Origin of the sequence: Saccharopolyspora sp. NPDC050642 (genome assembly GCF_040654735.1) — a bacterium.
GTDB lineage: Bacteria > Actinomycetota > Actinomycetes > Mycobacteriales > Pseudonocardiaceae > Saccharopolyspora > Saccharopolyspora elongata.
In genome coordinates this window covers 226,512-282,613 of sequence record NZ_JBFAIN010000008.1, presented here as the reverse complement: position 1 = coordinate 282,613, position 56,102 = coordinate 226,512, and the positions used below count along the sequence as shown (strand labels likewise).

Annotated in this window: 56 protein-coding genes (2 of these 56 cut by a window edge); 28 read left to right on the top strand and 28 right to left on the bottom strand. The window is 70.4% G+C overall.

What is annotated here, in order from left to right:
* Both AB0H93_RS16305 and argC read right to left on the bottom strand, forming a co-directional pair.
* Positions 1–334: the 5' portion of an ACT domain-containing protein gene (locus AB0H93_RS16305; RefSeq protein ID WP_358572971.1), read on the bottom strand. Its footprint begins 71 nt before the window's first position; only the first 334 of its 405 coding nucleotides appear in the window; the start codon lies at positions 332–334; its stop codon lies off the left edge, out of view.
* Positions 331–1,359 carry an N-acetyl-gamma-glutamyl-phosphate reductase gene (argC, locus tag AB0H93_RS16300; protein WP_358572969.1) on the bottom strand — a complete coding sequence of 343 codons (1,029 nt, stop codon included), beginning with the start codon at positions 1,357–1,359 and terminating at the stop codon, positions 331–333. The genes AB0H93_RS16305 and argC overlap by 4 nt, the downstream gene beginning before the upstream one ends.
* A 4-nt stretch (positions 1,360–1,363) precedes the next feature.
* Here argC and AB0H93_RS16295 point away from each other — a divergent pair, with 4 nt between their 5' ends.
* The 4 genes from AB0H93_RS16295 to AB0H93_RS16280 all read left to right on the top strand — a co-directional run bounded on the left by AB0H93_RS16295 (position 1,364) and on the right by AB0H93_RS16280 (position 4,257).
* The gene (locus AB0H93_RS16295; RefSeq protein WP_358572967.1) at positions 1,364–1,618 is read left to right on the top strand and encodes a hypothetical protein; all 255 of its coding nucleotides are present in this window, start codon (positions 1,364–1,366) and stop codon (positions 1,616–1,618) included.
* Positions 1,619–1,765: 147 nt separating this feature from the next.
* Positions 1,766–2,968, top strand: a complete 1,203-nt coding sequence (locus AB0H93_RS16290; RefSeq protein WP_358572965.1) for a histidine kinase — start codon at positions 1,766–1,768, stop codon at positions 2,966–2,968.
* Positions 2,965–3,606: a response regulator transcription factor gene (locus AB0H93_RS16285; RefSeq protein WP_358572963.1), complete on the top strand. Its 642-nt coding sequence runs from the start codon at positions 2,965–2,967 to the stop codon at positions 3,604–3,606. The genes AB0H93_RS16290 and AB0H93_RS16285 overlap by 4 nt, the downstream gene beginning before the upstream one ends.
* A 57-nt stretch (positions 3,607–3,663) precedes the next feature.
* Entirely contained in the window at positions 3,664–4,257 is a 594-nt protein-coding gene (locus AB0H93_RS16280) for a GNAT family protein (protein ID WP_358572961.1), read from the top strand.
* Here AB0H93_RS16280 and AB0H93_RS16275 read toward each other — a convergent pair.
* The 10 genes from AB0H93_RS16275 to infC all read right to left on the bottom strand — a co-directional run bounded on the left by AB0H93_RS16275 (position 4,244) and on the right by infC (position 15,219).
* Positions 4,244–6,019, bottom strand: coding sequence for an ATP-binding protein (locus AB0H93_RS16275; protein ID WP_358572959.1), 1,776 nt, complete (start codon positions 6,017–6,019; stop codon positions 4,244–4,246). The genes AB0H93_RS16280 and AB0H93_RS16275 overlap by 14 nt on opposite strands.
* Before the next feature lie 69 nt (positions 6,020–6,088).
* Positions 6,089–6,235 (bottom strand): hypothetical protein, encoded by a 147-nt coding sequence (locus AB0H93_RS16270; protein WP_358307600.1) that lies wholly within the window; start codon positions 6,233–6,235, stop codon positions 6,089–6,091.
* A complete protein-coding gene (locus tag AB0H93_RS16265) occupies positions 6,232–7,485 on the bottom strand; it encodes an FAD-dependent oxidoreductase (RefSeq protein WP_358572957.1) in 1,254 nt (417 codons plus the stop codon). Before AB0H93_RS16265 ends, AB0H93_RS16270 begins: the two co-directional genes overlap by 4 nt.
* A gap of 102 nt (positions 7,486–7,587) precedes the next feature.
* Positions 7,588–9,105, bottom strand: coding sequence for a helix-turn-helix domain-containing protein (locus AB0H93_RS16260; RefSeq protein ID WP_358572955.1), 1,518 nt, complete (start codon positions 9,103–9,105; stop codon positions 7,588–7,590).
* A 78-nt stretch (positions 9,106–9,183) separates the two neighbouring features.
* Positions 9,184–11,676: a phenylalanine--tRNA ligase subunit beta gene (pheT, locus tag AB0H93_RS16255; RefSeq protein WP_358572953.1), complete on the bottom strand. Its 2,493-nt coding sequence runs from the start codon at positions 11,674–11,676 to the stop codon at positions 9,184–9,186.
* A 45-nt stretch (positions 11,677–11,721) separates the two neighbouring features.
* On the bottom strand, positions 11,722–12,783 hold the full coding sequence (gene pheS / locus AB0H93_RS16250) for a phenylalanine--tRNA ligase subunit alpha (protein WP_358572951.1): 1,062 nt from the start codon (positions 12,781–12,783) through the stop codon (positions 11,722–11,724).
* Positions 12,784–13,032: 249 nt separating this feature from the next.
* Entirely contained in the window at positions 13,033–13,833 is an 801-nt protein-coding gene (locus tag AB0H93_RS16245; RefSeq protein ID WP_358573012.1) for an RNA methyltransferase, read from the bottom strand.
* Between the two features lie 47 nt (positions 13,834–13,880).
* On the bottom strand, positions 13,881–14,249 hold the full coding sequence (rplT, locus tag AB0H93_RS16240; RefSeq protein WP_093266845.1) for a 50S ribosomal protein L20: 369 nt from the start codon (positions 14,247–14,249) through the stop codon (positions 13,881–13,883).
* Between the two features lie 98 nt (positions 14,250–14,347).
* Entirely contained in the window at positions 14,348–14,542 is a 195-nt protein-coding gene (gene rpmI, locus AB0H93_RS16235; RefSeq protein WP_010313612.1) for a 50S ribosomal protein L35, read from the bottom strand.
* 83 nt (positions 14,543–14,625) lie between these two features.
* On the bottom strand, positions 14,626–15,219 hold the full coding sequence (infC, locus tag AB0H93_RS16230) for a translation initiation factor IF-3 (RefSeq protein ID WP_093266843.1): 594 nt from the start codon (positions 15,217–15,219) through the stop codon (positions 14,626–14,628).
* Positions 15,220–15,514: 295 nt separating this feature from the next.
* On the opposite strand from infC, the gene AB0H93_RS16225 reads away from it, so the two are divergent.
* On the top strand, positions 15,515–15,844 hold the full coding sequence (locus AB0H93_RS16225) for a DUF1844 domain-containing protein (protein ID WP_132493943.1): 330 nt from the start codon (positions 15,515–15,517) through the stop codon (positions 15,842–15,844).
* A 2-nt stretch (positions 15,845–15,846) separates the two neighbouring features.
* On the opposite strand, the gene AB0H93_RS16220 is transcribed toward AB0H93_RS16225, so the two are convergent.
* Positions 15,847–16,611: a DUF2182 domain-containing protein gene (locus AB0H93_RS16220; RefSeq protein WP_358572949.1), complete on the bottom strand. Its 765-nt coding sequence runs from the start codon at positions 16,609–16,611 to the stop codon at positions 15,847–15,849.
* Positions 16,608–17,267, bottom strand: a complete 660-nt coding sequence (locus AB0H93_RS16215) for a DUF1326 domain-containing protein (RefSeq protein WP_358572947.1) — start codon at positions 17,265–17,267, stop codon at positions 16,608–16,610. Before AB0H93_RS16215 ends, AB0H93_RS16220 begins: the two co-directional genes overlap by 4 nt.
* 383 nt (positions 17,268–17,650) lie before the next feature.
* Between AB0H93_RS16215 and AB0H93_RS16210 the strand changes: the two genes are divergently transcribed.
* Both AB0H93_RS16210 and AB0H93_RS16205 read left to right on the top strand, forming a co-directional pair.
* Positions 17,651–18,655 carry a M20/M25/M40 family metallo-hydrolase gene (locus tag AB0H93_RS16210; protein ID WP_358572945.1) on the top strand — a complete coding sequence of 335 codons (1,005 nt, stop codon included), beginning with the start codon at positions 17,651–17,653 and terminating at the stop codon, positions 18,653–18,655.
* Entirely contained in the window at positions 18,652–19,926 is a 1,275-nt protein-coding gene (locus tag AB0H93_RS16205; RefSeq protein ID WP_358572943.1) for an MFS transporter, read from the top strand. Before AB0H93_RS16210 ends, AB0H93_RS16205 begins: the two co-directional genes overlap by 4 nt.
* A gap of 53 nt (positions 19,927–19,979) precedes the next feature.
* Here the strand turns inward: AB0H93_RS16205 and AB0H93_RS16200 are convergent, their stop codons facing one another.
* Positions 19,980–21,074: an ionic transporter y4hA gene (locus AB0H93_RS16200; protein WP_358572941.1), complete on the bottom strand. Its 1,095-nt coding sequence runs from the start codon at positions 21,072–21,074 to the stop codon at positions 19,980–19,982.
* Positions 21,075–21,167: 93 nt separating this feature from the next.
* Here AB0H93_RS16200 and AB0H93_RS16195 point away from each other — a divergent pair, with 93 nt between their 5' ends.
* Complete coding sequence (locus AB0H93_RS16195) at positions 21,168–21,806, top strand: LysE family translocator (protein WP_358572939.1); 639 nt, start codon at positions 21,168–21,170, stop codon at positions 21,804–21,806.
* Positions 21,807–21,851: 45 nt separating this feature from the next.
* Here AB0H93_RS16195 and AB0H93_RS16190 read toward each other — a convergent pair whose 3' ends face one another.
* On the bottom strand, positions 21,852–22,238 hold the full coding sequence (locus AB0H93_RS16190) for a Rid family detoxifying hydrolase (RefSeq protein ID WP_132493920.1): 387 nt from the start codon (positions 22,236–22,238) through the stop codon (positions 21,852–21,854).
* Entirely contained in the window at positions 22,238–23,005 is a 768-nt protein-coding gene (locus AB0H93_RS16185) for an IclR family transcriptional regulator (RefSeq protein ID WP_358572936.1), read from the bottom strand. Before AB0H93_RS16185 ends, AB0H93_RS16190 begins: the two co-directional genes overlap by 1 nt.
* A gap of 98 nt (positions 23,006–23,103) precedes the next feature.
* Between AB0H93_RS16185 and AB0H93_RS16180 the strand changes: the two genes are divergently transcribed.
* From AB0H93_RS16180 to AB0H93_RS16155, 6 genes are all read left to right on the top strand, one after another.
* A complete protein-coding gene (locus tag AB0H93_RS16180) occupies positions 23,104–24,414 on the top strand; it encodes an amino acid deaminase (protein ID WP_358572934.1) in 1,311 nt (436 codons plus the stop codon).
* 67 nt (positions 24,415–24,481) lie between these two features.
* Positions 24,482–26,068, top strand: coding sequence for a D-aminoacylase (locus AB0H93_RS16175; protein ID WP_358572932.1), 1,587 nt, complete (start codon positions 24,482–24,484; stop codon positions 26,066–26,068).
* Positions 26,069–26,315: 247 nt separating this feature from the next.
* Positions 26,316–27,731 (top strand): gluconate:H+ symporter, encoded by a 1,416-nt coding sequence (locus tag AB0H93_RS16170; protein WP_358572930.1) that lies wholly within the window; start codon positions 26,316–26,318, stop codon positions 27,729–27,731.
* A 126-nt stretch (positions 27,732–27,857) separates the two neighbouring features.
* Positions 27,858–29,579: an amidohydrolase gene (locus AB0H93_RS16165; protein ID WP_358572928.1), complete on the top strand. Its 1,722-nt coding sequence runs from the start codon at positions 27,858–27,860 to the stop codon at positions 29,577–29,579.
* A gap of 91 nt (positions 29,580–29,670) precedes the next feature.
* The gene (locus tag AB0H93_RS16160) at positions 29,671–29,970 is read left to right on the top strand and encodes a DUF6506 family protein (protein WP_093266828.1); all 300 of its coding nucleotides are present in this window, start codon (positions 29,671–29,673) and stop codon (positions 29,968–29,970) included.
* A 90-nt stretch (positions 29,971–30,060) separates the two neighbouring features.
* Entirely contained in the window at positions 30,061–31,221 is a 1,161-nt protein-coding gene (locus AB0H93_RS16155; protein WP_358572926.1) for a lactonase family protein, read from the top strand.
* A 203-nt stretch (positions 31,222–31,424) separates the two neighbouring features.
* Here AB0H93_RS16155 and AB0H93_RS16150 read toward each other — a convergent pair whose 3' ends face one another.
* Positions 31,425–32,033, bottom strand: coding sequence for a hypothetical protein (locus AB0H93_RS16150; protein WP_358572924.1), 609 nt, complete (start codon positions 32,031–32,033; stop codon positions 31,425–31,427).
* A gap of 396 nt (positions 32,034–32,429) precedes the next feature.
* A complete protein-coding gene (locus tag AB0H93_RS16145; protein ID WP_358572922.1) occupies positions 32,430–34,328 on the bottom strand; it encodes a cellulase family glycosylhydrolase in 1,899 nt (632 codons plus the stop codon).
* 270 nt (positions 34,329–34,598) lie between these two features.
* Here AB0H93_RS16145 and AB0H93_RS16140 point away from each other — a divergent pair, with 270 nt between their 5' ends.
* The 5 genes from AB0H93_RS16140 to AB0H93_RS16120 all read left to right on the top strand — a co-directional run bounded on the left by AB0H93_RS16140 (position 34,599) and on the right by AB0H93_RS16120 (position 41,835).
* Positions 34,599–35,885, top strand: a complete 1,287-nt coding sequence (locus AB0H93_RS16140) for an extracellular solute-binding protein (protein ID WP_358572920.1) — start codon at positions 34,599–34,601, stop codon at positions 35,883–35,885.
* 141 nt (positions 35,886–36,026) lie between these two features.
* Positions 36,027–36,908 carry a sugar ABC transporter permease gene (locus tag AB0H93_RS16135; RefSeq protein WP_358572918.1) on the top strand — a complete coding sequence of 294 codons (882 nt, stop codon included), beginning with the start codon at positions 36,027–36,029 and terminating at the stop codon, positions 36,906–36,908.
* Positions 36,905–37,756, top strand: a complete 852-nt coding sequence (locus AB0H93_RS16130) for a carbohydrate ABC transporter permease (RefSeq protein WP_358572916.1) — start codon at positions 36,905–36,907, stop codon at positions 37,754–37,756. The genes AB0H93_RS16135 and AB0H93_RS16130 overlap by 4 nt, the downstream gene beginning before the upstream one ends.
* Positions 37,753–39,231 carry a beta-N-acetylhexosaminidase gene (locus AB0H93_RS16125; protein ID WP_358572914.1) on the top strand — a complete coding sequence of 493 codons (1,479 nt, stop codon included), beginning with the start codon at positions 37,753–37,755 and terminating at the stop codon, positions 39,229–39,231. Before AB0H93_RS16130 ends, AB0H93_RS16125 begins: the two co-directional genes overlap by 4 nt.
* A gap of 90 nt (positions 39,232–39,321) precedes the next feature.
* A complete protein-coding gene (locus AB0H93_RS16120) occupies positions 39,322–41,835 on the top strand; it encodes a hypothetical protein (RefSeq protein ID WP_358572912.1) in 2,514 nt (837 codons plus the stop codon).
* A gap of 53 nt (positions 41,836–41,888) precedes the next feature.
* On the opposite strand, the gene AB0H93_RS16115 is transcribed toward AB0H93_RS16120, so the two are convergent.
* The gene (locus AB0H93_RS16115) at positions 41,889–42,029 is read right to left on the bottom strand and encodes a hypothetical protein (protein ID WP_358572910.1); all 141 of its coding nucleotides are present in this window, start codon (positions 42,027–42,029) and stop codon (positions 41,889–41,891) included.
* 560 nt (positions 42,030–42,589) lie between these two features.
* The gene (locus tag AB0H93_RS16110; protein WP_358572908.1) at positions 42,590–43,120 is read right to left on the bottom strand and encodes a hypothetical protein; all 531 of its coding nucleotides are present in this window, start codon (positions 43,118–43,120) and stop codon (positions 42,590–42,592) included.
* Positions 43,121–43,239: 119 nt separating this feature from the next.
* Between AB0H93_RS16110 and AB0H93_RS16105 the strand changes: the two genes are divergently transcribed.
* Positions 43,240–43,548: a hypothetical protein gene (locus AB0H93_RS16105; RefSeq protein WP_358572906.1), complete on the top strand. Its 309-nt coding sequence runs from the start codon at positions 43,240–43,242 to the stop codon at positions 43,546–43,548.
* On the opposite strand, the gene AB0H93_RS16100 is transcribed toward AB0H93_RS16105, so the two are convergent.
* The 4 genes from AB0H93_RS16100 to AB0H93_RS16085 form a co-directional block, all read right to left on the bottom strand.
* A complete protein-coding gene (locus AB0H93_RS16100; RefSeq protein ID WP_358572904.1) occupies positions 43,538–44,050 on the bottom strand; it encodes a YhfC family glutamic-type intramembrane protease in 513 nt (170 codons plus the stop codon). The genes AB0H93_RS16105 and AB0H93_RS16100 overlap by 11 nt on opposite strands.
* A gap of 1 nt (position 44,051) precedes the next feature.
* Positions 44,052–44,384: a transcriptional regulator gene (locus AB0H93_RS16095; protein WP_358572902.1), complete on the bottom strand. Its 333-nt coding sequence runs from the start codon at positions 44,382–44,384 to the stop codon at positions 44,052–44,054.
* A complete protein-coding gene (locus AB0H93_RS16090) occupies positions 44,381–44,803 on the bottom strand; it encodes a hypothetical protein (protein WP_358572900.1) in 423 nt (140 codons plus the stop codon). Before AB0H93_RS16090 ends, AB0H93_RS16095 begins: the two co-directional genes overlap by 4 nt.
* A 146-nt stretch (positions 44,804–44,949) precedes the next feature.
* Positions 44,950–45,399, bottom strand: a complete 450-nt coding sequence (locus AB0H93_RS16085) for an SRPBCC family protein (RefSeq protein ID WP_358572898.1) — start codon at positions 45,397–45,399, stop codon at positions 44,950–44,952.
* 167 nt (positions 45,400–45,566) lie between these two features.
* On the opposite strand from AB0H93_RS16085, the gene AB0H93_RS16080 reads away from it, so the two are divergent.
* Positions 45,567–46,157, top strand: coding sequence for a dihydrofolate reductase family protein (locus AB0H93_RS16080; RefSeq protein WP_358572896.1), 591 nt, complete (start codon positions 45,567–45,569; stop codon positions 46,155–46,157).
* A 60-nt stretch (positions 46,158–46,217) separates the two neighbouring features.
* Here AB0H93_RS16080 and uvrA read toward each other — a convergent pair whose 3' ends face one another.
* Complete coding sequence (uvrA, locus tag AB0H93_RS16075) at positions 46,218–49,079, bottom strand: excinuclease ABC subunit UvrA (protein WP_358572894.1); 2,862 nt, start codon at positions 49,077–49,079, stop codon at positions 46,218–46,220.
* Between the two features lie 308 nt (positions 49,080–49,387).
* Here uvrA and AB0H93_RS16070 point away from each other — a divergent pair, with 308 nt between their 5' ends.
* The 6 genes from AB0H93_RS16070 (at position 49,388) to AB0H93_RS16045 (ending at position 53,972) form a co-directional block, all read left to right on the top strand.
* On the top strand, positions 49,388–50,167 hold the full coding sequence (locus AB0H93_RS16070; protein WP_358572892.1) for a maleylpyruvate isomerase N-terminal domain-containing protein: 780 nt from the start codon (positions 49,388–49,390) through the stop codon (positions 50,165–50,167).
* Between the two features lie 216 nt (positions 50,168–50,383).
* Complete coding sequence (locus AB0H93_RS16065; protein WP_358572890.1) at positions 50,384–51,574, top strand: cation:proton antiporter; 1,191 nt, start codon at positions 50,384–50,386, stop codon at positions 51,572–51,574.
* An 84-nt stretch (positions 51,575–51,658) separates the two neighbouring features.
* On the top strand, positions 51,659–52,150 hold the full coding sequence (locus tag AB0H93_RS16060; RefSeq protein ID WP_358572888.1) for a tryptophan-rich sensory protein: 492 nt from the start codon (positions 51,659–51,661) through the stop codon (positions 52,148–52,150).
* A gap of 49 nt (positions 52,151–52,199) precedes the next feature.
* Positions 52,200–52,877, top strand: coding sequence for an MBL fold metallo-hydrolase (locus AB0H93_RS16055; protein ID WP_358572886.1), 678 nt, complete (start codon positions 52,200–52,202; stop codon positions 52,875–52,877).
* On the top strand, positions 52,856–53,260 hold the full coding sequence (locus AB0H93_RS16050) for a nuclear transport factor 2 family protein (protein ID WP_358572884.1): 405 nt from the start codon (positions 52,856–52,858) through the stop codon (positions 53,258–53,260). Before AB0H93_RS16055 ends, AB0H93_RS16050 begins: the two co-directional genes overlap by 22 nt.
* A 100-nt stretch (positions 53,261–53,360) precedes the next feature.
* Complete coding sequence (locus AB0H93_RS16045; protein WP_358572882.1) at positions 53,361–53,972, top strand: LysE family translocator; 612 nt, start codon at positions 53,361–53,363, stop codon at positions 53,970–53,972.
* A gap of 66 nt (positions 53,973–54,038) precedes the next feature.
* On the opposite strand, the gene AB0H93_RS16040 is transcribed toward AB0H93_RS16045, so the two are convergent.
* On the bottom strand, positions 54,039–55,112 hold the full coding sequence (locus AB0H93_RS16040) for an AI-2E family transporter (protein ID WP_358572881.1): 1,074 nt from the start codon (positions 55,110–55,112) through the stop codon (positions 54,039–54,041).
* Between the two features lie 245 nt (positions 55,113–55,357).
* On the opposite strand from AB0H93_RS16040, the gene AB0H93_RS16035 reads away from it, so the two are divergent.
* Positions 55,358–55,864, top strand: coding sequence for a DUF1269 domain-containing protein (locus tag AB0H93_RS16035; RefSeq protein ID WP_358572879.1), 507 nt, complete (start codon positions 55,358–55,360; stop codon positions 55,862–55,864).
* A 9-nt stretch (positions 55,865–55,873) separates the two neighbouring features.
* On the opposite strand, the gene AB0H93_RS16030 is transcribed toward AB0H93_RS16035, so the two are convergent.
* Positions 55,874–56,102 carry the final stretch of an alkyl sulfatase dimerization domain-containing protein gene (locus tag AB0H93_RS16030; RefSeq protein WP_358572877.1) on the bottom strand. The gene runs 1,568 nt beyond the window's last position, so 229 of the gene's 1,797 nt are visible here — the last part of the coding sequence; its start codon lies off the right edge, out of view — the gene reads right to left on this strand; its stop codon occupies positions 55,874–55,876.

The following is a 56,102-nucleotide window of genomic DNA, read 5'->3' as shown; positions in this document are numbered from 1 at the left end:
CGGCCGGGACCAGGATCCAGTCGGTGTCGAATGTGGACAGGGTGAAGACGCTGATCTCGGCGTCGGCCAGCGGCGCCAGCAGCGCCGCGAGCACGCCGGTCAGCGCGAAGTCCAGCGGGCCGTCGATCTCCAGCGCCCGGAACGGCCCCTCCACCCGGACGTCCGGGCCGGACTCGGCGGCCAGCGAGTACGGGAAGATGATGGTGCGGCCCGCGCCGGTGGTCAGGCTGCCGTGGATCGGCGCGGTGCCGCCGGTCAGCGCCAGGTTGACGTGCGCCGGGACCATGCCGACGGCCAGCTGCTCAGCGTGCAGCCGGAGCTTCAGCCGGCTCATGGCGCCACCCCGACCAGCGGCAGCCCGGTGGTCTCCGGCAGTCCCACCGCGAGGTTCATGCACTGCACGGCGCCGCCGGCGGTGCCCTTGGTGAGGTTGTCCTCGGCGCCGACGATGATCAGCCGCCCGGCGTCAGAATCCACCGCCAGCTGCAGGTGCACGGTGTTCGCGCCGAGCGTCGCGGAGGTCTGCGGCCAGTGGCCCTCGGGCAGCACGTGCACGAACGGCTCGTCGCCGTAGGCGTCGAGGTAGGCCTTGCGCGCCGCGTCCGCGTCGACGCCCTCGCGCAGCGGGGCGGAGCAGGTGGCGAGGATGCCGCGCGGCATCGGCGCGAGGACCGGCGTGAACGACACCTTCACCGGCTCCCCGGCCGCGGCACTGAGGTTCTGGATCAGCTCCGGCGTGTGCCGGTGCGCGCCGCCCACGCCGTAGACGCTGGCGGAGCCCATCACCTCGGCGGAGAGCAGGTGCGGCTTGAGCGCGCGGCCGGCACCGGAGGTGCCGGTGACCGCGACGACGACGGCGTCCGGCTCGACGAGCCCGGCGGCGAGCGCGGGGACGAGCGCCAGCGAGGACACCGTCGGGAAGCAGCCGGGAACGGCGACGCGGCGGGAGCCGCGGAGCAGGTCGCGGGCGCCGGGGAGCTCGGGGATGCCGTAGGGCCAGGTGCCGGGGTGTTCGCCGCCGTACCAGCGGGCCCAGTCGGTGGGGTCGTTGAGCCGGTGGTCGGCGCCGCAATCGATGACGATCGCGTCGTCGCCGAGTTCGGCCGCGATGGCCGCGGAGTGGCCGTGCGGGAGGGCGAGGAAGACGACGTCGTGGCCGGCGAGCTCGGCGGCCGTGGTGTCGGCGAGGATGCGGTCCGCCAGCGGCAGCAGGTTCGGGTGGTGCTGCCCGAGCCTGGTCCCGGCGTTGCCGCCCGCGGTCAATGCGCCGATCTCCACCTCGGGGTGCGACAGCAGCAGGCGGAGCAGTTCCCCGCCCGCGTAGCCGCTAGCCCCGGCAACTGCCACTCGAACCGTCATGCGGATGATTATGCACTCCCATGCAACATTAATCAAACGAGCGTTCGGCTGCGCGGCGAACGCCACATTCACCCAGCTAGACGAGGCGAACGGGCCGTTCACCCCAATCCTCCCACCGAGCGATCTGTGGGCGCTGGGCGTCACCCTGGCAGCGGCTGCGCTGTTCGTGCCCGGCTTCGCGATCTCGGTCTTCGCCATCGTCGCGACGCCGCGCGCCACCGGCATCCGCATCCTGGCCGCCTGGACGACCGCTCGCTGATCTAGCCGCCGTCGCGTTCCAGGCCGTTCCGGAAGGGTTCGGCCGGAACTCGCCTGCCGGGCGACGAAAGTCCGGTGCTGCCCGACGAAAGTCCGGACCTGCGCCGCGACCGGTGTCCTGGCCCCGCGCCCGCCATACGATTCCCCGATGACCGATGTCTGCACCGGCGGACGACTGCGGCGCTGGCTGCCGTTCATCACCGCGGCGTTCGCGATCCTCGGCGCCGCCTTCGCGCTCGCCGTGCTGCCGGGACCGCCGACCGCCATCGCACCGTCGATCGGCGTCGGGCTGCTGGCCCAGCTGGCGGCGACGGTGCTGGTCGCGCGCCTGCCCGCGCATCGGCACATCGGGATGGCGGCGGTCGCCGTCGTCGCAGGAGTGATGCAACTCGCCGACTCGCCGTGGCGGACGCTGATGGTCGAGCAGGGCGTGATCTGGGTTCCCCTCGCGCTGGCGTGGGCGACCGCGCTGGTGGTGGAGGACGCGCGCACACCGCGGCAACTGCGCATCTCGGGCGCCATCCTGCTCGGCTACCTGCTCGTGGTCGGGGTGCGGGCGACGCTCGACGGGGACTCGGCCCTCGCCGCCGTGCTGAGCGCGGCGGGGCCCGTCCTCGGCGGTGTGAGCGTCAGCCTGTCCCGACGGCTGCGCCAGGCCCGCCGTGACCGCGTCGCGGCGCTGGCCCGCGAGCGGGCCGCCGCGATCCGCGAGGCGCGCGAGCAGGAACGGCAGAAGGTGGCGGCGGAAATGCACGACACGCTCGGGCATGTGCTCACCCTGCTGGTGTTGCACGCCAACGCCCTCGCTGTCACGACGACAGAGGGCAATGCACGGCAGGCCGCCGAGCAGATGAGCCGCCTCGGCACCGAAGGACTGGCCGAACTGCGGCAACTCCTGGACCTGCTGGGCACTTCCGGCCACGCCCCACCGCCGGAGGTGGCGGAACTGGTCGACGAGGCACGCGCCGCCGGCCAGTCCGTGCAGCTGGTGGTGGCGGAGGAATTCGCCGCCGTGCCGCAGTCTCTCGCGCGAACCGTGCGGCAGGTGGTGCGGGAAGGGCTGACGAACGCGCGGAAGCACGCGCCAGGAGCCGAAGTCCTGGTCGAGATCGAGGTGGCCGACACCATCGACGTCCTGGTGCGCAACGGCCGCGGCGGACCGGATTCCGGCCCCGGCAACGGAATCGGGCTCACCGGCCTGCGACGACGGGTCGCGCTGCTCGGCGGGCACTGCGAGCACGCACCGACCTGCGACGGCGGCTACGCTCTGCGGGCGAGCCTGCCTGCAGGCGATTCCCCAAGCGCCGACGAGCGGGATGGCACGTGGACCGAGCTGACGCACCTGCCGTGACCGGTGACGCCGTGCACGTCGTCGTGGTGGACGACGAGTCGATGGTCTGCGAATTCCTCTGCATCATCCTGTCCGCCACCGGTCAGATCGTCGTCGACGCGGTGGCCCACGACGGCGCCGCCGGCGTCGAAGCCGCGGCGCGCCACCGGCCCGACGTGGTCCTGATGGACCTGCGGATGCCGGGGATGGACGGCGTCACGGCCACCGAGGAGATCCGCAAGCTGCCCGATCCGCCGGTCGTGGTCGCGATGACCACGCTCGACACCGACGAGCACGTGCTGGGCGCCCTGGACGCGGGCGCGACCGGGTTCCTGCTCAAGACCACTCCCCCCGCTCAGCTCGTGCCGCTGGTGATCGCCGCCGCGACGGGCGCGTCGGTGCTCTCCGAAGAAGCGGCGCGGCGGCTGCGGAAACGCCGCGAGGCCGAGCCCGGCCCCCGGCCCGATCCCGAGCTGGCGGCGCTCGGCGAACGGGAGCGGGAAGTGCTGGCGCTGGTCGCGGAGGGCTTGCCGAACGCGGACATCGCCGCCCGGCTCTACCTCAGCGAAGGCACGGTCAAGGGCCACGTCTCGCGGCTCATGGCGGTGCTCGGCTGCGAGAACCGGACGCAGCTCGCCCTGCGCGCCGTGCGCGGCTAGCAGCCGGGGGCACCCCGCTTCGACTTCGGCGCGGCTCTCCGGGCATCATCGTTGCCGATGACGATGACCCCACCCCGCCCCGGCACGGGTGCCCGCCGTTCGATGTCGATCACGACGTCGGGCCCGGTCGGGCAGCGGGTGCGGTTGCGGCGCGTCGAGCCGGCCGACCGGCGCGCGCTGATGCGGTTCGACCGGGAATCGTCCGACACCCACTACCCGAAGTTCGACGGCTACCGGCACTGGGGAGCGCACCGGGCGCACCACGCCGACTCCGGCGACGACATCCAGCTGGCCATCGAGACGCTGCTGGACCGGACGCTGGTCGGCTCCTTGTCCGCCAGCCAGGCCGAGCCCGGTTCCGGCCGGTTCGGCTACGGCATCGGGATCGGCCCGCAGCACCGCCGCCGCGGCTACGCCGACGACGCGATCAACGCCCTGCTCGCGTTCATGTTCGGGCGGCTGCGCTACCGCAAGTGCGAGGTCGGGATCTACGACGGCAACGCCGCTTCCCTCGCGCTGCACGGCAAACTCGGCTTCCGCGAGGAAGGCCGCCTGCGCGACCCGGAATTCCTGTGCGGCGGAGCCCAGTGCCTCGTGCTGATGGGCATCACCGCCACCGAGTTCGCCGCCCGCAACTTCACTCCCCGATGACCGGTGGCACCGACTCCGACAGGTCCGTGCCGAAATGGTCCTGCTTTCCCTGGTAGTTGGAGCCCCGGCGTTCCTGCTCGCCGAACGACCAGGCGCCACCACCCGAAGTGGCTGCCCCGGCATCGGTAGCAACCCAGGTTCGCGCCCTGGTACTCGCCGCCCGCCCGGTGCTGTCCTGTTCCAGCCTGCCGATGAGGTACTTCCGCAGGCCGTTGAGATCCAGTTCCCCGCTGGGGCGCACGAAGCGCTGCACGTCGCGCACGAACGTGACGACTATCGACACCGCCGAATCCCGCGCGGCCTCGGCGAACATGTCGAACCAGGACTGCGCGGTCCCGGCGTCGACGTCGCACGCCGCCGCGCAGTGCTCCATGGCGTCCGGCAACCAGCGGTGCGCGGCCCAGCACAGCCGGTGGTAGAACTCTTCAACCAGCAGCGCCCGCCATTCCCAGTCGTACCAGGCTGATTCACCCGGCAACGCGAGTTCCTGACGGCTCCGGTGGAAGTGCTCGGCCAGCGTTTGATGGCGTAGCCGGAAACGCCGCGGCGCGCGACCGCGTTCGTAGCGCACCATCGTCTCCCGAACCACTTGGTGGTACCGGAGACGGCCCTGGTTTTCGTGGACGAACGGGCGGTCACGAAGCCAACGGAACAGATCGGCTGTGCCTTCCTCCGCTCCCAACGCGATCAGGATGTCCTCGTCGAGGCCCCGGGGCAGCGCGGCCAACACGGCATCCTCGCGGCGCTGCTGGTCGGGTACCCAGTTAAGGAACCGCGCGACCGCCATTGCCGTCGGGTCGTGCGCATCGTGCCCCGGCTCGGCCAAGGTCGCGACCAGCAGCGGAAGCCCACCTGACAGTTCGAGCACGACGTCCACCAGGCCCGGATCGCGGACTCCCCTGCGGTTCAGCAGGGTTCGGGCCTCCTCTGACGTGAACGGATCGAGCCGCCAGGTCACCGTGATCGAGGAGTACTCGCCCCAGCTGTTGGGATCCAGCGGGTGCTGCCCGGCGACGCCAAGGATCAGGGCGACGGGAAGTTCGCCGTAGTGCCCCTGCAGCATGCGCAGCAGCCACGGCTCGATGACCTCGGAGGTGCGCTCGTAGTTGTCGAACAGCATCACCAGCTGGCGGTGCTGGGCGAGCTTCCGCAAGTCCTCGACCAGGAACGGGGTGAGTTCCTCGACTGGCGACAGCAGCAACCGGACATCGGCCTGGCTACCGAACTTCCGCGCGAAGTAGCCCCGGCACTGCTCCATCCACGCCTGGAGCCTCTCCGGCGGGACGGCGTCGGCGACCGGTCCGAGCCCCGGTGCGGCCATGCGCACCACACCGAGGCCGAACCGGATCGCCGTCGACATCACCAGTTCCCGGGCCTCCGACGGCGCCTGCGGATCGGACAGCACGTCGTCGTGCCTGCGTTCGTATTCGGCGAGGCGCTGGGCGAAGCCGCGGGTCTCGCCGCCCTGGCCGGCCAGCTGGCGGGCGATCGCGCCCATCGCCGCCACCAGGTTGGACTCGTTGTCGTCGGTGACCGCCACCAGCGCCTCGTGCTGCAGCGAGATCTCCCGGAGCTGGCGCAGCAGGAACGTCTTACCGATACCCGCCTGCCCGTGCAGGCCGAACACGAACTTGCGGTCCACCGGCGGCAATTGCAGATTCGTGCGGAAGACGCTGCACTGCAGGCTGCGGCCAACGAACTCGCTGCCCTGCCGTTGCCGCAGGATCTCCTGCAGGCTCCGCGCACCCCCTGCTCCGACCACCCGGACATACTGCCAGGAAGTCGATCTACCGAGTGGCGGTTCGGAGAAGATCCACTCGTGCCGCTTGCGTCAACTGGGTTCGGCTCGGCTGCGCCGCTCCAGGGCGTATTCCGTGGCGATGCGCAGGAGCATCTCCTTCTCCACTCGCAGCAGCTGGTTCTCGCGGCGGAGGCGGTCGAGTTCCGCTCGTTCCGCCGTCGTCAGGTCCGTGCTCATCGCAGCGGGTCGAACGGTTGCAGGAGCGCCGGGCGCTTTCCGGTGGTGATCTGCTCCGCCAGCAGGCGCCCGGTGAGCGGGCCCAGGGTCAGGCCCCACATGCCGTGGCCGCCCGCGACGTAGGCGCCGGGCATCTTCGTCGAGCCGATCAGCGGCAGGCCGTCCGGCGTCACCGGGCGGCCGCCGACCCACTCGTCGCGGCGTTCGTTCCAGCCGACGCCCTTCAGCAGCGGGCGCGCGGAGCGCACGATCGCTTCGATGCGGCCGCGGTCCAGCGGATCGTCCGCCGGGCGGAACTCCATCGTCCCCGCCACCCGGAGGCCGCCCTGGTACGGCGTGCACGCCACGCGCGCCGCGGGCAGGTAGATCGGCCCCGGCACGGGCTGCTCGGTCGGCACCGTGAACGAGTAGCCGCGGCCGGCCCGCACCGCGGTGCGGACGCCCAGCGGCTTCGCCAGCCGGCTCAGCCACGCGCCGGTGGCCAGCACGACCGCCTCGGCCGACACCCGCTCGTCCTGCTCCGACTTGACGGTGACCTGACCGGAGCCGCGCAGCACCTCGCGCACCCGGAACCCGGTGCGCAGCTTGCCGCCGCGCTCCACCACCGACTTCGCCAGGCTCCGGGTGAATTCGCCGGGGTCCACGAAGCGCTGCCCCTCCACCCGCAGCACCGCCGCGATGCTCGACGACAGCTGCGGCACGTCGACGTCCGAAGTGGACAGTTCGCGGACCTCGACGTCCTGGCCGCAGCGGCGGATCTGCTCGAACTCGTGCCGCAGCTCGGCGACCTGCTCGGGCTTCTCGAACGCCGCCGTGATCGGCGCGGGCACCGTCGGCGCGGACACGCCGCCCGCGGTCAGCGCATCGAAGGCGTCCAGGCACTCGGCGTTCATCGGGACGAACGCGCGCATCGACCGCTGCCAGGCCCAGGGCGTGCACCGCCGGGCGAAACCGGTGAGGAAGGACCACAGCCCGGGATCCACCGAGGCCGGCACGTACAGCGGCGCGTCCCGGTCGAACAGCGACCGCAACCCGTAACGCAGCACGCTCGGCTCCGGCAGCGGGATCGAGAACCCCGGCGAGAGGTAACCGGCGTTGCCCCAGGACGCACCGGCCGCGACGTCCTCGCGGTCGAGCACCGTGACCTCGACGCCGTGCTCCTGCAAGAACCAAGCGGTCGACAAGCCGACCACACCCGCGCCGATCACCACGGCCCGGCGCGGAACCCCGTCGATCCCGTCCTCGCGCATGCTTCCTCCTCGAAACGTCTTGAGGTGGAGCCTGCCCCGGCGGCGGCGCCGCGCCAGTGTCGGAATCGCACAAATCGCGGCGCCCCGATTGGCCGGAACCGACTACACGGCGAGCGCGATGATCATCGCCAGCCTGGCATCGGGGTCGTCCAGGTCCAGCGGCGTCAGCTCCGCCATCTTCCGCATCCGGTACCGGACGGTGTTCGGGTGGACCTCCAGCCGCGCCGCCGCGGCACCCAGGTCGCCCTGGCATTCCAGCCACGCCCGCAACGTTTCGACGTAGCTCGTGCCGTGCTCCCGGTCGTGGCGGCGGAGCTCGACGACGGGGCCTCGATCCGGCACCCGCCCCGTCGACGCGACGTGCCGCAGCCGCCGCAGCAGGATCTCGTGCCACGCTTCGTCGTAGACCACGGCCGCGACCCGGTCCGCCCGCGTCGCGTGGATCGCCAGGCTCTCGTCCGCTTCTTGCCTGCTGTCCACCAGCTGCGCGGGCTCGGCCGGGCCGCCCACCCCGACGAGGACCGTCGCATCGCCAGCGAGTTCCCGGACCAGCGCCCGCGCCCACTCGCAAGCCGGCTCAGCGTCCTCGTGCGGCAGGATCGTGTAGACGGTGTTCGCGAACAGCGCGCTGCGCCCGGGCCGCGACCAGCCGAAACCGGTCGTCGCCCGCTCGAAGGCGAGCAGCGGCGCGGCCTCCGGCGCGCCACCGGTGTGCACCTGCACCGCCACCACGCGGTACCTCGTGCTGCGCAGGCCGAGGCGACTCAACGCCGCGGCGGGGTCCTCGTGCCCCTCCAGCAGCCCGGTGACCAGGTCGGATTCGACCTGCCGCTCCAGATCCGCGCTGGCCCGGGCGCGGAGCAGGTGCAGCGCCGCGGTGCGCGCGCCGCTGACCAAAGCGGCCTGGTGCGCGGCCGTGAGCGCGTGCTCCGTCACCACCCAGATCGAGCCCAGCAGCTCCTTGCCCGCGCGGACCGCAACGACCGCCCTGCCGTGCAGGGATTCCGGCCCCAGCGGAGCCACGAAGATCGGTTCGTCGGAAGTCTCCAGGTGCCGGAACACGCCGCGCTCGGTCAGCTCCCGCCGGATCTCCGCGGGCACCCGCCGCCCCAGGATCGTGGCCAGCCGGGCCCGGTCGGCGCTGTGCTGGCGGCTGGAGTACGCGAGCACGCCGGAGCGGTGGTCCTCGATCGTCACCGGGCCGCCGACCGAGTCCGCGAGCGCGTCGGCCAGCGCGAACAGGTCCGTCGGGCCCCGGCCCGCCTCGGTTTCGCGACCCTCCAGCACCAGCCCGTAGATCACGGCCGCCAGCTGCCCCCACGACACGGCCGGATCGACGAGCACCACCGTCACGTGCCGGTCGCGGGCCGCCGCGAGCGCCCGCTCGCCGAGTTCGGTGCAGCGCAGCACGACCACTTCGGCGCGGGTGCTCGAGAGCAGATCCGCCGCGCCGTCGGTGTCGACGCCGACGGCGAGCAGGACGTCCTCACCGCCTGGGGCGGGGTCGGCCGGGTCGTGCAGCGCCACCGACCGCAGCTCCGTGGACCTGGATCGCGGGGCGTTGCCCAGCCGGGCCCCGAGACCGCCGAGGACGTTGATCAACCGATCCAGCTTGACCACGGCCGCTCCTCGGGTGACAAGGCCGCAATTTCCATTGAAATCGAATCTTCGATTTCAATGGAAATTGCGGCTGAACAGTCAGGCGCGGAGGCTGGCGCCGAGGCGCTCGGTGGCGGCTCGCACCGCCGCGTCGCGGGCCTCGGTGGCCTCCTCCTGCTTGAGCGTCCGGTCCGAGGCGCGGAAGCGCAGCGCCAGGGCCAGCGACTTCTTGCCTTCGTCGAGCTGCTCACCGGCGTAGACGTCGAACAGCCGCACGTCCTCCAGCAGCTCGCCGCCACCGGCGCGGACCGCGTCGATCACGTCGGCCCCGGCCACGCCCTCGTCCACCACCAGGGCGATGTCCATCAGCACCGGCGGGTACGCCGAGATCTGCGGTGCCGGGCGGCGGTCGGTCAGCGGCAGGGCGTCCAGGTTGAGCTCCATCGCGCAGGTCCGCTTCGGCAGGCCCAGCGCCTCCACGACCTTCGGGTGCAGCTCGCCCGCGTGGCCGACGACGACGTCACCGACCTTCAGCTGCGCGCACCGGCCCGGGTGCCACGGCGCGAGCTCGCCCGCGCGCACCGTCAGCTCCACACCGGCGGCCTCGGCTACGACGCGAGCGGCCTGCACCGCGTCCGCCCAGTTCGCCTCGCGGCCCTTGCCCCACCAGCCGGCGTGCTCGCGGTTGCCGCCCAGCATCACGGCGACGTGCTTCGGCTGCGCCGGCAGCGACGCGTGCAGCGCGGCGATCTCCTCGTCGCTGGGCCGCGACGCCACGCCGACCGAGGGCACCGCGGGCTGGTTCTCCGCGGGCTGCACGACCTGTCCGATGTGGAACAGCGCGAGATCGCGCTGGCCGCGGGAAACGTTGCGCTGCAAGGTTTCCGCCAGCCCGGTCAGCAGCGTCGTGGTCAGCAGCGAACGGTCGCTCTCCAACGCGTTGAGCACCGTCATGGTGCGCCGCCGCGGGTCGTCCTCAGCGAGGCCGAAGTCGTCGAGCGTCGCCTTGCCGACGAACGGGAACGGCAGGACCTCGACGTAGCCCTCACTGGCCAGCGCGCGGGAGACCGCGCGCTCGCGGCGCTGCTCCGCGGTGAGCCCGCGCCCGGCCGGCGCGGCGGGCAGCACCGAGGGGATCGTGTGGTACCCCTCCAGGCGCAGCACTTCCTCGACCAGGTCGTACGGCTGCTTCAGGTCCGGCCGCCACGTCGGCGGGGTCGCGGTGACCACGCCGACGCCCTCGTCGGAGGTGCCGACCTCGATGCGGCAGCCGATCTGGCTCAGCCGCCGGGCGGTCACGCCGCGGTCGTAGTACACCCCGGCGATCTTGTCCGGCAGCGCCAGCGGCATGGTCACCGGCTCGGGCTGCTTCGGCTCGCCGACGTCGGTGCGGCCCGGCGCGATGGTGCCGTCGCCGTAGCGGACCAGCAGCTGCGCGGCCAGCTCGGTGGCCACCGCGGCGATCGCCGGGTCCACCGTCCGCTCGAAGCGCTTGCCCGCCTCGCTGGGCAGCTTGTGCCTGCGGATGGTGCGGGCGATGCTGGCCGGATCCCAGTTCGCCGCCTCCAGCAGCACGTCGTGCGTGTTGTGGCCGATCTCGGTGGACTCGCCACCCATCACGCCGGCCAGCGACACCGGGCCGCTGTCGTCGCAGATCACGATGTCGTCCGGGTCCAACTCGCGGCTCAGTCCGTCCAGGGTGGTCAGCTTCTCGCCCTGCTCGGCGCGGCGCACCACCAGCGCGCCGGTCACCTTCGTGGTGTCGAAGGCATGCAGCGGCTGGCCCAGCTCCAGCATCACGTAGTTGGTGACGTCCACGGCCAGCGAGATGGACCGCATCCCGGCCAGCGCCAGGCGGCGGCGGAGCCACCACGGGCTCGGCGCGGTCGGGTCGACGCCGGTGACCCGGCGCAGCACGAACCGCGAGCAGGCGCTCGGGTCGCGCAGCTCCACCTCGCGCGAGGGCCGGTCGTCGGCCGGGACCGGGCGGGTGCCCGGGTCGCCGAACGGCACGTCGAGCGCGTTGGACAGCTCGCGGGCCAGGCCGCGCACCGAGAAGCAGTAGCCGCGGTCCGGGGTGATGGCCAGCTCGATGATCGAGTCGTCCAGCCCCACCAGCTCGACCGCGTCGTCCCCGGGGTCGGCCGAACCGGGCGGCAGCACCAGGATGCCGTCGTGGTCCTCGCCGATGCCCAGCTCCTTGGCCGAGCAGATCATGCCCTCGCTGACCTTGCCGTAGGTCTTGCGGGAGGTGATCTCGAAGTCGCCGGGCAGCACCGCACCGGGCAGCGCGACCACGACCAGGTCGCCCTCCTGGAAGTTGCGGGCACCGCAGATGACGCCCTGCACCTGCTGCTCGCCGGAGTCGTCCGCGCCGACCTCGACCTGGCAGAACCGGATCGGCTTCTTGAACTCGGTGAGTTCCTCGATCGCGGCGACGCGACCGGCCACGAGCGGGCCGCGCACCTGGGTCAGGTGGACGACCTCTTCGACCTCCAACCCGATCCGGATGAACGCTTCGGCCAGCGTCTCCGCGGTCGTCTCCTCGGGCAGCTCAAGGTGCTCGGCCAGCCAGGAAACCGGAATCCGCACTTGGTCAGGCCTTTCTCTCGTTCAGGTGGGTGGTGTCGGTGGGCATCAGATGCCGAACGGCTGGGTGAACCGGACGTCGCCCTCGACGATGTCGCGCATGTCCGGGATGCCGTTGCGGAACTGCAGCGTGCGCTCCAGCCCCATGCCGAACGCGAAGCCCGTGTAGACGTCGGGGTCGACGCCGCAGGCGCGCAGCACGTTCGGGTTGACCATGCCGCAGCCGCCCCACTCGACCCAGCCGGCGCCGCCCTTCTTCTCCGGGAACCACACGTCCATCTCCGCCGACGGCTCGGTGAACGGGAAGAACGACGGCCGCAACCGGGTCTTGGAGTCCGGGCCGAACATCGCCCGGGCGAACGCGTCCAAGGTGCCCTTGAGGTGCGCCATCGTCAGGCCCTTGTCCACCGCCAGGCCCTCGACCTGCGAGAACACCGGGGTGTGGGTGGTGTCCAGCTCGTCGGTGCGGAAGGTGCGGCCGGGGCACACCACGTACACCGGCAGGTCCCGCTCCAGCAGCGAGCGGATCTGCGACGGCGAGGTGTGGGTGCGCAGCACCAGCCCGGAGTTCTCCGGACCGACGTAGAAGGTGTCCTGCATGGTGCGGGCCGGGTGGTCCTTGCCGAAGTTCAACGCGTCGAAGTTGAACCACTCGGTCTCCAGCTCGGGACCCTCGGCGACCTCCCAGCCCATCGCCACGAAGGTGTCCTCGACCTGCTCGGCGAGCTGCGTGATCGGGTGCCGCGCGCCAGCCGGAACGCGGTCCCAGGGCAGCGTGACGTCGACCGTCTCCTCGCGCAGCACCCGCTCGTCGCGCTCGGCCTGCAGGGCGGCGCGGCGCTCGTCGAATGCGCCCTGGATCGCCTCGCGGGCCTGGTTGACGCGCTTGCCGGCCTCCGATCGCGCCTTCGGCGGCAGCGCGCCGATCTCCCGGCGCGCGGTCAGCAGCGGCGAACGGTCCCCGAGATGCGCGGGCTTGACGGCCGCCAGCGCATCGAGGTCGGTGGTCGCGGCGAAGGCTTTGCTGGCCTCGACCACCGCGCGGTCCAGCGTCTCCGGCGACAGCGCGGCGACCTCTTTCGGGTCGTACGGGTCGTTGGCTCCAGACATCGTTAGTGCGTGACTCCCGTTGATCCGACAGGCATCAGTGCCCGATTCCCGGACCGGTGGCCCGGGGGCGGCGAACCTGCTCGTTGGCATACGACTCAAGCCGCAACCTGACCCCTGGATTCTATGCGACGGCCCCAACCGCTTTTCGCGGAGATCCGGTGCCGACACGCGGTCCCGGACCCGGCCGGTTCGCGATTTCACGCGAAATCGTCAACTTCCCCGAAGCGCGGACGGGGAAATCGCCGGGCTTCACCGGTGCTGGGCGCGGGCCGAGGCGTAGAGGCAGACCGCCGCGGCGGTGGCCAGGTTCAGGCTTTCGGCGCGCCCGTACAGCGGCACCCGCAGCGTGGTGTCCAGCTCGGACTTCACCTCGTCCGGCAGGCCGTGGGCCTCGCTGCCGAACACCCACGCCGTGGGCTCGGCGAGCTCGCCGTCGCGGTCGGCCGTGTCGAGGTCGCCCGAGGCGTAGCCGTCGGCGCCGACCAGCCGGAGCCCGGCCGCACGGCAGGCGGCGAGCACGGCGGAGACGTCGCGGTCCCGCGCGACCGGCAGGTGGAAGAGGCTGCCGGTGGACGCCCGCACCGCCTTGCCGTTGTAGGCGTCGACGGTGTCGCCGGCGAACAGCACTGCACCGGCACCGGCCGCGTCCGCGACCCGGACCACCGTGCCGGCGTTGCCCGGGTCTGCCACGCCGACCAGCACCGCGACCAGGTTCGGGCGTTCGGCGAGCGCGTCGGACAGCGCGGTGTCCGGCAGGTCGCAGACCGCGATCAGGCCCTGCGGGGTCACGGTCTCCGACAGCGACGCAGCGGCGCGCTCGGTGACCAGGTGCACCGGCACCGACTCGGCGCGCGCCCGGTCGAGGAACTCGGCGTGCCGGGACTGCTCGGTGGCGAACACGTCGCGCACCCGCAGCACCCCGGCGGCGTGCGCGGTCAGCGCCTCGCCGACCGCCTGGGCGCCTTCCGCGAGGAACGCGCCGGCCTTCTCCCGGCCGGCGCGGCGGGTGAGCTTGCGAGCGACCGCGACCCGGGTCGATCGCTCCGTCAGCGGAGTCGTCGTCCCGGGTCGCGGTGCAGCGGAGGGGCCTTCGGTGATCAGGCCGCACTCTCCGGCAGGTTCTTGCGCGCAACCTCGACCAGCGCGGCGAACGCCTGCGGGTCGTTGACCGCGAGCTCGGCCAGGATCTTCCGGTCGACCTCGACCTCGGCGGCCTTCAGGCCCTGCACGAACCGGTTGTAGCTCAGGCCGTGCTGCCGGGTCGCGGCGTTGATGCGGGTGATCCACAGCTTCCGGAAGTCACCCTTGCGGGCCCGCCGGTCGCGGTAGGCGTAGGTCATCGAGTGGAGCATCTGCTCCTTGGCCTTGCGGTACAGCCGGGAGCGCTGACCGCGGTAACCACGGGCCGACTCGAGAATGGTGCGGCGCTTCTTCTGGGCGTTGACTGCCCGCTTGACGCGTGCCACGGGGTCCGTCCTGTCATCTCATCGGGGGCGGGGAACCGCCCGTGCGGGTTGCTGGAACTGCGTTGCTGACCTGCTGCCGGGGAGCAGCGGGTCGGGGTTCAGCGACCCAGCAGTCGGTTGATGCGCTTGACGTCGGCCTTGGCCACCGCTTCGGTGCCCTCGAGCCGGCGGGTGACACGGCTGGACTTCTTCTCCAGGATGTGCCGACGACCGGCCTGCTCGCGCCGCAGCTTGCCCGTGCCGGTCACCTTGAAGCGCTTCGAGGTGCCCTTGTGGGTCTTGTTCTTCGGCATCTTCTCGTCCTCGTTTCGTACTGATGCCGGGCGGGGGCGCGGACTGCGTCCCGGCCCGGCGTCACATCACGAGCCCTGCGGACTTACGCGTTCGCCTTGGGCTTGGTCTTGTTCGTCTTGTGCGGCGCGAGAACCATGATCATGTTTCGGCCGTCCTGCTTCGGGTTGGCCTCGATGAATCCGAGTTCGGAAACGTCGTCGGCCAGTCGCTGCAGCAGGCGGAAGCCCAACTCGGGACGCGACTGCTCACGACCACGGAACATGATCGTCACCTTGACCTTGTGACCCTGGTTGAGGAAGCGGGTCACGTGGCCCTTCTTCGTCTCGTAGTCGTGCGGGTCGATCTTCGGCCGGAGCTTCTGCTCCTTGATGACGGTCTGCTGCTGGTTGCGACGCGATTCGCGAGCCTTCTGCGCGCTCTCGTACTTGAACTTGCCGTAGTCCATGAGCTTGCAGACCGGCGGGCGCGCCTGCGGGGCGACCTCGACAAGGTCCAGATCCGCTTCCTGGGCAAGCCGGAGCGCGTCCTCGATTCGGACGATCCCGACCTGTTCACCGTTGGGTCCGACCAAGCGGACCTCCGGAACCCGGATGCGGTCGTTGATGCGCGTCTCGGAGCTGATGGGCCCTCCTCGGTTCGATGGCTTAGTAACTGCACCGCGGCGCGTAGAGCTCACCCCGGAATGCAGAGGTCCCGCCGGCTGCCGCTTCCGCGGGCCGCGGGACCCTGACTCCAAACCGATCGAACCGGTACCGCAATACCGTTCGTGCCACCGATGGCTCTCGCCATCGACAGGACCGGAACCCGGAAGCCTGTGGCGGCTACTCGGGTGGGAGCGGGACTCCACTTTGCCGCCCCCGCCTTCGCGGGGGCTGGTCGTGCGTGTCAGGGTAGCAGGCGTGACCGAACCGCAGCCAACCCCGTCCCCGAACGCGTCCGACCTGCCAGGTGAGCCGGTACCCGACGCGGACATGGAATTCAACGTCCGCGAGCTCGCGGATGTTCCCAGCGTCGAGGTGATCAGCCGGGCGGCGGTCATGCTGATGTCCGCGGCCGCGGAGAAGCTCGGGCTGGCCGCCGAGGACCCGGACACCGCGGCGGAGCGCGACCTGGACGAGGCGCGTCGGCTGATCACGGCGCTGGCCGGGCTGGTCACCGCCTCCGTCGAATACCTGGGGCCGCACGCGGGCCCGGTCCGCGACGGGCTGCAGACGCTGCAGCGCGCGTTCCGCGAGGCGTCCACCCACCCGGACGCCCCCGGTCAGGGCCCGGGCGAGAAGTACACCGGCCCGGTGTACTGAGCTCACCGGACGAGCAGGAAGACGCCGAGGCCGATCGCGGCCACGCCCAGCGCGAAGCCGATGGCCTCGCCGCGCGGGGCCGCTTTCTCCAGCGCGATCAGCGCGGCCAGGACCGCCATCCACACGAGGTTCATGGCGCCCGCGGCGAGCAGCACGACGGTCAGCGCCCAGCAGCAGCCCAGGCAGTACCCGCCGTGGCGCATGCCCACCCACAGCGCGCCCGCGCGGCTGCGCAGGGCGGTGTCGCCGTGGCGCACCAGCAGGGCCAGCGGCGAGCGGCAGCGGGCCAGGCACCAGCGCTTCAGCGGCGTGACCTGGTACGCGCCCGCGCAGATGAGCACGGCCGCGCCGACCCGCACCGACGCCTCCTCGCCCCGCATCGCGATCGCGTCGAACCCCCGCAGGACGGCGTAGGCGGGCACCCCGGTGGCGCTCCAGACGACCAGGTAGCCCGCCGTCAGGGCGGCGACGGTGCCGCGGCGGGCGTGGCGCGCCGCGGCCAGCCGGCGCACGCCGATGGTGAACGGCGTGCTGGCGGGCAGCATCATCGCCGCCATCATCACCGGCCAGATCAGCAGGAACAGCGGCATGGCGGACATCGCCGGCGCGCCGGTGAGGATTCCCGCGCTCATGTCGGGCATCGCCGCGAGGCCGGTGATCAGCCAGGCCGTCCCGGCGAGCGCGAGCAGTGCGGCCGCCAGCGCGAGCTCCGCGCGCGACCAGGTGCGCGGGGCCGGGATGCCGCGCCGGGCGGCGGCGCGGGTCATGCCGCGTCCGGTCCCGTCCAGTCGAACGGGATGAGCTTGCTGGAATTGCCCACGCGCTCCCAGCTGAAGCCGTACGCGTCGGCCCGGTCGGACGTCGCCCTCCCCCAGGTCGCCGGCGGCTGACCGGGGCCGACCTCCGCGCCGGGCAGGTTGTGCACCTGGACGCGAGCGCCTTCGGCGCTGGTGGGGCCGGTGAGCGCGGTGACGACGGCCTCCGCGCAGCCGGGGATCCGCACCCGCCAGGAGGACAGGTCGTCGGCGATGGCGACCTCGATCGGGCTCGTCTCCGCGGCCACGATCTCCGGCCCGAACAGCTCGCCGAACTGCTGCGGCCAGCCGCCGGCCCGACCGGTGAAGATCGTCCGGAGCGCGGCGTACTGCGCCTCGCCGGCGCGTTCGTCGAAGAACACCGCGGCGCGGGCGTCGTGGTGCTCCCGGGTCCAGATGTTGCCGGTGAAGGACGCGAGCATCGCGACGTTGAGGCCGCCGAGATCCAGGTCGCCGTAGTTGCCGGCGCGGATGTGCCAGAGGAGGACGCCGTCGCAATCGCCGTAGGTCGGCGGCTGGGCGAACGAGCAGGGGCACGGGATCGCGCACTTGCAGGCGTCGAACCAGACGCCCGCCAGGTGCCATTGCGCAACTCCGGGCGCGTTCATGTCGATCCCCCGAGGCGCGTCGGTGGTGGTCCGCCGCCAGCATCCGTGATCCGCATCCCCATCGGCACGGCCGAAAGACCCGCGCGGTGGCGCGTATTGCACCCGGCGCAATGCACAGTGGACCGCATTGCATTTCGCGCAATGCACAGTGGACGGTAAATACCCGAAATCCTTGCACTGCCGCAAGATCTTGACCACCGCCCGTCACTGACTTAGCGTTTGTTCGCTCCACACAACAAAAGATTCCAGGGGTGAACGTGGCCGATCCGGTCGAGTTACTCGCGAACCTCGTTCGCATTCCAAGCATCAATCCGCGAGAGCGCGCTGAACCGGCCGAAACCGAGCTCGCCGAGAACATCGCTCAGTGGGCGTCCGAACACGGAATGCAGTCGCACACCGAAGAAGTCCTCGACGGGCGACGGAACGTGATCGTCACGCTACCCGGCGACGACGACCGCCCGCTGCTGCTCGAATCCCATTTGGACACCGTCGAAACCGACGGCATGACGATCGACCCGTTCGACCCGGTGGTGCGCGACGGGCGGCTGTACGGGCGCGGGGCGTGCGACGCGAAGGCGCCGCTGGCGGTCTTCCTGACCGCGATGGCGCGGCTGGCCGAACGCGGGCCGAGGCCCCGGACGGTGGTGCTGGCGGGCGTCGTCGACGAGGAGCACCTGTACCGCGGCGTGACCGCGCTGCGCGCCAGCGGCCTGCCCACCCCGGTCGGCGCGATCATCGGCGAGCCCACCGAGCTGCGAATGGTGGTGGCGCACAAGGGATGCATGCGCTGCCGCATCGAGGCGCACGGCGAAGGCGGGCACAGCTCGCAGCCGTGGGACAAGACCAACGCCATCGAGGTCGCCGCCGACGTGGTGCGCTACCTGCAGCGCGAACACGCCCCGCGGCTGGCGGCGCTGGCCCGCCCGCTGGTCGGCCCGCCGTCGCTCGCGGTCACGCTGATCGAGGGCGGGCAGGGGCCGAACGTCCTGCCGGACAGCTGCGTGCTGACCATCGACCGGCGGACCGTCGGCGGCGAGGACCCGCACGAGGTGTGGGCCGCGCTGCGCGCCGAGCTCGCCGACCGCTGGCCGGTGACGGTGCACGAGCCGCACATCGTCGACTACTCGCTGGACAGCGACCCGGCCGATCCGTTCGTCCGCACCGTGGCCGGGAGCCTGCGCGAATCCGGGCTGGACGCGGCGCCGCTGGGCGTCGGTTACGGCACCGACGCGAGCAAGATCGCCCTGGACGGGGTGCCCGCCGTGGTGTTCGGGCCGGGCTCGATCGCCTGCGCGCACACCGCCGACGAGTCCGTTCCGCTCGACGAGGTCCGCACCGCGGTCGACGTCGTCGAACGCGTCCTGCGCACCGGAGGTGCCCCGGCATGACGACCACCGCAACGACCACGACCCCGACCCGCCGGCGCTTCGGCGTGCTGGCCGCGGACTTCATGATCCTCGGCCTGAACTACGCCGACCGGGCCGCGTTCGGCATCGCCGGGCCGCTGATCATCGCCGAGTTCGGCTTCTCCAACGCCGCGTTCGGCTGGCTGGCCAGCATCTTCGCGCTCGCCTACTCGCCGTTCGGGTTCATCGGCGGCTGGCTGGCCGACCGGTTCGGGCCGCGCAACGTGATGGGCTGGGCGGTGATCGCCTGGTCGGCGTTCACCGCGCTGACCGCCGCCGGCGTCGGCTTCGTCAGCCTGCTGATCATCCGGTTCCTCTTCGGCGCCGGCGAGGGTCCACAAGCGACGGTCACCGCGAAGCTGATGCACAGCTGGTTCCCGAAGCGGGAACTGGGCACCGCGCTCGGCATCGCCAACGCGGCGACGCCGCTGGGCGGCGCGATCGCCACGCCGGTCGTGGTCGGCATCATGCACGCCACCCAGGGCAACTGGCGGATCCCGTTCCTGGTCTTCGGCGCGCTGGGCGTGCTGGCCGCGGTCGGCTGGTTCGCCGTCGTCCGCGACTCCCCCGAGGAGCACCCGAAGGTCAACGCCGCCGAGCTGCAGGCGATCCGCGGCGGCCAGGCGGCCGTGAGCGTCGAGGAGCAGGCCGACGCACCCGGCTTCTGGCGCTGCGTGGGCAAGCCCGCGGTGTGGGCGACCGCGATCGCGTACTTCGGCTACGCGTGGATCCTGTGGACGTTCGTGTCCTGGTTCCCGAACTACCTCGTGCAGGAGCGGGGCATCGACCTGGACGAGCTGGCGATCTCCGGGGCGATCCCGTGGGTCGGCGGCTGCATCGGGCTGATCGTCGGCGGGGTGGCCACGGACTGGCTCGTCCGGCGGGTCGGCGACTCGGCCGCCCCGCGCCGCTGGATGGTGATCGTCTGCCTGACCGCGACCGCGCTGCTGTTCGCCCTGGTGTCGACGCTGACGAGCACGTTCGCCGCGGTGCTGGTGATGACCGTCGTGGTGTTCCTGCTGTACCTCACCGGCGCCCAGTACTGGATCATCGTGGGCGAAGCGGTGCCGGCGTCGCGCTACGGCGCCGTCTCGGGCGCGGTGCAGATGTTCGCGACGTCCGCGTCGATCTTCGCGCCGCTGGTGACCGGCTACCTCGCCGACTCGGCGTGGGGTTGGGGCGGGGTGTTCGTGGTGGCGGGCGCGATCACCATCATCGGGCCGGTCCTCCTGCTGTTCGCCGGCCGCCGCTGACCGGGCAACGAACGAAGGGCACCTCCCGCGCGGGAGGTGCCCTTCGTTCGTTGCTACGGGTTGATGGCCAGGAAGAGGAACGCCGCCAGCAGCGCCAGGTGGACGCAGCCCTGGAGTCGGGTGGCGCGACCCGGGACGACCGTGAGGACGCTGACGATGACGGTCAGGGTGAACAGCACCAGCTGGGTTCCGCCCAGGCCGAGGTGCAGCGGGCCGTCCAGCCAGATCGTGGCGAGCGCGATCACCGGGATGGTCAGGCCGATGCTGGCGATCGCCGAGCCGTAGCCGAGGTTGAGGCTGATCTGCATCCGCCGGCGGCGGGCGGCGCGCACCGCCGCGATCGTCTCCGGCAGCAGCACCAGCATCGCGATCACCACGCCGACGAAGGACTGCGGGAAACCGATCGCGTCGACCGCGGCTTCGATCGCCGGGGATTCCAGCTTCGACAGCCCGACGACGGCGACCAGCGCGATCAGCAGCAGCACGATGCTCACCACGGTCTGGCGGCCGGTCGGCGGCGGCGCGTGGTCGTCCTCCGGAGCGACGGTGCCCTCGTCGGTGACCGGCAGGAAGAAGTCGCGGTGCCGGACGGTCTGGGTGAACACGAAGGTCGCGTACAGCACGATCGACGCGACCGCGGCGAAGACCAGCTGCGACGACGAGTACTCCGGCCCCGGCACCGTGGTGGTGAAGGTCGGGAACACCAGGCTCAGCGCGCCCAACGTCGCCACCGTCGCCAGCTCCGCGCCGGTGCCTTCGGCGTTGAAGCTCGTCACGCCGTAGCGCAGGGCGCCCACCAGCAGGGACAGCCCGACGATGCCGTTGGTGGTGATCATGATCGCGGCGAAGATCGTGTCCCGGGCCAGCGTCACGGTCTCCGGCCCGCCGGAGACCATCAGCGTGACGATCAGCCCGACCTCGATGACCGTGACGGCGACCGCCAGGACCAGCGAGCCGAACGGTTCGCCCACCTTGTGCGCGATGACCTCGGCGTGGTGCACGGCGGTGAGCACGGCCCCCGCGAGCAGGACCGCGAGGACGATCACCATGCCTATGCCGAGTCCTTTGCCGGGCCAGGCGATGGCCAGCGCGACGATCGCGAGCACCGGTACCAGCACGTTCCAGGACAACATCGAACGCAGCGACATGTGTCCACAGTAGATCGCGCCCCGCTCGGAACGGTGGAACTCACTGGCGTCCGGCGCGGCGGCTTGCCAGGCTGTCCGAGGAGGTGTGTCGAAATGGTTTCCGTCGATCGGTTGCTGGTGTTCGCCGCGATGTCCTTGGTGATCATCGCGGTACCGGGGCCGAGTGTGTTGTTCGTAGTCGGCCGGGCACTGGCGCACGGCAGGCGCACCGCGCTGACCAGCGTCATCGGCAATGCCATCGGGTGCTACCTGGTCGCCATCGCGGTCGCGCTCGGCGTCGGTGCGGTGGTGGCGCAGTCGATCGCGGTGTTCACCGCGATCAAGGTCGCGGGCGCGGTGTACCTGGTCTACCTGGGCATCAAGGCGCTGCGCAGCAGTCGCCCGCTGGCGGCGCAGCTGCCCGAGCAGGCGCCGGCCTTCGGCGGCCTGCGAACGCTGCGGGAGGGCGTGGTGGTGGGGGTGGCGAACCCGAAGACGTTCATCTTCTTCACGGCGGTGGTCCCGCAGTTCGTCGATCCCGCGCTGGGCCACGTCCCGGTGCAGATGCTGCTGCTCGCCCTGATCCCGATCGGCATCGCGCTGGTCTCGGACAGCGCCTGGGGCCTGTTCGCGGCCACGGCCCGCAATTGGCTCGCCAGCGCCCCGCGCCGCCTGGCGATGGTCCAGAAGGCGGGCGGCTTCGCCATGATCGGCCTCGGTCTCTCCGTCGCCGTCACCGGCCGCAAGGAATGAGCGAAGGGCGCCTCCTGCCTGGAGGCGCCCTTCAGATCGAGACGATCAGTCCAGCACCGCGAGGGCGTCGATCTCGACGAGGAGCCCGGCGGGGAGGCCGACGTAGACCGTCGTGCGGGCCGGGAACGGCTCGCCGACGACGCGGGCGTAGGTCTCGTTCATCTCCGCGAACTGCGAGACATCCGTCAGGTACACCCGCAGCATCAGCACGTCCTCCAGGGAGCCGCCCTCGGCCTCCAGGATCGCGATGATGTTGCGCAGGCACTGCTCGGTCTGCTCGGGGACGCCGCCCTCGACCACCTTGCCGGTCGCCGGGTCCACGGCGGTCTGGCCCGAGACCTGCAGGATGTTGCCCTTGCGGACGCCCTGCGACAGCGGGATGCTCGCCGGCGGCTTGGGGGCTTTGTCAGTGCTGACCACGGTCCTGGCCATCAGACTTCCTTTCCTTTCGGGTTCTTGCGCTGCCACCCCAGCTCGGCGGAAACCTCGCCGGCGGCGCGCAGCACGTCGTCGACGAGACCGAGCAGTCCGTCGAAGTCCAGCAATACCTTGGGAACCGAGAGCGACACGGCGGCGACGGCCTCGCCGCGGTGGTTGCGGATCGGCGCCCCGACGCAGTGGATGAAGTCCTCGTGCTCGCTGCGGTCCACCGCGTAGCCCTGGGCCCGCACCCGGTCCAGCTCGGTCAGGAACCGGTCGGCCGAGTCGATCGTGTTGGCAGTCATCTTCGGGTACTTGAGCTGCTCGGCGAACCGGCGGCGCTGCTGCGTCGGCCAGTCGGCCAGCAGGGCCTTGCCCACGGCCGTGCAGTGCACCGGCGCGCGGCGGCCGATGCGGGAGTACATCCTGACGGGGTGTCGGCTGTCCACCTTGTCGATGTAGACGACCTGGTCGTCTTCGAGGGTCGCCAGGTGCACCGTGTGCCCGCTGATCTCCCCCAGCTCGACCAGGTGGCGGCGGGCGACGGTGCGCACGTCGAGGTCTTCCAGCGCTTGGTGGGCCAGGTCGAACAGGGCGCTGCCGAGGCGGTAGTGGTGCACGTCCTCGCGGCGCACGAAGCGGCCCGATTCGAGGGTGCGCAACAGGCGCATGGCGGTGGATTTGTGCACGCCCAGGCGCTGCGCGAGCTGGTCGAGCGTTTGCGGGCCGGCGGCGAGTGCGGTCAGCACGGTCAGACCGCGTTCCAGGCTCTGGCTCACCGACCACTCCGTCCGTTGACGTGCTGCGCCGCTGATGGTACATACCTACCCGGCATTTTACGCAACCGGCGTTGCAGTCTACGCAATAGGAGGCCTTCGTGTCGACACGGGGGATCAACACCGCAGCGGTGCGCGCGCTGCACGACGAGCGCATCGACTGGCGTTTCAAGGGCATGCCGTCCGATGCGTTCGGCAGCACCGTCGGCGAGTTCCTCGCGCAGCGCCCGAAGTTGCACGAGGCAGGCTTCGTCGGCCCGCTGCTGGTGCTCGATGATGCGGCCTTGCGGCACAACCTGCAGACCATGGCGGACTGGTGCGCCCAGCACGGCCTGCAGCTCGCGCCGCACGGCAAGACGACGATGGCCCCGCAGCTCTTCGAACTGCAGCTGGCGAACGGCTCGTGGGGCATCACCGCGGCGAACCTCAGCCAGCTGCGGGTCTACCGGGCGTTCGGCGTGGAGCGGATCATGCTCGCCAACCAGCTGCTGGATGCCAGCGGCCTGGCGTGGCTGGCCGACGAGCTGGACGCCCACCCCGAGTTCGAGTTCAGCTGCTTCGTGGACTCGGTGCGCGGCGCGCAGCTGATGGCCGAGGCGCTGGCCCGGCACGGCGCGTCTCGGCAGGTCGACGTGCTGGTCGAGCTGGGCAGCGACGGCGCCCGGACCGGCGCGCGCACGATCGCGGAAGCGCGCGAGATCGCCGACCTCGTGCTGGAGAACCCGATGCTGCGGCTCGTCGGCGTCGGCGGCTACGAAGGCGCGCTCGGCCACGACATCAGCGAGCAGTCGCTGTCCGCAGTGGACGGATACATGCGCCGATTGCGGGAGCTCGTCGCGGAACTCGCTGAGGCAGGCCACTTCTCAGGACTGGACGAGGTGATCGTCACCTGCGGCGGCAGCGCCTACTTCGACCAGGTCGCCGAGGCGTTCACCGAGCCGTGGCCCGCCGGGCTGCCGGTGGTGCCGGTGCTGCGCAGCGGCGGATACCTGCTGCACGACGACGGCTTCTACCGGGTCCGCTCGCCGTTCGGCCGCGAGCACCGGCTGACGGGCGAGGAGCGGCCGTTCCACCCCGCGATGCGGGTGTGGGCGCAGGTCACCTCGCGGCCGGAGGAAGGCCTGGCGCTGCTGACCATGGGCCGCCGGGACGTGTCCTTCGACCAGGACCTGCCCGAACCTCAGGTGATCCGCGGTGCGGACGGCGAGATCCGGGAGCTGGCCGCCGGTTCGTGCGAGGTGACGTCGCTGGCCGACCAGCACGCGTTCCTGACCGTGCGCGGCGCCGACCTGCAGATCGGCGACTGGATCGGCTTCGGGTTGTCGCACCCCTGCACGGTGTTCGACAAGTGGACCCTGATCCCGGTCGTCGACGGCGACACCGTGATCGACCTGGTGCGCACGTTCTTCTAGGACGACCGCGCGATCGCACGCACCTCCGGGTGCGACGAGGACCGAACCACCTCCGAAGGGTTCCATTATGGACATCGTGGTCCACGGGGCTCGGGTCGTCGACGGAGACGGCGGCCCGGGTTACCTCGCCGACGTCGGGATCGAACGCGGGCGGATCGCCGAGATCGCCGGGCCGGGGCGGTTGAGCGGCAAGCGCTCGATCGACGCCGACGGCCTGGTGCTCGCGCCCGGCTTCATCGACATGCACGCGCACTCGGACCTGCAGATCCTGGCCGCGCCCGACCACACCGCGAAGGTGTCGCAGGGCGTGACGCTGGAGGTCATCGGGCAGGACGGGTTGTCCTACGCGCCCGTGGACGACGCCACGCTGGCCACCGTGCGCGCCCAGATCGCGGGCTGGAACGACGACCCGCCGGGATTCGACTGGAACTGGCGCAGCGTCGCCGAATACCTCGACCGGCTCGACACCGGCATCGCCGCCAACGCCGCGTACCTGGTGCCGCAGGGCACGCTGCGGCTGCTGTGCGTCGGCTACGACGACCGCGCGGCCACCGACGCCGAACTCGACCGGATGCGCGAGGTCCTGGCGCGATCGCTGGACGAGGGCGCCTTCGGCATGTCCTCGGGGCTGACCTACACGCCCGGGATGTACGCCGACACCGGCGAGCTCGCCGCGCTCTGCGAGGTGGTCGCGGCCCGCGGCGGGTTCTACAGCCCGCACCACCGCAGCTACGGCGCCGGCGCGCTGGCCGCGTACGCCGAGATGATCGAGATCAGCAGGTCCACCGGCTGCCCGCTGCACCTCGCGCACGCCACCATGAACTTCAGCGTCAACAAGGGCAGGGCCGCCGACCTGCTGTCCATGTTGGACGAAGCGCTCGCCGGGGGCTGCGACATCAGCCTCGACACCTACCCCTACCTGCCGGGCAGCACCTCGCTGCACGCGCTGCTGCCCAGCTGGGCGATGGAGGGCGGCGTGGCGGCGACCCTGGAGCGGCTGCGGGATCCGGCGCAGCGGGCCAGGATTCGCGTCGTCTTGGAGGACGAGGGCTCCGACGGCTGCCACGGCGTCCCGGTCGAGTGGGACACCATCGAGATCAACGGCGTCCGCCGGGCCGACAACGCGCACCTGGTGGGGCGCACCGTCGCCGAATCCGCCCGCGCGGCCGGGCAGCAGCCGACCGAGTTCTACTTCGACGTGCTGGTGTCGGAGGAACTCGGCAGTTCGTGCCTGATGCACGTCGGCCACGAGGAGAACGTGCAGGCCATCATGCGCCACCGGGTGCACACCGGCGGCAGCGACGGGCTGCTGGTCGGGGCCCGCCCCCATCCGCGCGCGTGGGGCACCTTCCCCCGCTACCTGGGGCATTACGTGCGCGAGCTCGGGGTGCTGGGGCTGGAGGAATGCGTCCAGCACCTGACCGCCCGCGCGGCCGACCGGCTCGGCCTGACCGACCGGGGCCGGGTCCGCGAGGGATTCGCGGCGGACCTGGTGCTGTTCGACCCGGAAACCGTCGCCGACAAGGCGACTTTCGACGAGCCCCGCCAGCAGGCGGCCGGCATCCCCTACGTCCTGGTCAACGGCGTGCCGGTGATCGACGAAGGCCACCGCACCGACGCCCTACCGGGCCACGCACTGCGCAAGCCCGCCTGAAAATGGATCTCCGGACTCATTTTGCGTGGCGGTGCGGGTAGCGGAACCTCAGGCGCCTTCTCGCTGTGGGATCCCCGACTCATGAATGCCAATTCACCACGTCAGGGCTGTCCTCGCGAGAAGCCCCCTGAGAACCCGCGGCGGTGCCGGTTGCGTGCGTGGGCTAAGCGGCTGCGCCGCTTAAGAACAAACTGAACCCGATGCTTCGCCCCTCCCCTCCCCCTCCCCCCTCCCTAGGAGCCCCGCAGTGGACACCTTCCTCCACTGGCTGCAGCACGAGACCTCCGGACTGCTCACGTTGTGCGCGGTCGGCATCGCGGTGCTGCTGCTGATGATCATCAAGTTCCGCATCGAACCGTTCATCGCCCTGATCGTCTCCGGGCTGCTGATCGCGCTGGCCGCCGGCCTGTCGGTCCAGGAGATCGTCGGCACCGCGCAGAAGAGCAGCGAATCGCTGCTGGAAGGCGGTTTCGCCGGAATCCTCGGGCACATCACCGCGATCGTCGGCCTCGGCACGATCCTCGGCTCGATGCTGGAGGCCTCCGGCGGCGCGCAGATGCTGACCCGCAGGCTGCTCGCCGCCTTCGGCGAGCGCCGCGCGCCGCTGGCGATGGGCCTTTCCGGCTTGGTGTTCGGCATCCCGGTGTTCTTCGACATCGGCATCTTCGTGCTGGCGCCGCTGGTGTACGTGGTGGCCCGGCAGGGCAAGCGGTCCATCCTGCTGTACTGCCTGCCGCTGGTGGCCGGGCTGTCCATGACGCACGCGTTCCTGCCGCCGCACCCCGGCCCGGTGGTGGCCGCCGGGCTGCTCGGGGTGGACCTGGGCTGGGTGATCCTGATGGGCTTCGCCTGCGGCATCCCGGCCTTCATCGCCAGCGGTCTGCTCTACCCGGTCTGGATCGGCAACCGCATCTACCTGCCGGTGCCGGAGGACATGCTGGCCGCGGCCGACGCGGTCGCCGAGAAGAACGCCGCCGAGGGCCGCCGCGACCCGAGCCTGGGCACCGTCGGGTTCATCATCGGCCTGCCGATGGTGCTGATCCTCGGCGCCACCTTCGGCAGCGTCACGCTGCCCAAGGGCAGCACGGCGCTGAACGTGCTGACCTTCTTCGGCAACCCCACCGTGGCGCTGACCATCGCGGTGCTGCTGTCGTTCTGGCTGCTGGGCACGCGGCGCGGGATGACCGGCAAGGAGATCTCCGAGCTGACCGGCGCCGCGCTGCGCCCGCTGGGGATGATCCTGCTGGTGATCGGCGCGGGCGGGTTCTTCGGCAAGGTGCTGGCCGAAACCGGCGTCGGCGAGGCGCTGGCCGGGTCGCTGCAGTCCACCGGGCTGCCGGTGCTGGTGTCGGCTTACGTGATCAGCAGCGGCCTGCGCATCGCGCAGGGTTCGGCGACGGTGGCGATCGTGACCACCGGCGGCATCATCGCCCCGCTGCTGCACGCCGGCGACTACTCGCAGGCGCAGCTTGCGCTGATCGCGGTGGCCATCGCCGCCGGTTCGATCATCGCCTCGCACGTCAACGACGGCGGCTTCTGGATCATCAGCCGCTACTTCGGCATCCCGGTCAAGGACATGCTGAAGAGCTGGACGGTGCTGGAGACCATCCTGTCGGTGGTGGGCTTCGCGATGGCGGCCCTGCTCAGCGCGCTGGTTCCGTAGCCACCGCTGGGCCGAACGGCCGGAAGGACGCCGATTTCCTTGCTGCGGCGTCGGAAATGCCCGTAATCTTCAACGGATTGTCAACTGAGGAACGGGTTCACCGACGCCGACGCGAGGAGTGTCCGCATGGGCCTGAGCAGACGGTCGTTGCTTCGATCCGCTGGTGCCGCAGCGGGTTTGGTGGGGTTGACGCCGGCGCTGGCGGACGCCGCCGCGCCGATCCCGGCGGATGCGCCGACCCCACCGCGTGGCCCGGGCGAAGGGCTCGGTCCGTTCCGCAAGCTCGTGGTCCGCGGCGTCAACGTGATCGTCGGGACCGGCGGCGAGGTGCGCGGCCCGGTGGACGTCGTCATCGCGGGCAACCGGATCCAGCAGATCATCCCGGCGGGCGCGCCGTCGCAACCGCTCGCGCCGGACCGGGCGCCGCACGACGCCGAGCACGAGATCGACGCGACGGGCATGTGGCTGCTGCCCGGGTTCGTGGACGAGCACGCCCACAGCGGCACGGGCGGTTCGCCGCGGACCTACGCGTACAAGCTGTGGCTGGGCCACGGCGTCACCACGGTGCGCGGCGTTTCGCTGACCAAGAACGCCGATGCCGTCGCGGACCAGGAACACAGCGAGCGCAACGAGATCGTGGCGCCGCGCATCGTCAACTACCAGACTCCGGGCAGCGGCTGGGAGGACGGCCCGGTCGATTCGCCGGAGAAGGCGCGCCGCTGGGTGGACTGGGCCGCGCGGCACGGCGTGGACGGCATCAAGTTCTTCGGCGAGGGCCCGTACGGGCGACCGGAGATCGAGGCCGCGATCGCCCGGGCGAAGCGGCACGGGCTGGGCACCACCATGCACCACTCGCCGCCGATCTACCCGCAGCTCAACGCGCTGGAAACCGGTCGGCTCGGCCTGGGCACGGTGACCCACTTCTACGGCCACTTCGAGGCGCTGCTCAAGGAGGGCCGCGAACACCCGAAGCCGCCGGACTACGACTACGAGAACGAGGCGTCGCGCTGGCGCGCTGTGGCCGAGGTCATCGACTACACCTTCCCACCGGGTTCGCCGCAGTGGCGGTCGTACCTGGCGCGGCAGCTGGACAACGGCGTGACGTTCGGGCCGACGTTCGGCGTCTACCTGGCCGGGCGGGACCTGCTGCGGGCGCGCGGCCTGGAGTGGCATCCGCGGTTCGCGCTGCCGTCGCTGTGGAACTTCTGGGAGCCGAGCCCGGAGGCGCACGGCTCGTTCTACTACGACTGGCGCACGGAGGACGAGGTGCGCTGGAAGCGCTTCTACCTGCAGTACATGCAGCTCGTCCACGACTACAAGGCGATCGGCGGCCGCATCGCGGGCGGCACCGACCCGGGCTTCATCTACAACCTGTACGGCTTCGCCAACATCGCCGAGCTGGAGATGCTGCGGGAGGCGGGGCTGTCGCCGATCGAGGCCATCGAGGCGATGACGTACGGCACCGCGCAGACGCTGGCCGAGCCGACCGGTGCCGCGCCGGAGTTCGGGCTCGTCCGGGAGGGCCTGCTGGCGGACCTGGCGATCGTCGGCGAGAACCCGCTGCAGGACCTGAAAACGCTGTACGGCACCGGAACTCCCCGGCTCGACCCCGAAACCGGCGACATCAAGCGCATCGGCGGCGTGCAGTGGACGATCCGCAACGGCATCGTCTACGACGCGAAGCGCCTGCTCGCCGACGTCGCCGAGATGGTGCAGGCGCAGAAGGCGGCCGGCGCGTGCCGGGACGTCGATCCGGACTGGAGCACCGCGGGCCCCTGCGGCGGCAACCCGGGCGCCGACGTCGCTCCCGCCGCGAAACCCGCGAAGCGCGCGGCGGCGCTCCCCTGACCACTAGCGCGGTGCAATGCGGATCACCTCCGATCTCTCCCGGTTTCTGCTTGGCTGGTCGTGTTGGCGATAACGACCACGGGAGGTTCGCATGGCGCTCACGCACTGGGGGTTCATCTACACGGCAGCGGGCAGCACTTCGGGCGGCGATTTCAACGTCGTCGACACCGGCGAGTGCCGCACCGTTCTCGTCGGGGTGGACAAGCCCGAAGAGGGCATTGAGGTCGCGCGTCGTCTGGTGGAGGAGGGTGCGCAGCTGATTGAACTGTGCGGCGGGTTCGGGCCGGTTTGGGCCGGGCGGATCATCGAGGCGATCGACGGCGCGGTCCCGGTCGGCACCGTCGGCTACGGCCCCGAGGCCGTCGACCAGGTGCACGCGATCTTCTCCTGACCCGGGCGACCTTAGGCCGTTTTGGTCTAGTCCAATCACGCGCGATGCGGCAGACTGACCCGCGATCATCCACCGAACAGGGAGAACATCGTGCGGGACAACGCAATGCCGCGTCGCCGGTTCCTCACCGCGGTCGGCGCAGTCGGCTTCGCCGGTGCGGCCGGGATCGCCACGACCAGCACCGCCTGCGCGGCACCCCCGGCCGCAGCGCCGCACCCCGCCGCGCCGGCGACGCACCACCAGGCGGGCCTGATGACGCTCATCGGCAGCTACACCTCGGCGAACCCGCCGGGCCGCGGCCTGGAGGTCGCGATCCGCAACGAGGCCGGCGTGCTCGAACCGTCCGGAGTGGTCGACGGGGTGCCCGACGCGTCGTTCTTCGCCTGGTCGCCGGACCACAAGTTCCTGTACGTCACCAACGAGATCCCGCAGGGCACGATCACCGCGGTGGACCTCTCCGCGCACCACCCGGTGGTGCTCAACAGCCAGCCCAGCGGCGGCGCGGGCCCGACGCACATCGCGATGCACCCCAGCGGCGAATTCCTGTTCACCGCCAACTACACCGACGGCACGGTCGCCGTGCACCGCCGCAACGCCGACGGCAGCATCGGCGAGTCCACCGACCTGGTCAAGCACCCCGGCTCCCAGCCGCACGCCCACCAGGTGCTCGTCGACCCCACCAAGAGGTGGGTCGTCGCCGTCGACCTCGGCGCGGACGCGGTGTTCGTCTACGCCTTCGACACCGCCACCGGCAAGCTCACCCAGCACCAGCACCTGGAGCTCCCGGCGGGCACCGGCCCCAGGCACCTGGCGTTCAACTACACCCGCGCCTACCTGCTGGCCGAGCTGAAGTCCGAGATCACGGTGCTGGACTGGGATCCGGAGGCCGGCCGGTTCACCCCAGGCCAGGTCGTCGGCACCCGCGAGCCCGACGCGTCCGGCGAGAACTTCCCGGCGGAGATCGCGATCTCCCGCGACGCGAAGTTCGCCTACGCCTCCAACCGGGGCGACGACAACATCGCCACGTTCGCCATCGACGAAGCGGGTCTCACCTTCCAGGGCACGACGCCGACGGGCGGCAGCTGGCCCCGGCACTTCGCCCTGGACCCGGAGCAGACGTCCCTGTTCGTGGCGAACCAGCGAGCGGGCACGATCACCCGCCTGGCCCGCGACCCCGGCACCGGGGTCCTCACCCCCACCCAGGACAGCTACGCCTGCCCCTCGGTCGCGGCCATCACGTTCCACGGATGACCCGATCACCGCCGGCGTTCCTCCCGAGCGCGGCCGGGCGACGCAGGAAAGGCGATCGCCCGGCCGCTCGGCTCGGTCGTGCTTGGTATTTCCGCTGCCAAGAGCCCGAGCCGAAGCCGCCGGCTCGCAGGTGGCCGACCTGCGGATTCCGACGGCTGGAGCTTTTCGACATTCCCGCGGACGAACAGGATCAGTTACAGCCGTCAGCCGTCCTTCTTCAACCGGGTGATCCTCGTTTCCGAATCTCCGGAATGCGACGAGATCAGAAGCGCATCGGAATCGGTACCACTCGACGGAAGTCGGCGAATGGTGAAGGTGGTCGTGCGGTCGGCGTCCTCATCCCGGAGGATGTGCTGCTTGAAGCCGGCCGTTTCGGCGTGATTCAGCATCAGATCCACGACCCTCGCGACCGCCTCACCCGCCGCCGCGTACGACCGCTGCTTAGCACTGGAAGAGGGATTCTGCGCCGCTTTGCGACACGCCTCCTCCAATTCGGGAAGGATGGAGAGGAGACTCTTCTCCACGAAATCGAAGATGTCGCGGAAATTGTTGGGGTCACTGATGTAGACCCCGCCCTCCTCGTCCACGATCGTGAGCTGCCACCAGTCCCGGCCGGTGGTGAACGTGCCGGTGTGGTACCTGACGACCATGTCTGCGCCCGTTGTCTCGCCGGGCTTCACTTCGGTCCACGTGTGGTCGTCTTTGTAGTTGTCGCTGTACTTGTGGGCTATAGCAACCTTGACAAGGACTTTTCCGGTCTCATTCCGCACGGCGACGTTAGCCGTCCGCTTGTTGACGTCAAAGATGCCCAACAGTCCTCCTCGCCGGTCTGGTGCAAACGCGCCGAAAGGGCGACACCGAAAACACTACGATCTTGATGGACGCCGGAACGCCACCATTCGAGCGAATCATACGAATCGTTGCACCACACCCGATCAGTGCAATATATCCCCCAAGGCCTCGGAGCATCCGAAATAAGTCGAGCAAAATTCGCAAGAAATCAAAAACAAGCAGAACCATTCACAAATTTCGAAACCGCCGACACAGCCGGCCGGATGGCGGCGCAATGAGTCCGACCCACCTCGGCGAAGCAGGCTCGCGCGATATCCTCGCCCGCCGGATCGGAACATCATTGCAAAAACGCCTGCCATGACTGCGCAGAGAGTGCAGTCTCGGGACCGATCTGGAATCCGCCGACCGGCCCTCGATCACCCTCGCGCGGAAGCCCAGGTGCGACAAAGCAGCGCGTCGGGTTCCTTCGCTGGGGAGCCCGCTCGGGCGCTGAAGGCGACTCCCGCGATGTACTCGCCGTCCGCGCACTGTCCCTTGTAGTGGCCCGTGGCGAAGTCTCCGCCGCGGGCCTCCGGCGGGCGGGCGTCCGACCTGCCGAACCAGAGCGCGCTCCCGGTCGTTTCGAGCCCGTTCGCGACCTTGCCGCACACCGTCGACGACAGGTCCGCTCCCCTGGTCGCGTAGCCGACGACGAAGGAATCCGGCGGGCACTGGAACTTCGTGAAGCCCGGCGCCCAGTCGTCGGTCACGTGCCGCTCGTCGCGGACCACCTCGTAGCCCGCATCCCAGCCGCCGCCTCCGGTGTCGGTGCACAGGCCTCGGGAACCCGTGTGGCTCAGGCCGATCAGGCGCTGACCGTCCGGGCAGGCCGCCTTGCCCGCGCCCGGGTCCCAATCCGGTTCACCTCGCAGCCGGGCCGACTGCACGAGGTCGCCGTGGTCCACGTCCAGCATCCGCCAGGTGTCGGCCGGTTTCGCGGGGCTCGCCTCGGCGTTCACCAGCCGGTGCCAGGCTTCCGCGCGCCAGTCGTCTCCGTCGTCGACGAACATCCGGTTGCCCGCGGCGTCCCAGTGCACCAAGCCCCAGCCGTTGCCCTGCCGGTTCTCGTGCCAGCCGACCAGCGGCCAGTAGGCGAAGTCGGTGTCGTTGGCGACGAGGAAGTCCACGAAGTTGCCGAACCAGGCCCGCTCCTTCGGGTCCTGCTCGTCACGACCACCCACGCCGAACTCGCTGATCCACAGCGGCGCGGTGAAGTGCTGCCCCTCCTCGGTGACGAAGAACGCCTGCCGGCGCAGCACGTCGTAGAGCTGGTCGCGGTCCATGTCCCGGTACCGCGGATCGTGCGTCTCCCCCAGGCCGGTGGCACCGGTGTGGTTCGGGCCGGTGTAGCCGTAGAAGTGCGCCGAGTACACCAGCTTTCCCGAGGTCACCAGCGTGTGCGACAGGGTGCGAACCGGTTCCAGCGTCGGCCTGCCGTGCGGGAAGCCGTCCAGCGGGATGCCGGTCCAGTTGATGCCTTCGATGATGATCAGCAGGTTCGGGTTGGCCTCGCCGAGGATCCGGTCCGCGGCGCGTTGGGAAGCCGCGAACCAGTCGTGGTTGTCACCGAGTCCCCAGTTCGGATCGTCGACGAAGTCGCGGCGCACCTCGTTGTAGAGATCCGCGCCGACCACGCGCGGGTTGTCACGGTAGCGACTGGCCATGAAGAGCCAGCCCTCTTCCCATTTCTGGTCGCTCTGGCTGCTGTTCCAGCGCTCGTTGCCGTCCAGGCCGCAGCACCAGCGGGTCGTGTTGGTGTGGTTGTTCAGGATCACCGCGAAACCGCTGTCGGTGAGCGCGGCAACGGCCGCGTCGTACACCTGGAGCCGGGTCTTGCCGCGCAGTTCGGGGTTCGCGGCCACCGCCGCGTCCGGCACGGCCGCCGGGTCGTCGATCATGTCGGTGGAGAACGGCAGCCGGATGCTGTTGATCCCGAGTTCCCGGAAGCTGCCGACGATTTCGCGCATCGGGGCCCGATCCAGGCCGAGCGGGATGCCGCTGCTGTTCTCACCCGAGTGGTGGTTGGCGGGATCATTGATGTCGCCGTTGCCGTTCCAGGTTCCGCTGGCGCCGTGCCAGTTCCCGGCCTTCAGCTTGAAGCGGTTCCCGCCCGCGTCGACGATGTAGCGCCCTTCGGTGCGCAGCGGTCCGGTCCAGGCTTCGCGGATGTGCTCGATTTTCCCGGTTCTCGCCTCGGCGGCCGGTTGGACGGGTGCCAGCAGCGGCACCACGAGGACGGCAGCGAGCGCCCCGGCGATCATGCGTACGTCTCCCAAGTCGGCTTCCCAATCAGGTCGAACGATTCGCGAATCGGCGGCGGGAATCCCATCCTCGCAGGCATGATCGGGTCGCGATGATCTGTGAAATCAACGCTTTTCCCGTTCTTCACCGGGAAAACCCAGATCGCGAACCGGTCGCGACGGCGCAACGACACGGTCCCGGACGACCGATGATTGGTTCAGACCTTGCCTTCGGGGAAACCGGTCCTTACGATCCGATTGCTCAATGCAAAACGGGAATTGCACATGATGCAACGGAGAATCCCCATGCGCGCCTGGAAAGTCATCGCCGTCGCCGCCGTCGGCGCGCTGCTCGCGGCCTGCGGCCCGCCGCAGGTCCAGCAGTCCGCGCCCACCGAGGACGAACGCACCGGAACCCTGCGGGTCTGGCTGTTCGACGAGACCAACCGCGGCCCGAAGCAGGCCACTGTGGACGAAGCGGTCGCCCGCTTCGAAGCCGAACACCAGGGCGTGCAGGTGGATGTCCAGTACATCCCCGTGGACACCCGGTCGCAGCGCTTCACCGGCGCCTTCAACGACCCGGCCAGCGCGCCGGACGTCGCCGAGTACGGCAACACCGACGTGGCCGGGTACGTCGCCGCCGGCGGCCTGGCCGACCTCACCGGGAACCTCGGCCAGTGGCCGGAATCCCGCGACCTGAACCCGTCCGTGCTGGAGACCGCGAAGGTCGACGGCAAGGTCTACGGCGTGCCCTGGTACACCGGCATCCGCGCGCTGTACTACCGCACCGACATCTTCGCCGAACTGGGCCTGCAGCCGCCGCGCACGCTGGCGGAACTGGCCGACACCGCGCAGCGGATCCGCACCGCCCGCCCCGACATGTACGGCATCTCCATCGGCGGCAAGTACCACTACGCGCTGATGCCGTTCATCTGGGCAAACGGCGGCGACCTGGCCCGCCGGGACGGCGAGAAGTGGGTGTCCACTGTGGATCAGCCCGGCGCCCGGCAGGGCGTCGACGCCTATGCGTCGCTGATCACCGGCGGGGCGTGCCCGCGCGAGCAGTGCGCGGACCTGACCGGCAGCCAGGCCGTGCAGGCGTTCGCCTCCGGCAAGGCGGCGATGACGATCGGCGGCGACTTCAACCGCGCCGCGGTCGACGCCGGTGCCGCCGGCGGGAAGTACGCCGTCGTGCCGCTGCCCGGCAACACCGCCGGTTCGGTCGCCCCGGCCTTCGCCGGCGGCAACATGCTCGGCGTCATGAAGTCGTCCAAGCGCGCGACGCTGGCGCGCGAGTTCGTGCAGCTGCTCGCGGGCAAGGAGTACCAGCGCAAGATGTACGCGGCGATGGGCAACCTGCCGACCTTCACCGATGTGCAGCAGGAACTCGCGGCCGGTGACCCGAAGGTCGCGCCGTTCGTGCAGACGCTGCAGGCGGGCACCCGGTTCGTGCCCACGTCGGCGACCTGGTCGAAGGTCGACGCGCAGGGCGTGCTGCCGACGATGGTGCAGCAGATCATCACCGGCACCGGCGTCGACGAGGCGACCGGGAACGCGGCCAAGCAGATGAACACCGTCTTCGAAGGTCGCTGAGATGCTGGTTTCGACACGACGGACCAGCGGATCCGCAATTTCCATTGAAATTGAAGGTCCGATTTCAATGGAAATTGCGCCCATCCCGGAGAGGCTCCGCTGCCCGCACCGCTGCGCAACACGGGTTCGAGGTCAGGTGTGATGGCCGCGCTGCTCTACCTCGCACCGGCGGCGCTGCTGCTCATCGGCATGATGGGCTACCCGCTCTACCAGCTGGTGCAGATCTCCCTGTACGAGTACGGGCAGGCGCAGGCGTCCGGTGGCGCGCCGGTGGTGTTCCTCGGCGCGGACAACTACCTGACGCTGCTCGGGGACGGCCAGTTCTGGACGATCCTGGTGCAGACCTGCGTCTTCGCCGCGGTCTGCGTGGTGGGCAGCCTGGCGGTCGGCATCGCGCTCGCGGTGCTGGCCACCAGGATCAGCCCGCTGCCGCGGCTGCTGCTGTTCCTGGCCGCCATCGGCGCCTGGGCCACCCCGGCGATGGCCGGGTCGACGGTCTGGCTGTTCCTGTTCGACCAGGACTTCGGCCTGGTCAACGAGGTGCTCACCGGCGTCGGCATCGACGGCGCGGCGGGCTTCTCCTGGACCTACGACAAGTTCGTGGCCTTCGGCCTGGTCGCCGCCGAGGTGATCTGGTGCTCGTTCCCGTTCGTGCTCGTCACCACCTACGCCGGGCTCACCGGGATCCCGAGCGAGGTGGTGGAGGCCGCGGCGCTGGACGGGGCGTCGGCCTGGCGCACCGCGCGCAGCGTGCTGCTGCCGATGCTGCGCCCGGTGCTGGTCATCGCCACCATCCAGTCGATCATCTGGGACTTCAAGATCTTCACCCAGATCTACGTGATGACCAACGGCGGCGGCGTGGCCGGCCAGAACATGGTCCTCAACGTCTACGCGTACCAGTCGGCCTTCGCGGGCTCGAACTACGGGCTCGGCTCGGCCATCGGCGTGGTGATGACCGTGCTGCTCATCTTGATCACGCTGGCCTACCTGCGGGCACAGCGGAAGGACGAGGCCAACGCATGAGTGCATTGCGCAAGCCCCGGCTGCTCGCCGCCAACTCGGTCGCGGTGCTGATCGCGGTCGTGGTGGCGTTCCCGCTGTACTGGATGGTGCTCTCGGCCTTCAAGCCGGAGGGCGAGCTGCTCTCGACCGATCCCCGGCCGTGGACCTTCACCCCCACCCTGGACAGCTTCCGCCGCGTGTTCACAGTGGACGGACTGGGCGGGTACTTCGTGAACAGCCTGCTGGTGGCCGGCGCGGTCGTGCTGGTCTCGCTGCTGATGTCGTTCCTCGCCGCCGTCGCGCTCACCAGGTTCCGCTTCCGCGGCCGCACCGTGCTGCTGCTGATGCTGCTGGTGGCGCAGATGGTTCCGGTGGAGGCGCTGACGATCCCGCTGTTCTTCCTGATGCGCGAGGTCGGTTCGGTCGCCCCGGCGTTCGGGCTCAACCACCTCGGTTCGCTGATGCTGGTGCACCTGGCGTTCAGCCTGCCGCTGGCGATCTGGATGCTGCGCGGGTTCGTCGCGGCCGTCCCGGACGAGTTGGAGGAGGCCGCGACGCTGGACGGCGCGAGCCGCACCCGGTTCGTCTGGCAGGTGCTCTTCCCGCTGGTGGCACCGGGTTTGGTGGCCACCAGCGTGCTTTCGTTCATCCACGCCTGGAACGACTTCCTGTTCGCCAAGACGTTCATCATCTCGGCGTCGGAGAACCAGACGCTGCCGATGGCGATCCTGGTGTTCTTCACTCCTGAGGGCAACGATTGGGGCGCGATCATGGCCGGTTCAACGCTGATGACGATTCCGGTGCTCATCTTCTTCGTGGTGGTGCAGCGGCGCCTGGTGTCCGGGCTGGCCGGGGCGGTGAAGGGATGAGCTGGGACTCGCTGGTACCGAAGCCCGCGCTGGTGGCACCGGCCGCGGGGATGTTCGAGCTGGACCGGGACACCACGGTGGGCGGCGAACCCACCACGGCCGACTGGTTCCGGCGGCACGTCGGCGCCGCCACCGGGCTGCCGCTGCCGGACGCGGCGCGGCCGACGATCGAGTTCCGCGTCGACCCGGCCGAGTCCGCGCCCGGCGGCTACCGCGCGGAAATCCGGCCGGACGGCGTGGAAGTCGTCGCGCACGACGCGGCCGGCGCGCACCACGCCGCGCAGACCCTGCGGCAGCTGCTCGGCCCGGCCGCGTACCGGAGTGCGCTTATCCACTATGGACGGTGCTTGTTGCCGTGCGGCCGGGTCGAGGACCGGCCGCGGTTCGCCTGGCGCGGCTGCCACCTGGACGTGGCCCGGCACTTCCTGCCCAAGCGCGAAGTCCTCCGGTTCGTCGAGCTGCTGGCCATGCACAAGCTCAACGTCCTGCACCTGCACCTGACCGACGACCAGGGCTGGCGCGTCGAGGTGCCGCGGTTCCCGAACCTCACCCGCGTGGGCGCCTGGCGGCGGCGCTCGATGGTCGGCCGCGGCGAGCAGCCCGAGTTCGACGAACGCCCGCACGGCGGCTTCTACACCAGCGACGACCTGCGGGAGATCGTCGCCCACGCCGCGCGGCACCACATCACGGTCGTCCCAGAGATCGACGTGCCCGGCCACAGCCAGGCCGCGATCGCCGCCTACCCGGAACTGGGCACCGGGCAGCGGCCGCAGGTCTGGGAATCCTGGGGCGTCAGCGACGAAATCCTCAACACCGACCCGGCCACGCTGGACTTCTACCGCGCCGTCCTGGACCACCTGATGGAGGTCTTCCCGTCGCCGGTGATCTGCATCGGCGGCGACGAGGTCCCGGGCGCGACGCCGGAGCACGGCCCCTTCCTGCGTTCGCTCGTCGAGCACATCCACGCCCAGGGGCGCCGGGCATCGGCCTGGGACGAGATCCTGGAGGCGGTCGATCCGCTGCCGCCGCAGACCATCATCGCGACCTGGCGCGACGAGCGGACCGCGCTGCGCGCCGCCGAGCGCGGCCACGACGTGGTGCTGTGCCCGGAACACCACCTCTACTTCGACCACCGGCAGTCCGACCACCCCGACGAGCCCATCCCGGTCGGCTTCAACACCACCCTCGAGGGCGTCTACGCCTACGAACCGCTGACCGAGCGCGTGCTCGGCGTGCAGGCGCAGGTCTGGACCGAGCACCTGGACACCCCGCGCCGCGTCGACTACGCCGCCTTCCCGCGGCTGACCGCGTTCGCCGAGGTCGCCTGGAGCAGCGACCGGGACTTCGCCGACTTCCGGCGCCGCCTCGTCGACCACCACCTGCCCCGCCTGGACGCCTACGGCGTCGAATACCGCCCGCTCGGCGGCCCGCTCCCCTGGCAGACCCGTCCCGGCGTGCCCGGCCGGCCGCGGTGAGCCGGCGGAGAAAACCCTGAAATCCGTTCGAATTCGCCTCGGCCACCGGTAACGTCACGTTGAATGATCTACCGGTCACCGGAGGTGAGGATGACGGAAGCACCCGTGAGCCAGGGAGTTCCGGTCACCCGGCTGCCGTCCCGCCTCGGGCGGCGATGGGTCCGGCGACGCCGCGTGGAGAAGCTCCCGGACCAGCCGATCATCCACCTGCTGCGCGAGAACGCCTCCGGCCGGCTCATCGACCAGCTCTCCGACCACCTCGGCACCATCGTGCCGCACGTGGTGCTCGACGTCGGCGGGACGCCCGCCGAGACGCCGCGGCAGAAGTCGGTGCAGATCCGGAAGCTGCTGGACAACGCGGCCCAGGGGCTGCGCGACGCCGACTCCTGGCCGCGGATCGGCCGGCTGCGCTTCCGCCGGTACGCGCTGCTGAGCTGGCTGCTGAAGAAGAACCTGCCGCCGACGAACCTGGCCCAGGCCCCGCATTCGCACACCCGCCAGCTGCTGCGCGAATACCTCCGCAGCCGCCGGCCCCGGCGCGGCCAGCCCCAGCAGCAGGAGGCCGCGCTGTGGGAGTCGGCCGCGCAGAGCCTGCCCTGGTACCTCTTCGTGCTGTCGCTGACGTTCTTCCCGCTCTACTACGCGTGGTGGGTGCGCCGGAGCCGCGCAGCCCGCTGGTTCATGCGGCAGCGTTACCTGTCGCCGGGCGAATCCGCGGACTTCCCGAGCTTCGCGCAGCGCCTGATCACCACGCCGTCGCGCTGGGAGAACGCCGAACAGGTGCGAAAACTCCTGGTGCACGCGTTCCTGGCGGACCTCACCGATTCCTACGCGCGGCGGCTGTGGCGCTGGCAGTGGGTGCCCAAGGACTGCTACCCGGTCCTGCTGCTGCGCAACCTCGGCGAGGACACCGTCGGCAAGGTGCTGGTCAGGCTCATCAACGACGTGCGCAACGAGACCGGCCTGCCGGATCCGCTGCTGGTGATCGGCAGCGGCCCGGAACCGTTGCAGGACAGCGAAACGCCGAGCGCGCCGGTCACCCTCGAAAGCTGGCCGGAGACGCTGCAGGAAGCGCGGCGCAAGCGCTCGAACACCGCCTGGTACGTGACGCTGCGGGTGGCCGACGAACCGCCGTCGACGGAGGACGAGCCGGGCGTTTCGCTGGGCCAGACGACCCTGCCGCTGAAGCGCTCCAAGCTGCTGCGCCGCATCCCGATCCTGCTGGTGGTCCTGCTGGTGCTCGGGGGCGGCGGCGTCTACCTGCAGCAGTACTACGGCCACTGCGGCCGGAGCTGGTGGCCGTGGACCAACACCGCGCTGTGGTCGACCGGCGGCGAGTGCGTCGGAATCGCCGACTCGGAGCACCGCTTCTCCGCCGACATCTCGGAGCCGGCCCTGCGCGATCGGCTCATCGCCGCGCAGGACCGGATCAACCAGCAGAACGCCGAGTCCGAGGACCTGCACCAGCGGTCGCTGGCGGACGGCAAGCAGGTCGCGTACTTCTCGATCGTCTACTTCAGCACCCTCACCGGCCGGGATCCCGACTCGTCGACGCTGGACGGGGTCGCGGCGGAGCTGGAGGGGCTGGCCGAGGCCCAGCGGAGCGCGCGGGTCAACGACCGCGTGGCGATCCGGATCGTGCTCGCCAACGGCGGCGCGAAGATGAAGCACGCCGAGGCCGTCGCCGAGCACATCGTCGATTTCACCGCGCCCCGGCAGGAAGCACCGGTGGTGGCGGTCGTCGGGCTGGGCGGCAGCTGGCGGGAGACCGGCGACGCGATCACCGTGCTGGGCAGCAGCGGGCTGGCCATGGTGGGCACGGTGACCTCGGCCGACAGCTTCCCGGGCCTCAGCAGGCTCTACCACCAGGTGGGGCCGACGAACCACTGGGAATCCGAGGTCATCGCGCAGCACGTGCGAGACCTGGGCAGCAAGAACGTCACCGTCTTCTACGACGAAGCCGACACCTACAGCAGGAACCTCGCGCTCGACGTCGACGCGCAACTGGGAGGTTCGGCCGAGCTCCAGAACACCCAGCACGGCATCCCGTCGGACGCCGTGCAGTGCGGACCCGGATCGCTGGCCCTGTACACGGCGCGGGCGGACGACTTCAGCAACTACCTGAGCGCCGTGCAGGACCGGTGCGTCGGCGACGCCAACATGCCGAAGCTGATGGCCGGTGACGACGCGACGAAGTTCCTGCTCGACCGGGAGCTGCGGGAGGGGATCCAGCTCGACTACATCGACTTCACCGGGAAGCGCGTGCTGCCGGGCGACGACGGGTTGGCGGGCCGGTCGATGCTGGCCTTCGACGCCGTCCACCTGGTCCGGCAGGCGGTGCAGAAGGTCACCGAAGGACAGGCCGATGTCGGGACGACGCCGTTGAACGGCCTGGCGGTCTGGTACGGGATCGCGCGGCTCAGCGAGAACCCCGAAGGCATCCGCGCGATCAGCGGCCCCATCGACTTTGGCTCGCCGACCGGGCAGGTCCCGGTCCGGAAGGCGATCTCGGTGATGCGCGTGGAGGGCAAGAGCGGGCGAACGCCCGAGATCGTGATGCACTGCGGCAGAACGCCGGAGCCGTCCCCCACCTGCCCCAGATGATGCGAGTGCCGGGCACCCCGGCGGGATGCCCGGCACTCGCGGCGGCGGAACGACTAGCCCATCAGCGGGAGCTTCAGCCCGCTCAGGAGCCCGGTGATGGGGTCGCCGGCCGCGCTGGCGATCCCGGCTTCTCCGAGCAGGACCAGGGTCGCCACCGCGGCGAGGGCTGCGAACCAAGTGAGCTTCCGACGCATCGATTCCTCCATGCGATCGTTGTTTGCGGGCCGTGGATCACCATTTCGGAAGATCGGCCGGGCCGCCCGCCCAACAGCACGAAAGTGGGTCACGCGAAATCACCGCACCCAGCTCGCCACGGGGCGGCACGCGGCTCCCAGCAAGCACGCCTTGAAGGTTCTCCACCGATCCAGGCAACCTCAGGCCGTCGCGTGCGTCGCAAGGGTGGCAAGTACTCGGTCCAGTTCGACGGCGCCGGACACGTCCACACCACGCCGTGGGCCGTCGGGGGCTCGCTCGGCTCGGGCGGTGTCGACGTGATTCAGAACTTCGGCATACAGTGATGACGTCGCCGGAAGTCCACTGTGGATGGACGGCGACCACGTGCCGGGTACGGAATTCCTGGCCGGAACTCCGGCGAGAGGTCAACCCGGCGAAACCGTGGCGGTGGCCGCCGGCAGCAGCACCGCGCATTCGATCTGCTTCGAATGCGCGGTGCTGACCTGCGGTTCCCGTGACCGCTGACGGTCCGCCCGACAATAGGCGTCTCATCGGTGGCTGTTGCTGTTCTGGGGCAGCGTTAGTCGCAGTATTGCGCCGTTGCCCAGTGCGTGCCGGGCGTCAGGTGCGCGACGTATCGGGCGTCGCGAGCGGTGAAGGTGAACTCGACGTACGGGTAGGCGTCGATGTCTTCCGGGAAATCCTCGTCGGCGGCGGCGTCCCAGAAGCCATCGGCTTCCCAGAAGGCAGGCGCGTTCTGCGTTTCGCTCACTTCGGAGGACTCGATGATCTCGTCGAACCGGTCGAAAAAGTATTCGTCCGCTTCCGCCTCGTCGTCGAGCTCCTTCTCGAAGGCGCTCCTCAGCTCGTGCTCGTCGGCGATCGTGGCAGCCTGCTCGAAGGACATGGGCAGCCTGTCGTCCCCGAGCCCGTCGCCGACGAAGAAGTACCCGAGCTTCATCCGGCGCCACGCGTCGATCATGATTTCCAGCGGGAGGAGGTCGTCGTCCTCTTCCGGGAGGATCCCCGCATCGGGGTTGATCATGTGGAACCGACCGCGCACGGTGGCGTCGGTCTTGTCGTCGATGGAGATCCGGTAGAGGGCAGTCACGTTGCAGGGCTCCGTTCCAGGCATGGGAAGTCGACGCCTAGGACGCAGTGGACCTCAACCGGGTTGCATCCAATCCCGCATCGTTACCTCCCCGGGCGCTCCGACTGAGTCGAATTCCCATGCCATGGCAGAAGAAGAGCTTCACCGCCTTCACCGCCTTCACCGCCTTCACCGCCTTCACCGCCTTCACCGCCTTCACCGCAGCCTGCGGCAGCTACGGCATCGACGTCGAATCCGGCGTACTGCGCGCCCGCTCGTGGCGGTGGCTGCGTGTCCGGAGCGTCGGGCTGCTGTCGTGTGAGTCCCGGCTTGCCACGCGCTCGCCCCCTCCGAAGAACCACAGCAGGACAAGAAAAGGCGGCGATAGCGGCCTGCCCACAGGGTCCGCTATCGCCGCGAGCGCGCGCAATGCAGTCGTCAAAGAGTGAGGCAGCCGACAAGAGGAACTTCGGGTGGCACGCTGACGGCGTCTGCCACGCTTCCCGTGGTGCAGTTGGCCATAAGGACGGGGTCAACTTTCTGGATTGATTCGACCGCCTGAAGCCGGGTGGGGTCTACAGCGGCGCTTGCCGGAGCCACCACAGCAACACCGTGCCCGACTCCGGCGGCCAGCGCGCCGCCGGCCGTCCTGTTCTCCCGCATGCTCCGACCCGCGCGGAAGCTCAGGTACCGGGCGATCTCCTCGCAGACCGCGTAGGTCATCGCGGTCGCCGCGAGCAGCGCCCAGCTGCCCGCGCCGAACAGCGACGGCCACACCATCACCACGAGCGGGACGTTGACGGCGAGGTTGGCGAGGAAGAATCCCGCGGCGATCCAGAAAACGCGGCGCGGGACGGCGAACCGCCGGCGGATCCAGAGGGCCGCAGCGATCGGGCCGCAGATCATGATGACGAGCTCCGCCGCGATCGCGGCGATGTTCGCTGCGCTCATGTCAGCTCCGCTCCTCGGCCGGCTCCGCCACCGGCTGCGTGGTGATCGCCTTCAGCGCCGCCAGGTGCGCCTCGTACGCCCGGCGCCCCTTCGCCGTGAGGCTGAGCCAGGTGCGGGGGCGCTTGCCGACGTAGCCCTTCTTCACCTTGACGTAGCCCGCGTCCTCCAGCGTCGACACCTGCTTGGAGAGCACCGAGTCGCTGACCTCGATGATGTCGCGCACGTACTTGAACTCGGCCTGGTCGACCGCCGCGAGCGTCGCCGTGATGGAGAACCGCACCGGCGAGTGGATGAGATCGTCCAGCTGGTGCCGGGGGTGCGCGCCGCCGCTCATCCTCGGCTCCGGCGGTGCGCGACACCGGCACCCGCGAACGCGATCGCGGCCATCGCGACCCCGCCGCCGATCCACCACTGCCAGACGTCGGGCATCCAGTTGCTGCCGACGACCGTGCCGACCCAGGCCAGCGTCCACCCCAGCATGACCATGCCGTGGAGCGTCCCGAACCCGCGCATCCCCACCTTTCGGGTGGCCGACCACACGGAGATGGCGACGACGAAGGCGATCCACAGCGGCATCGTCACGAATACCGCGGTCTTGCCGTCCACGAACGCGAAAACCGCTGCCATGGCGAAGGAAGCGACCCCGAACACCAGCATGTACCGCACGTACCAGCGGCCGCCGCGACGAGCCTCGGCCCCCAACCGTTCCGCCCGCGCCAGCTGCGCGGCGGCATCCATCTGCACCTCGTTCATGGCAGCCAGGCTCGCAACTACTTTCCAACTTGTCAAATAGATGTCGATCGTACACCTACTTGCCATGGACGGGCGGGACGGTGGCTCCGAAGAAAGCGGGCGCCTCCGCACCGAACAGTGCGGAGGCGCCCGGTCCGTCGATCGCGTCAGGCCTGCTCGCCGTCCTCCAGGTGGTCCTTGAGGCGCTGCAGGGTGGCTTCGATCGACCGCAGGTTCTGCTTCGGCAGGCCGGTGCGCGCGGTCAGCTTCGGCAGCATCGCGGTGAAGTCGTAGGTCTCGGTCACCTTCGTCGCCGTGTCGCCGACCGGCTCCAGCTCGTACCGCCACCGGCCGGGCAGCATGTTCCGCCACGCGATCAGCCGGTTCTCCTCGTACTCCACCACGGTGTTGGTGACCCGGTAGGCGACGGCCTTGCGCATCCGCATCCCGAACTTGGAGCCGAGCACCAGCCGCTCCGGGCCGCTCATTTCCCCCCGCACCGTGCCGGAGCCGTCGATGACCGAATGCTTGCGCGGATCGGCCAGCACGGCGAAAACCGCCTCCGGCGGGGCCTGCACGACAACGCTGCTGGAAACCGAGAACTCGTTCTGCGCCATGCCGCCGAACCTAGTCAGCCGGGGTAACGAACCCGACACGCCGAAGGCGCCTTCTGGCCGATGGCGTCGAACTCGAGGATGCGGATCGAAGAACTCTTCTCCGCGGCGATGAGTTCCACCCTGTCGACAGGTCCAGGTTCATGAAGCCGAAATCGAGAGGATCGACGATGCGAGAGACGAGTCGACGTGTTGTCGCGTGGGTGACCATGTCCATGGACGGCTACACCAGCGGTCTCGAAGGGCCCGCGCACGACAACTGGCTCTACGGACACGTGAAGCACGAAGCGTCAGCCGCCCACTTCGAGGGCATCTGGCGCGGCGCGAGCACGGTGCTGCTGGGGCGCACGAACTACGAGGGGTTCTACTCCGTCTGGCCGGGCATCACCCGCGACCCCGCGACCGATCCGCGGAACCGGGACCTGGGCGAGTTCCTGAACACCGTGGAGAAGGTCGTCTTCTCCAGGACGCTGGAGGCGGCCGACTGGGAGAACTCCCGCGTCGCCCGAGACCTGGAAGCAGAGGTCAAAGCGCTCCGGGACGCACCAGGCAAGGACATCCTCGTGGCCAACAGCGCGAGCATCATCCAGGCGCTGCTGCGTGCCGACCTGATCGACGACCTGCGCTTCGTGGTGGTCCCCGCGCTGCTGGGCGGCGGCCTGCGCCTGTTCGAGGCGGGAATTCCCGCTTCGAACTGGTCCCTGGCCCAAACCACCGTCCTGCCCGATGGCGCGATCGGCGTGCACTACACCCGGGCCTGACCTAGCAGAACACCTGCTGTCCGATCTATCGGCCAGCAGGTGTTCTGCCGCGTCGTGGGGTCAGTTCTCGGAGAGCACCGGGGCCAGGAAGCGGCCGGTGTGGCTCTCGTCGATCTCCGCGAGCTCCTCCGGGGTGCCCTCGGCCACCAGGATGCCGCCGCCGGAGCCGCCCTCCGGGCCCATGTCCAGCACCCAGTCCGCCGTCTTGATGACGTCCAGGTTGTGCTCGATCACGATCACCGTGTTGCCCTTGTCCACCAGGCCGTTGATCACGCCGAGCAGCTTGCGGATGTCCTCGAAGTGCAGGCCGGTCGTCGGCTCGTCGAGGATGTAGACCGTCTTGCCGGTGGACCGCTTCTGCAGCTCGCTGGCCAGCTTGACGCGCTGCGCCTCACCACCGGAGAGCGTCGGCGCCGGCTGCCCCAGCCGCACGTAGCCCAGGCCCACGTCCACCAGCGTCTTCAGGTGCCGGTGGATGGCGTTGATCGGCTCGAAGAACGACGCGGCCTCCTCGATCGGCATGTCGAGGACCTCGGCGATCGTCTTGCCCTTGTAGTGCACCTCCAGGGTCTCCCGGTTGTACCGGGCGCCCTTGCACACCTCGCACGGCACGTACACGTCCGGCAGGAAGTTCATCTCGATCTTCAGCGTGCCGTCACCGGCGCACGACTCGCACCGGCCGCCCTTGACGTTGAACGAGAACCGGCCCGGCTGGTAGCCGCGCACCTTCGCCTCGGTGGTCGCCGCGAACAGCTTGCGGATGTGGTCGAACACGCCGGTGTAGGTGGCCGGGTTCGACCGCGGGGTGCGGCCGATCGGCGACTGGTCGACCTGCACCAGCTTGTCGACGTGCTCCAGGCCCTTGATCCGCGTGTGCCTGCCGGGCACCTGCCGGGCGCCGTTGAGCTTGTTCGCCAGGACCGACGCGAGGATGTCGTTGACCAGCGTCGACTTGCCCGATCCGGAGACGCCGGTGACCGACACCAGGCAGCCCAGCGGGAACGACACGTCGATCTTGCGCAGGTTGTGCTCGCGCGCCCCGACCACCGTCAGCTGCCGCTTGCGGTCGCGCGGGCGCCGCACCTCGGGCACCGGGATCTGCTTGCGCCCCGCCAGGTACGCGCCGGTGAGCGACTGCTTGTTCTCCAGCAGCTTCTTGTACGGTCCACTGTGGACGACCTGGCCGCCGTGCTCGCCCGCGCCGGGCCCGATGTCGACCACCCAGTCCGCGCTGCGCACGGTGTCCTCGTCGTGCTCGACGACGATCAGCGTGTTGCCCAGGTCCCGCAGCCGGCTGAGGGTCTCCAGCAGCCGGTGGTTGTCCCGCTGGTGCAGTCCGATCGACGGCTCGTCCAGCACGTAGAGCACGCCGACCAGGCCGGAACCGATCTGGGTCGCCAGCCGGATGCGCTGCGCCTCGCCGCCGGAGAGCGTTCCGGCCGCGCGGTCCAGCGACAGGTAGTCCAGGCCGACGTCGAGCAGGAAGCCCAGCCGCGCCTGCACCTCCTTGAGCACCCGCCCGGCGATCATCTGCTCGCGCGGGCCCAGGACCAGCCCGTCCAGGAACGTGGCGCACTCGCGCACGCTCAGCGCGCTGACCTCGGCGATGGACAGCTCGCCGCGCTCGTCGTTCTCCATCGTGACGGCCAGGATCTCCGGCTTGAGCCGGGTGCCGTCGCAGGCCGGGCACGGCACGTCCCGCATGTAGCCCTCGTACTTCTCGCGGGCGTAGTCGGACTCGGTCTGCTCCAGCCGCCGCTCCAGGAACGGGATGACGCCCTCGTAGTTGGCGTAGTAGGAGCGGGTCCGGCCGTAGCGGTTCTTGTACCGGACGTGCACCTGGTCGTTGGTGCCGTGCAGCACCGCCTTCTTGACCTTCGTGGACAGCTGCCGCCACGGCGCGTCCATCCGGAAGCCGATGGCCTCCGACAGCGAGGTCAGCAGCCGGGTGAAGTACTCCGCGGTGTGCCCGCCCGCCCACGGCGCGATGGCGCCGTCGGCCAGCGACAGCTCCTCGTCCGGCACGACGAGCTCCGGGTCGACCTCCTTGCGGATGCCCAGGCCCGCGCACTCCGGGCACGCCCCGTAGGGCGAGTTGAAGGAGAACGACCGCGGTTCGAGCTCGTCCACGCCCAGCGGGTGGCCGTTGGGGCAGGCCAGGTTCTCGGAGAACTTCCGCTCCCGGTTCGGGTCGTCCTCGTCGAGGTCGATGAACTCGATCAGCACCAGCCCGTCGGCCAGCCGCAGCGCGGTCTCCACCGAGTCGGTCAGCCGCTGCTTCGCGCCGGCCTTCACGGTGAGCCGGTCGATGACCACCGCGATGTCGTGCTTCTCCTGCTTCTTCAGCTTCGGCGGGGCGTCCAGCGGGTGCACCACGCCGTCGATGCGGGCGCGCGCGTAGCCCTGCGACTGCAGCTGCTCGAACAGGTCGACGTACTCGCCCTTGCGGCCGCGCACCACCGGGGCCAGCACCTGGAACTTGGCCCGGTCGGGCATCTCCAGCACCTGGTCCACGATCTGCTGCGGGGTCTGCTTGCTGATCGCTTCGCCGCAGGTCGGGCAGTGCGGCTTGCCGGCTCGGGCGTACAGCAGCCGCAGGTAGTCGTAGACCTCGGTGATGGTGCCCACCGTCGACCGCGGGTTGCGGCTGGTGGACTTCTGGTCGATCGACACCGCCGGGGACAGGCCCTCGATGAAGTCCACATCGGGCTTGTCCATCTGGCCGAGGAACTGGCGGGCGTAAGCGGACAGCGACTCGACGTAGCGGCGCTGCCCCTCCGCGAAGATGGTGTCGAAGGCCAGGCTCGACTTCCCGGAGCCGGACAGCCCGGTGAACACGATCAGGCTGTCTCGGGGCAGGTCCAGGTCGATCCCGCGCAGGTTGTGCTCACGGGCGCCGCGAACGACAAGGCGGTCAGCCACGGTGATCCCTTCGAAAAGTTCTGGTGTTGACGTGGACGCGCGCCGGCTGCAGGCAGTGCATCGGCAGGTACGCGACGTCGCCCGCCCATGCTATTCGGGGCCCCTGACAGTCCCGGATCGCGTGCGGCGCGCAGCCCGCGCAACAACCACCCCGTACCCGAACGAGTGACACACGGGGAGGTCGACCGCGACTCCTCCGACGATACGCAAATTCCCCCGGAATGGGCACTGTCGCGCCTGTGGCCTGCGCAATTAAGCTCGATGTTCACCGGTCGCGAAATTCCCTCCTGCACGCAGAGGTAGACCTCATGGCTGATATCGCCCTCGGGACCGGTGGCCGCAGCGCTGCGCAGCAGGCGGCCGCCGCACAACTCGCCCACCAGGTCACGACCCAGCTGACCGCCATCGACGAAGCGAGCAGCCGGCTGCTGGACACGGTCGCCGGACTCGACGAGCTGGCCGTGCGCCAGCCCAGCCTGCTGCCCGGGTGGAGCAGGGCGCACGTGATCACGCACCTGGCCCGCAACGCCGACGGGTTCGTCAACCTGCTGATCTGGGCGCGGACCGGGATCGAGCACGCGATGTACGCCAGCGGCGACGACCGGGACGAGGCCATCGCCGAAGGCGCGGTGCGCAGCCACCGGCTGCTGCTGGAGGACCTGGCGGCGTCCTGCGACCGCTTCGCGCACGCCGCCCGCGCGCTGCCGGAGGGGGCGTGGACCGCGGAGATCGCCGACGCGGTGGGCGACCCGATGCCCGCGCACCACATGCTGCGGCTGCGCCTGCTGGAGATCTGGGTGCACCTGGTCGACCTCGATCACGACGTGGACTTCGACGACATCCCGCGGCCGGCCGCGGAGCAGCTGCTGGAAGACGTGGTGCAGCAGTACGGCGGGCGGCCGGACGTGCCCGCGCTGTCGGTGGAGGTCGACTTCGGCGACCACCGGCGGACCTGGGACCTGCGCGGCACCACCGCCCCGCCGAGCCGGGTGCGCGGCGAGCCGGGACCGATGCTCGGCTGGCTGCTGGGCCGGACCGGCCCGGAGCTGCTGGACGGCGACTCCCCGAACCTCCCGGACTGGCTCTGAGCCCGCCCGTTTCCGAGCTCACCACCCGTGCGCACGTCGTGTCGCCATAGCAGCACAAAATGCACACGGCCCCTGAACAGGCAAAACGTCCATCCTGACCCGTAGCGGGCGCACCCGCGCCACGTTCGGGGGAAGGGTGCTTGCACGCGCGGCAGCGCCGCGCGCCGCGACCTAGTTTCAGCGGATGACCGGCCGGTTCATCCGTTGGAGGTACTAGTGCCGCTGGCGACGCTGTCGACCCTCACCATCGTGGTGGCCGCCGCCACGCTCGCCCCGCTGCTGAGCGACCGGCTCGCCCGCTGGGTCGCGATCCCCTCCGTGGTGCTGGAGATCCTGCTCGGCATCCTCATCGGGCCGCAGGTGTTCGGCTGGGCCCGCGAGGACGAGGTGATCGGCTTCCTCGCGGACTTCGGCCTGGCGATGCTGATCTTCCTGGCCGGCTACGAGCTCAAGCTCGGCGACGTGCGCGGCAAGCCGATGCGGCTGGCGACGGTGGGCTGGCTGATCTCGCTGGTCCTGGGCCTGGGCTTCGGGGCCCTCGTGCACGGCTTCTCGTACTCGTCGCTGATCGTGGGCCTGGCGCTGACCACCACCGCGCTGGGCACCACGCTGCCGATGGTGCGCGACGCGGGCCTGCTGGGCACGCCGCTGGGCATCCGGGTGCTGGCGATCGGGGCGCTCGGCGAGTTCGGCCCGATCCTCGCGGTGGCGCTGCTGCTCAACGACCAGAGCCCGCTGCGCACGATCCTGCTGCTGGCCGTGTTCGGGCTGGCGGCCGCCCGGATGCTGTGGGTGGCGGCGCACCGGCGGTCGGAGCGCATCAGCCGGCTGATCCGCACCACGCTGGGCACCAGCGCGCAGTTCGCGGTGCGGCTGTGCATGGTCGTGGTCGTCCTGATGCTGTGGATCGCCGGCGCCCTCGGCCTCGACGTGCTGCTCGGCGCGTTCGTCGCCGGGCTCGTGGTCCGGCTGTTCCTCGACGCCGGCGCCCCCGAGGAGGCCGAGGTCGTGGAGGGCAAGATCGAGGCCATCGGTTTCGGCCTGTTCATCCCGCTGTTCTTCGTGGTCAGCGGCATGCGCTACGACCTGGCCGCGCTGCTGGCGACGCCGAGCGCGTTCGCGCTGCTGCCGGTGTTCCTGGTGCTGTTCTTCGTGATCCGCGGGCTGCCGATCCTCGCCCTGCACCGCCGCGACCTGCCAAAGCGTCCGAAGTGGACGCTCGCGCTGCTCGGGTCCGCGGCGCTGCCGATGGTCGTGGTGATCACCACGATCGGCACGGAGGTCGGCGCGATGCCGCCGAGCACCGCCTCCGCCCTGGTCGGCGCGGCGATGATCAGCGTCCTCGTCTTCCCGATGCTGGGGCTCCGCCTCAGCCGGGCGGCCGCCGTGGCGAAGTCGGACGCCTGAGCGTCCGGTCGAGCTGCACGAATGCCCCGAAAGCGCGACTCTGTCGGTGGACACGTCATCGAGCAACTTGAGGGGGCGTGCACGATGTCCAGTCCGCAGACCGGGCCCGAGTCCCAGGCGAAGGCCGAGGGGACGATGCCCGAGCAGGCCGCTGCGCCTGAACAGCAGAAGCAGTGGGCGATGGCGCCCGCGCAGCCCACCGGCGCGATGTCCGGGTGGCTGGCGTTCGCCGGGTCGCTGATCGCGATGATCGGCATCTTCAACATCATCGGCGGGATCACCGCGCTGTTCCGGCCCACCTACTACCTCGTCGGAACCGCTCAGCTGCTGGTCTTCGACTTCGCCGCCTGGGGCTGGTTCTGGCTGGCACTGGGCGTCGTGCAGGTCGTGGCCGGCGTCGGCTGCATGTACGGGCAGATGTGGGCGCGGATGACGGGCATCGGCCTGGCCGCGCTGAGCGCGATCGCGCACCTGGCGTTCCTAGCGGCGTTCCCGCTGTGGTCGCTGGTGGTCATCGCGATGTCCGTGCTGGTGATCTACGGCCTGATGGTGCCTCCGCGGGGAGCTGCCGCCTGACCGGCGATCATCCGCTGGAGCCGCGAGCGCGGGGCGTTAGGCTCGAGCCGTGGAGCTTCAAGGACAGTACGACGGACACGTCGAACCAGGTGGTGCCCCGGCGCGCCGTGAACTGGACGCGCTGACCATCACCAAGATCTCGGTCGGTCCGATGGACAACAACGCGTACCTGCTGGTGTGCCGCAGCACCGGCGACGCGCTGCTGGTCGACGCCGCCAACGACTCGGAGCGGCTGGCCGACCTGCTCGGCCACGACGCCCAGCGCCCGCGGCTGCGCACCATCGTGACCACCCACCAGCACGCCGACCACTGGCAGGCGCTGGGCGCCGTCGCCGGCCAGACCGGGTGCTTCACGCTGGCGCACCCGGCGGACGCCGATGCGCTGCCGGTGCCGCCGGACCGCCTGGTCGAGCACGGCGACACCGTCGAGGTCGGCGAGTCCCAGCTGTCGGTGATCCACCTGCGCGGCCACACGCCGGGGTCGATCGCCCTGCTCTACCGCGACCCGAACGGGCACCCGCACCTGTTCACCGGCGACTCCCTGTTCCCCGGCGGCGTGGGCAAGACCAGCTCCCCGGAGAACTTCCGGTCGCTGATCGACGACGTCGAGAACCGGATCTTCGCCGAGCTGCCGGACGACACCTGGTTCTACCCGGGCCACGGCGACGACTCGACGCTCGGGGCGGAGCGCCCCAAGCTCGCCGAGTGGCGCGAGCGCGGCTGGTGAGCGCCGACCTCGCGGCCGAGGTCGAGCGGGTGCACCGGCTGCTCGCGGAGTGGCTGGGCACGGACTGCGGGCCCGCGGTGCTGGAGGCGCTGCGGGCCGCGCACGCCGACGACTTCACCATGATCACCACCGATGGCAGGCCGATGGCGGTCGAGGACCTCTTCGGCGCCCTCGCCGGTGCCCGGAACGCGGCGCCGGGCCTGACCATCGAGGTCGACGAGATCACCGCGGCGGCGGACGCGGCGGATTTCGCGGTGGTGCACTTCCGCGAAACCCACCACCACGAGGGCACGACGACCCGCCGCAGGACGACGGCGGTCCTGCGGCGAACCGGCGAAGGCCTCCGCTGGCAGCACCTCCACGAGACGGCGGTAGCGGGCTGAGGCAGGTGCCGTGGGTCTTCCGGAAGCCGGGAGGCCCACGGGCCGCCGGCTCCGCAAAATGCGTCGCCGCCGGCGGCCGCGCGGTGGTAGCAATGCTCGAGTGAGCGTTGAATTCCTGCTGACTTCATTGGTGATCGTCGCGACGCCGGGTACCGGCATGCTCTACACGCTGGCCGCTGGGCTTTCCCGCGGGGCCCGGGCCAGCATCATCGCCGCCGTGGGCTGCACCCTCGGGATCGTCCCGCACATGCTCGCGGCCATCACGGGGCTCGCCGCGCTGCTGCACACCAGCGCCGTCGCGTTCCAGGTCATCAAGTACCTGGGCGTGGCTTACCTGCTCTACATGGCGTGGAGCACGTTCCGGGACAAGGGCGCGCTCACCGTGGAGCAGGACACGCCGCCGCGCTCGGCGGCGAAGGTGATCGTCTCCGGTGTCCTGGTGAACATCCTCAACCCGAAGCTCACCATCTTCTTCTTCGCGTTCCTGCCGCAGTTCGTGAGCAGCGCGGAGCCGAACGCGTTCCTCCGCATGGTCGAGCTCAGCGGTGTGTTCATGCTGCTGACGTTCGTGGTCTTCGCCGCCTGCGGTACGTTCGCCGCCGCGATCCGCAACCACGTGATCAGCCGCCCCCGGGTGCTGGCCTGGATGCGCCGCACCTTCGCCGCGGCGTTCGTCGCCCTCGGCGCCAAGCTCGCCTTCACCGAGCGGTGACCCGCGTGGCCGTCGCCGGCCGGATCGTTGACCGCTGCGGCTGGTGACGGCTCGGCCGAGACGTGATCAGCCGACGCCGGTGGCGTGTTCGGCGCGGAACTGGCGGATGAGGACCTTCAGGGCCGCTGCGATGGGGAGCGCGGTCAGCGCGCCGAGGACTCCCGCGAGGGCCGCGCCGAGCAGGATCGCGACGAACGCGCCGAGCGGGCTCAGCTCCACCGTCTTGGCGAAGATGCGCGGTGCGATCAGGTAGTTCTCCACCATCTGGTAGGCGCAGAAGAAGAGCAGCGTCACCACCGCCAGCGTCAGGCTTTGGCTCAGGGCGACGAGAATCCCCGTCACCGACGCCAGCGTCGCGCCGACCTGCGGGACCGCGTCGAACAGCGCGACGACCAGCGCCAGCAGCGCCGGGTAGGGCACTCCGGCGATGAGGAAGAACAGGTACGAGGCGATCCCGGCGCACAGGCAGACGCAGGCCTGCCCGGTGACGTAGCCGCCGACGCGGCCCATCGCCTCGCGCAGGGCCTCGGCCCGGCCCTCGCGGGCCGATGCGCCGCGTTCCACCGCGGCGTTGATCCGGGGCATCGCCAGCGAGAAGTAGACCATCAGGGCTCCCGCGGTGCAGGCGGCGAAGATGCCGCCGAAGAACGCACCGAGCGCCGCGAACCCCGCCGCCAGGGTGCTCGTCACGACGCCCGTGACCGCACCCATCGCCTGCTGCAGCTGCTCGTGCACGCTCGGATCGTTCAGCTTCGCCTGCAGCTCGGGATCGGCGCTGAGCTTCGCCGCGATGCCGCTGATGAGCTCCGGGATCTCCGAAACGAGCTGCCCGACATGCCCCACGGCGGGCACCAGCGCCAGCAGCACGAGCGCGCCGATGAGCAGGACGCCAACCAGGAGCAGCACCAGCAGGGCCAGCCCGCGACGCCAGCCGTGCCGGTGCAGCCAGGCGATGATCGGCTCCACGCCCAGCGCCAGGAAGAACCCCAGGAAGATCAGGATCAGCATGTCGCGGGCCGTGTACGCCAGCACCGCGACGACCCCGACCAGCAAGTACACGCAGGCGATCTTCGCGTGGTCGAACAGCGAGAGCCCCGGCCGCCCGCCCACCGGGGCGCCGCCGTCTTCCGGATCGCTCATTCCGCACCGCCTCTCCAGCCGAGCGGCGGGGCGCCGTCCCGCAGTACCGCCACTGTCCGTCCGCCGGGCACGGCGCGCAAAACACGACGGAGCGGGTCTTCGGGCTTGCTGCGACCAGGCCGGAACCCTCGGCGCCTTCTTCACTCTTTCGGGTTTTTTCCGGGCTGCGTGGGGGTGGGCGGACGGTTCTACTGGGCGAGCTGGCCCCGCTCAGCCGTTGAATCGATCAGGTCCGAGGAGTACCGATGGCCACTTTGACCGCCTGGAAGTTCGACAGCCCGGAAGGCGCCGAGGGGGCGGCGCAGAAGCTGCAGTCCCTGCAGAAGGAAGGGCTGATCACCATCTACGACGCGGCCACCGTCACGTGGCCGGAGTCGGCGAAGAAGCCGAAGACGCGGCAGCTGCACGACCTGACCGGGGCCGGCGCGCTCGGCGGCATGTTCTGGGGCATGCTGTTCGGGTTGATCTTCTTCGTGCCGATCCTCGGCGCCGCCATCGGCGCCGCGACCGGGGCGCTGGCCGGCTCGTTGACCGATGCGGGCATCGACGACGACTTCATCGACGAGACTCGGAACAAGGTCGTGCCCGGGACGTCGGCGCTGTTCCTGCTCAGCGACAACGCGGTGCTGGACCGGATCAAGGAGCACTTCCCCGGCGGCCACGCCGAACTCATCCACACGAACCTGTCCAACGAGCAGGAAGCCGCGCTGCGCCACACGTTCGAGGACACCGAGACGAAGCCCGCCGGCTGAGCGGGGCCGTCAGGGCGTCACGATCGGGAAGTTCGGGTCGGGCTCGCCCACCAGGCCGATCAGGCGCTCGAGGGTGCTGCGGTCGCCCCGGTAGTCGATGCCTTCCGGCTGCCGGCCGGCGACCAGCCCGAGCAGTTGGGCCTTCGTCAGCGTGAGGGCGAGGTCGGCGGGTTCGGCTTCCCGGACGGGTTCCTGGACCAGCACGCCGTTGGACAGCGTGGTCCGCACGTGCTCGTCG

Coding starts and splice junctions, on each gene's coding strand:
- AB0H93_RS16060 (WP_358572888.1), top strand. CDS start 51,659: ATGTCCAGTCCGCAGACCGGGCCCGAGTCCCAGGCGAAGGCCGAGGGG.
- rpmI (WP_010313612.1), bottom strand. CDS start 14,542: ATGCCGAAGAACAAGACCCACAAGGGCACCTCGAAGCGCTTCAAGGTG.
- AB0H93_RS16070 (WP_358572892.1), top strand. CDS start 49,388: ATGGCTGATATCGCCCTCGGGACCGGTGGCCGCAGCGCTGCGCAGCAG.
- AB0H93_RS16195 (WP_358572939.1), top strand. CDS start 21,168: ATGGTTTCCGTCGATCGGTTGCTGGTGTTCGCCGCGATGTCCTTGGTG.
- AB0H93_RS16040 (WP_358572881.1), bottom strand. CDS start 55,112: ATGAGCGATCCGGAAGACGGCGGCGCCCCGGTGGGCGGGCGGCCGGGG.
- AB0H93_RS16130 (WP_358572916.1), top strand. CDS start 36,905: ATGAGTGCATTGCGCAAGCCCCGGCTGCTCGCCGCCAACTCGGTCGCG.
- AB0H93_RS16095 (WP_358572902.1), bottom strand. CDS start 44,384: ATGAGCGGCGGCGCGCACCCCCGGCACCAGCTGGACGATCTCATCCAC.
- AB0H93_RS16220 (WP_358572949.1), bottom strand. CDS start 16,611: ATGACCCGCGCCGCCGCCCGGCGCGGCATCCCGGCCCCGCGCACCTGG.
- AB0H93_RS16165 (WP_358572928.1), top strand. CDS start 27,858: ATGGGCCTGAGCAGACGGTCGTTGCTTCGATCCGCTGGTGCCGCAGCG.
- AB0H93_RS16190 (WP_132493920.1), bottom strand. CDS start 22,238: ATGGCCAGGACCGTGGTCAGCACTGACAAAGCCCCCAAGCCGCCGGCG.
- AB0H93_RS16115 (WP_358572910.1), bottom strand. CDS start 42,029: ATGCGTCGGAAGCTCACTTGGTTCGCAGCCCTCGCCGCGGTGGCGACC.
- AB0H93_RS16280 (WP_358572961.1), top strand. CDS start 3,664: ATGACGATGACCCCACCCCGCCCCGGCACGGGTGCCCGCCGTTCGATG.
- AB0H93_RS16205 (WP_358572943.1), top strand. CDS start 18,652: ATGACGACCACCGCAACGACCACGACCCCGACCCGCCGGCGCTTCGGC.
- AB0H93_RS16100 (WP_358572904.1), bottom strand. CDS start 44,050: ATGAGCGCAGCGAACATCGCCGCGATCGCGGCGGAGCTCGTCATCATG.
- AB0H93_RS16295 (WP_358572967.1), top strand. CDS start 1,364: ATGATTATGCACTCCCATGCAACATTAATCAAACGAGCGTTCGGCTGC.
- AB0H93_RS16210 (WP_358572945.1), top strand. CDS start 17,651: ATGCAGTCGCACACCGAAGAAGTCCTCGACGGGCGACGGAACGTGATC.
- AB0H93_RS16085 (WP_358572898.1), bottom strand. CDS start 45,399: ATGGCGCAGAACGAGTTCTCGGTTTCCAGCAGCGTTGTCGTGCAGGCC.
- AB0H93_RS16160 (WP_093266828.1), top strand. CDS start 29,671: ATGGCGCTCACGCACTGGGGGTTCATCTACACGGCAGCGGGCAGCACT.
- AB0H93_RS16270 (WP_358307600.1), bottom strand. CDS start 6,235: ATGAGCACGGACCTGACGACGGCGGAACGAGCGGAACTCGACCGCCTC.
- AB0H93_RS16265 (WP_358572957.1), bottom strand. CDS start 7,485: ATGCGCGAGGACGGGATCGACGGGGTTCCGCGCCGGGCCGTGGTGATC.
- AB0H93_RS16200 (WP_358572941.1), bottom strand. CDS start 21,074: ATGTCGCTGCGTTCGATGTTGTCCTGGAACGTGCTGGTACCGGTGCTC.
- argC (WP_358572969.1), bottom strand. CDS start 1,359: ATGACGGTTCGAGTGGCAGTTGCCGGGGCTAGCGGCTACGCGGGCGGG.
- pheS (WP_358572951.1), bottom strand. CDS start 12,783: ATGTCTGGAGCCAACGACCCGTACGACCCGAAAGAGGTCGCCGCGCTG.
- AB0H93_RS16080 (WP_358572896.1), top strand. CDS start 45,567: ATGCGAGAGACGAGTCGACGTGTTGTCGCGTGGGTGACCATGTCCATG.
- AB0H93_RS16090 (WP_358572900.1), bottom strand. CDS start 44,803: ATGAACGAGGTGCAGATGGATGCCGCCGCGCAGCTGGCGCGGGCGGAA.
- AB0H93_RS16120 (WP_358572912.1), top strand. CDS start 39,322: ATGACGGAAGCACCCGTGAGCCAGGGAGTTCCGGTCACCCGGCTGCCG.
- AB0H93_RS16105 (WP_358572906.1), top strand. CDS start 43,240: ATGCCATGGCAGAAGAAGAGCTTCACCGCCTTCACCGCCTTCACCGCC.
- AB0H93_RS16140 (WP_358572920.1), top strand. CDS start 34,599: ATGCGCGCCTGGAAAGTCATCGCCGTCGCCGCCGTCGGCGCGCTGCTC.
- AB0H93_RS16175 (WP_358572932.1), top strand. CDS start 24,482: ATGGACATCGTGGTCCACGGGGCTCGGGTCGTCGACGGAGACGGCGGC.
- AB0H93_RS16135 (WP_358572918.1), top strand. CDS start 36,027: ATGGCCGCGCTGCTCTACCTCGCACCGGCGGCGCTGCTGCTCATCGGC.
- AB0H93_RS16125 (WP_358572914.1), top strand. CDS start 37,753: ATGAGCTGGGACTCGCTGGTACCGAAGCCCGCGCTGGTGGCACCGGCC.
- AB0H93_RS16215 (WP_358572947.1), bottom strand. CDS start 17,267: ATGAACGCGCCCGGAGTTGCGCAATGGCACCTGGCGGGCGTCTGGTTC.
- AB0H93_RS16225 (WP_132493943.1), top strand. CDS start 15,515: ATGGAATTCAACGTCCGCGAGCTCGCGGATGTTCCCAGCGTCGAGGTG.
- AB0H93_RS16290 (WP_358572965.1), top strand. CDS start 1,766: ATGACCGATGTCTGCACCGGCGGACGACTGCGGCGCTGGCTGCCGTTC.
- AB0H93_RS16035 (WP_358572879.1), top strand. CDS start 55,358: ATGGCCACTTTGACCGCCTGGAAGTTCGACAGCCCGGAAGGCGCCGAG.